Source organism: Oceanobacillus sp. FSL W7-1293 (genome assembly GCF_037969815.1).
GTDB classification, from domain to species: domain Bacteria; phylum Bacillota; class Bacilli; order Bacillales; family Amphibacillaceae; genus Oceanobacillus; species Oceanobacillus oncorhynchi.
The window spans coordinates 4,314,071-4,371,741 of record NZ_CP150212.1 but is presented as its reverse complement, the minus strand read 5'-3'; the positions used below and the strand labels follow the sequence as shown (position 1 = coordinate 4,371,741).

Annotated in this window: 55 protein-coding genes (2 of these 55 running past the window's edge); 54 read left to right on the top strand and 1 reads right to left on the bottom strand. The window is 41.9% G+C overall.

The window, feature by feature from the left end:
* The 17 genes from MKY65_RS21055 to MKY65_RS20975 all read left to right on the top strand — a co-directional run.
* Nucleotides 1-535: the 3' portion of a CTP synthase gene (locus MKY65_RS21055; protein ID WP_339180397.1), read on the top strand. It extends 1,070 nt beyond the left edge of the window; 535 of the gene's 1,605 nt are visible here — the last part of the coding sequence; the start codon falls outside the window, past its left edge; it ends in the stop codon at nt 533-535.
* A 567-nt stretch (nt 536-1,102) separates the two neighbouring features.
* The gene (locus MKY65_RS21050) at nt 1,103-1,468 is read left to right on the top strand and encodes a response regulator (RefSeq protein ID WP_042529458.1); all 366 of its coding nucleotides are present in this window, start codon (nt 1,103-1,105) and stop codon (nt 1,466-1,468) included.
* A 102-nt stretch (nt 1,469-1,570) separates the two neighbouring features.
* On the top strand, nt 1,571-2,425 hold the full coding sequence (fba, locus tag MKY65_RS21045) for a class II fructose-1,6-bisphosphate aldolase (RefSeq protein WP_042529460.1): 855 nt from the start codon (nt 1,571-1,573) through the stop codon (nt 2,423-2,425).
* Between the two features lie 132 nt (nt 2,426-2,557).
* The gene (gene fsa, locus MKY65_RS21040) at nt 2,558-3,199 is read left to right on the top strand and encodes a fructose-6-phosphate aldolase (RefSeq protein ID WP_042529462.1); all 642 of its coding nucleotides are present in this window, start codon (nt 2,558-2,560) and stop codon (nt 3,197-3,199) included.
* 112 nt (nt 3,200-3,311) lie between these two features.
* On the top strand, nt 3,312-4,598 hold the full coding sequence (locus tag MKY65_RS21035) for a UDP-N-acetylglucosamine 1-carboxyvinyltransferase (RefSeq protein WP_042529464.1): 1,287 nt from the start codon (nt 3,312-3,314) through the stop codon (nt 4,596-4,598).
* Nucleotides 4,599-5,650: 1,052 nt separating this feature from the next.
* Nucleotides 5,651-6,934, top strand: coding sequence for a transcription termination factor Rho (gene rho, locus MKY65_RS21030; protein WP_339180391.1), 1,284 nt, complete (start codon nt 5,651-5,653; stop codon nt 6,932-6,934).
* Nucleotides 6,935-7,096: 162 nt separating this feature from the next.
* A complete protein-coding gene (locus tag MKY65_RS21025; RefSeq protein ID WP_042529468.1) occupies nt 7,097-7,342 on the top strand; it encodes a type B 50S ribosomal protein L31 in 246 nt (81 codons plus the stop codon).
* 221 nt (nt 7,343-7,563) lie between these two features.
* The gene (locus MKY65_RS21020) at nt 7,564-8,187 is read left to right on the top strand and encodes a thymidine kinase (protein ID WP_339180389.1); all 624 of its coding nucleotides are present in this window, start codon (nt 7,564-7,566) and stop codon (nt 8,185-8,187) included.
* Nucleotides 8,188-8,367: 180 nt separating this feature from the next.
* Complete coding sequence (locus MKY65_RS21015; RefSeq protein ID WP_339180387.1) at nt 8,368-8,652, top strand: hypothetical protein; 285 nt, start codon at nt 8,368-8,370, stop codon at nt 8,650-8,652.
* A 145-nt stretch (nt 8,653-8,797) separates the two neighbouring features.
* Nucleotides 8,798-9,208, top strand: a complete 411-nt coding sequence (locus MKY65_RS21010; protein WP_339180384.1) for a hypothetical protein — start codon at nt 8,798-8,800, stop codon at nt 9,206-9,208.
* Between the two features lie 316 nt (nt 9,209-9,524).
* Nucleotides 9,525-9,779 (top strand): hypothetical protein, encoded by a 255-nt coding sequence (locus tag MKY65_RS21005; protein ID WP_339180383.1) that lies wholly within the window; start codon nt 9,525-9,527, stop codon nt 9,777-9,779.
* A gap of 253 nt (nt 9,780-10,032) precedes the next feature.
* Nucleotides 10,033-11,103 carry a peptide chain release factor 1 gene (gene prfA, locus MKY65_RS21000; RefSeq protein ID WP_042529476.1) on the top strand — a complete coding sequence of 357 codons (1,071 nt, stop codon included), beginning with the start codon at nt 10,033-10,035 and terminating at the stop codon, nt 11,101-11,103.
* 3 nt (nt 11,104-11,106) lie between these two features.
* Nucleotides 11,107-11,970 carry a peptide chain release factor N(5)-glutamine methyltransferase gene (gene prmC / locus MKY65_RS20995; RefSeq protein WP_339180381.1) on the top strand — a complete coding sequence of 288 codons (864 nt, stop codon included), beginning with the start codon at nt 11,107-11,109 and terminating at the stop codon, nt 11,968-11,970.
* Between the two features lie 126 nt (nt 11,971-12,096).
* Complete coding sequence (spoIIR, locus tag MKY65_RS20990; RefSeq protein ID WP_339180380.1) at nt 12,097-12,690, top strand: stage II sporulation protein R; 594 nt, start codon at nt 12,097-12,099, stop codon at nt 12,688-12,690.
* A 78-nt stretch (nt 12,691-12,768) separates the two neighbouring features.
* Nucleotides 12,769-13,170, top strand: a complete 402-nt coding sequence (locus tag MKY65_RS20985; RefSeq protein WP_042529482.1) for a hypothetical protein — start codon at nt 12,769-12,771, stop codon at nt 13,168-13,170.
* Nucleotides 13,171-13,592: 422 nt separating this feature from the next.
* Nucleotides 13,593-14,621: an L-threonylcarbamoyladenylate synthase gene (locus MKY65_RS20980; protein WP_339180377.1), complete on the top strand. Its 1,029-nt coding sequence runs from the start codon at nt 13,593-13,595 to the stop codon at nt 14,619-14,621.
* A gap of 115 nt (nt 14,622-14,736) precedes the next feature.
* The gene (locus tag MKY65_RS20975) at nt 14,737-15,285 is read left to right on the top strand and encodes a manganese efflux pump MntP family protein (protein WP_339180375.1); all 549 of its coding nucleotides are present in this window, start codon (nt 14,737-14,739) and stop codon (nt 15,283-15,285) included.
* 189 nt (nt 15,286-15,474) lie between these two features.
* On the opposite strand, the gene MKY65_RS20970 is transcribed toward MKY65_RS20975, so the two are convergent.
* The gene (locus MKY65_RS20970) at nt 15,475-16,941 is read right to left on the bottom strand and encodes an alpha-amylase (RefSeq protein ID WP_339180372.1); all 1,467 of its coding nucleotides are present in this window, start codon (nt 16,939-16,941) and stop codon (nt 15,475-15,477) included.
* A gap of 269 nt (nt 16,942-17,210) precedes the next feature.
* Here MKY65_RS20970 and MKY65_RS20965 point away from each other — a divergent pair, with 269 nt between their 5' ends.
* The 37 genes from MKY65_RS20965 to MKY65_RS20785 form a co-directional block, all read left to right on the top strand.
* Nucleotides 17,211-17,810 carry a low molecular weight protein arginine phosphatase gene (locus MKY65_RS20965; RefSeq protein WP_339180369.1) on the top strand — a complete coding sequence of 200 codons (600 nt, stop codon included), beginning with the start codon at nt 17,211-17,213 and terminating at the stop codon, nt 17,808-17,810.
* A 220-nt stretch (nt 17,811-18,030) separates the two neighbouring features.
* On the top strand, nt 18,031-19,413 hold the full coding sequence (locus MKY65_RS20960) for a methyl-accepting chemotaxis protein (protein ID WP_339180366.1): 1,383 nt from the start codon (nt 18,031-18,033) through the stop codon (nt 19,411-19,413).
* Between the two features lie 91 nt (nt 19,414-19,504).
* Nucleotides 19,505-20,053, top strand: a complete 549-nt coding sequence (locus tag MKY65_RS20955) for a TIGR01440 family protein (RefSeq protein ID WP_339180364.1) — start codon at nt 19,505-19,507, stop codon at nt 20,051-20,053.
* A gap of 261 nt (nt 20,054-20,314) precedes the next feature.
* Nucleotides 20,315-21,550, top strand: coding sequence for a serine hydroxymethyltransferase (gene glyA, locus MKY65_RS20950; protein ID WP_339185336.1), 1,236 nt, complete (start codon nt 20,315-20,317; stop codon nt 21,548-21,550).
* 444 nt (nt 21,551-21,994) lie between these two features.
* Nucleotides 21,995-22,624, top strand: coding sequence for a uracil phosphoribosyltransferase (gene upp, locus MKY65_RS20945; RefSeq protein WP_339180360.1), 630 nt, complete (start codon nt 21,995-21,997; stop codon nt 22,622-22,624).
* A gap of 171 nt (nt 22,625-22,795) precedes the next feature.
* Nucleotides 22,796-25,015, top strand: coding sequence for a S8 family serine peptidase (locus MKY65_RS20940; RefSeq protein ID WP_339180359.1), 2,220 nt, complete (start codon nt 22,796-22,798; stop codon nt 25,013-25,015).
* A gap of 692 nt (nt 25,016-25,707) precedes the next feature.
* Nucleotides 25,708-26,106, top strand: coding sequence for an ATP synthase subunit I (locus tag MKY65_RS20935; protein WP_339180356.1), 399 nt, complete (start codon nt 25,708-25,710; stop codon nt 26,104-26,106).
* A gap of 46 nt (nt 26,107-26,152) precedes the next feature.
* Nucleotides 26,153-26,875, top strand: coding sequence for a F0F1 ATP synthase subunit A (gene atpB, locus MKY65_RS20930; RefSeq protein WP_042529502.1), 723 nt, complete (start codon nt 26,153-26,155; stop codon nt 26,873-26,875).
* A gap of 46 nt (nt 26,876-26,921) precedes the next feature.
* Complete coding sequence (gene atpE / locus MKY65_RS20925) at nt 26,922-27,134, top strand: F0F1 ATP synthase subunit C (protein WP_040978261.1); 213 nt, start codon at nt 26,922-26,924, stop codon at nt 27,132-27,134.
* A 189-nt stretch (nt 27,135-27,323) separates the two neighbouring features.
* Complete coding sequence (locus MKY65_RS20920; protein ID WP_339180352.1) at nt 27,324-27,851, top strand: F0F1 ATP synthase subunit B; 528 nt, start codon at nt 27,324-27,326, stop codon at nt 27,849-27,851.
* On the top strand, nt 27,848-28,393 hold the full coding sequence (locus MKY65_RS20915) for a F0F1 ATP synthase subunit delta (RefSeq protein ID WP_339180349.1): 546 nt from the start codon (nt 27,848-27,850) through the stop codon (nt 28,391-28,393). The genes MKY65_RS20920 and MKY65_RS20915 overlap by 4 nt, the downstream gene beginning before the upstream one ends.
* Before the next feature lie 18 nt (nt 28,394-28,411).
* Nucleotides 28,412-29,923: a F0F1 ATP synthase subunit alpha gene (gene atpA / locus MKY65_RS20910; RefSeq protein ID WP_042529508.1), complete on the top strand. Its 1,512-nt coding sequence runs from the start codon at nt 28,412-28,414 to the stop codon at nt 29,921-29,923.
* An 80-nt stretch (nt 29,924-30,003) separates the two neighbouring features.
* Nucleotides 30,004-30,864 carry an ATP synthase F1 subunit gamma gene (atpG, locus tag MKY65_RS20905; protein ID WP_042535684.1) on the top strand — a complete coding sequence of 287 codons (861 nt, stop codon included), beginning with the start codon at nt 30,004-30,006 and terminating at the stop codon, nt 30,862-30,864.
* Between the two features lie 33 nt (nt 30,865-30,897).
* Entirely contained in the window at nt 30,898-32,295 is a 1,398-nt protein-coding gene (gene atpD / locus MKY65_RS20900) for a F0F1 ATP synthase subunit beta (protein ID WP_042529510.1), read from the top strand.
* A gap of 82 nt (nt 32,296-32,377) precedes the next feature.
* Nucleotides 32,378-32,776, top strand: coding sequence for a F0F1 ATP synthase subunit epsilon (locus MKY65_RS20895; RefSeq protein ID WP_339180344.1), 399 nt, complete (start codon nt 32,378-32,380; stop codon nt 32,774-32,776).
* A 291-nt stretch (nt 32,777-33,067) separates the two neighbouring features.
* A complete protein-coding gene (locus tag MKY65_RS20890; RefSeq protein ID WP_042529514.1) occupies nt 33,068-33,319 on the top strand; it encodes a DUF1146 family protein in 252 nt (83 codons plus the stop codon).
* 49 nt (nt 33,320-33,368) lie between these two features.
* Complete coding sequence (locus MKY65_RS20885) at nt 33,369-34,166, top strand: YwmB family TATA-box binding protein (protein WP_339180341.1); 798 nt, start codon at nt 33,369-33,371, stop codon at nt 34,164-34,166.
* Between the two features lie 36 nt (nt 34,167-34,202).
* Entirely contained in the window at nt 34,203-35,534 is a 1,332-nt protein-coding gene (gene murA, locus MKY65_RS20880) for a UDP-N-acetylglucosamine 1-carboxyvinyltransferase (RefSeq protein WP_042529516.1), read from the top strand.
* Nucleotides 35,535-35,880: 346 nt separating this feature from the next.
* Nucleotides 35,881-36,705, top strand: a complete 825-nt coding sequence (locus MKY65_RS20875) for a M55 family metallopeptidase (protein ID WP_339185334.1) — start codon at nt 35,881-35,883, stop codon at nt 36,703-36,705.
* Between the two features lie 154 nt (nt 36,706-36,859).
* Nucleotides 36,860-37,798 (top strand): ABC transporter permease, encoded by a 939-nt coding sequence (locus tag MKY65_RS20870; protein WP_339180338.1) that lies wholly within the window; start codon nt 36,860-36,862, stop codon nt 37,796-37,798.
* Complete coding sequence (locus MKY65_RS20865) at nt 37,795-38,751, top strand: ABC transporter permease (RefSeq protein WP_339180335.1); 957 nt, start codon at nt 37,795-37,797, stop codon at nt 38,749-38,751. The genes MKY65_RS20870 and MKY65_RS20865 overlap by 4 nt, the downstream gene beginning before the upstream one ends.
* Nucleotides 38,752-38,760: 9 nt before the next feature.
* Complete coding sequence (locus MKY65_RS20860) at nt 38,761-39,765, top strand: ABC transporter ATP-binding protein (protein WP_042529525.1); 1,005 nt, start codon at nt 38,761-38,763, stop codon at nt 39,763-39,765.
* 15 nt (nt 39,766-39,780) lie between these two features.
* A complete protein-coding gene (locus MKY65_RS20855) occupies nt 39,781-41,472 on the top strand; it encodes a peptide ABC transporter substrate-binding protein (RefSeq protein ID WP_339180331.1) in 1,692 nt (563 codons plus the stop codon).
* A 165-nt stretch (nt 41,473-41,637) separates the two neighbouring features.
* Nucleotides 41,638-42,552 carry an LD-carboxypeptidase gene (locus MKY65_RS20850; RefSeq protein ID WP_339180328.1) on the top strand — a complete coding sequence of 305 codons (915 nt, stop codon included), beginning with the start codon at nt 41,638-41,640 and terminating at the stop codon, nt 42,550-42,552.
* A gap of 39 nt (nt 42,553-42,591) precedes the next feature.
* A complete protein-coding gene (locus MKY65_RS20845; RefSeq protein ID WP_339180326.1) occupies nt 42,592-43,713 on the top strand; it encodes a dipeptide epimerase in 1,122 nt (373 codons plus the stop codon).
* A 1-nt stretch (nt 43,714) separates the two neighbouring features.
* Nucleotides 43,715-44,650 (top strand): C40 family peptidase, encoded by a 936-nt coding sequence (locus MKY65_RS20840; protein WP_339180323.1) that lies wholly within the window; start codon nt 43,715-43,717, stop codon nt 44,648-44,650.
* A 4-nt stretch (nt 44,651-44,654) separates the two neighbouring features.
* A complete protein-coding gene (locus MKY65_RS20835) occupies nt 44,655-45,686 on the top strand; it encodes an oligopeptide/dipeptide ABC transporter ATP-binding protein (RefSeq protein WP_339180321.1) in 1,032 nt (343 codons plus the stop codon).
* Between the two features lie 427 nt (nt 45,687-46,113).
* Complete coding sequence (gene spoIID / locus MKY65_RS20830) at nt 46,114-47,334, top strand: stage II sporulation protein D (RefSeq protein WP_339180319.1); 1,221 nt, start codon at nt 46,114-46,116, stop codon at nt 47,332-47,334.
* 272 nt (nt 47,335-47,606) lie between these two features.
* The gene (locus MKY65_RS20825; RefSeq protein ID WP_339180317.1) at nt 47,607-48,470 is read left to right on the top strand and encodes a M23 family metallopeptidase; all 864 of its coding nucleotides are present in this window, start codon (nt 47,607-47,609) and stop codon (nt 48,468-48,470) included.
* Nucleotides 48,471-48,972: 502 nt separating this feature from the next.
* On the top strand, nt 48,973-49,302 hold the full coding sequence (gene spoIIID, locus MKY65_RS20820) for a sporulation transcriptional regulator SpoIIID (protein ID WP_339180315.1): 330 nt from the start codon (nt 48,973-48,975) through the stop codon (nt 49,300-49,302).
* Nucleotides 49,303-49,512: 210 nt separating this feature from the next.
* On the top strand, nt 49,513-50,100 hold the full coding sequence (locus MKY65_RS20815; RefSeq protein ID WP_339180312.1) for a TetR/AcrR family transcriptional regulator: 588 nt from the start codon (nt 49,513-49,515) through the stop codon (nt 50,098-50,100).
* Nucleotides 50,101-51,166: 1,066 nt separating this feature from the next.
* A complete protein-coding gene (locus MKY65_RS20810; RefSeq protein WP_339180310.1) occupies nt 51,167-52,453 on the top strand; it encodes a cytosine permease in 1,287 nt (428 codons plus the stop codon).
* Between the two features lie 43 nt (nt 52,454-52,496).
* Nucleotides 52,497-53,591, top strand: coding sequence for a DUF917 domain-containing protein (locus MKY65_RS20805; RefSeq protein WP_339180308.1), 1,095 nt, complete (start codon nt 52,497-52,499; stop codon nt 53,589-53,591).
* A complete protein-coding gene (locus MKY65_RS20800; protein ID WP_339180305.1) occupies nt 53,591-55,156 on the top strand; it encodes a hydantoinase/oxoprolinase family protein in 1,566 nt (521 codons plus the stop codon). Before MKY65_RS20805 ends, MKY65_RS20800 begins: the two co-directional genes overlap by 1 nt.
* 250 nt (nt 55,157-55,406) lie before the next feature.
* A complete protein-coding gene (locus tag MKY65_RS20795) occupies nt 55,407-56,408 on the top strand; it encodes a rod shape-determining protein (RefSeq protein ID WP_042529553.1) in 1,002 nt (333 codons plus the stop codon).
* Between the two features lie 83 nt (nt 56,409-56,491).
* On the top strand, nt 56,492-57,298 hold the full coding sequence (locus MKY65_RS20790; protein WP_339180299.1) for a flagellar hook-basal body protein: 807 nt from the start codon (nt 56,492-56,494) through the stop codon (nt 57,296-57,298).
* A 13-nt stretch (nt 57,299-57,311) separates the two neighbouring features.
* Nucleotides 57,312-57,671: the start of a flagellar hook-basal body protein gene (locus MKY65_RS20785; RefSeq protein WP_339180295.1), read on the top strand. Its footprint extends 459 nt past the window's final position; only the first 360 of its 819 coding nucleotides appear in the window; its start codon is at nt 57,312-57,314; its stop codon lies beyond the right edge, outside the window.

Below are 57,671 nucleotides of genomic sequence, written 5' to 3'. Positions count from 1 at the left end.
CCGTGGTATCGATGGGAAAATCCATGCGATTCGTTACGCGCGTGAAAACAAAATCCCGTTCTTTGGAATTTGCTTAGGCATGCAGCTGGCTACTGTGGAGTTTGCCAGAAATGTAGCAGGCTTAGAAGGCGCACATTCTGCAGAAATTAATCCGGGAACGCCATACCCGATTATTGACCTGCTTCCAGAGCAAAAGGATATTGAAGACTTAGGCGGTACATTGCGTCTTGGATTATATCCATGCCATTTAACAGAAGGCACGAAAACAAAAGAAGCGTATGACGGTGAAGAGGTAGTGGAAGAAAGACATCGCCATCGTTATGAATTCAATAATGTGTATCGGGAGCAAATGGCAGAAAAAGGGCTTGTTTTCTCTGGGACTAGCCCGGATGGACGCCTTGTAGAGACAATTGAAATCCAGGATCATCCTTGGTTTATTGCATGTCAATTCCATCCGGAGTTCACTTCTCGTCCAACCAGGTCGCAAGGATTGTTCAAAGGATTTATCGGCGCGGCTGTGGAAAATAAAAAATAAATGATAAAAGCAAAAAGGAGATATTCATCTATCACAGATGAGTATCTTTTTTTGTATTCACGCTGGGTTAGCAGCAAGTATAAGTACTTTAATCGCTTATCAAAATAAAAATATAGGAACAATTTCCTCGACAACTATGCTAAAGTATGGTTAAAGTATTTTCCGTGGGCAGAAATACATCACAGAAGCAATTGCACCTATACTATCCCATAGTGCCGGAGAAAAAACGGCTGATTCACCATTGTGTTATGTAAATCTTATCCCCTGTTTTTTGGAAGAATAAGGTTTATTGAAAATAGCGAAAGGAGCTGGATCTCATGGAGACAATGGCTGCTTTGGCTGGCAAAAGGCCGGGAGGAATGATGAGCGGTGGTGTATAATTTTCACCTGTGAATACACATCTAAATGAATGGTGGAAACTGCCATCGGGTGCTGCGGTTTTAGCCGTAAAATGATTCTTGTTAAAATAGGGGGTAAAAAAACAAATCCATATAAATAAGCAGGAATTTAAATAAATATATCGAATTTTAAATTTAAAACAAAAATTAAATATATCGGAGGGTAAGTATGACACAATCAATCCTCATTGTTGATGACCAAATAGGAATTCGCATGTTGCTTCAAGAAGTTTTTCAAACAGCCGGTTATCGTACTTCACTTGCAAAGAACGGAAAAGAAGCGGTTGAACATTTATCAGAGTCCCCTTGCGATTTGGTAGTTCTGGATTATCATATCCCTGTTTACAACGGAAAGGCTGTCATGCAAAAAATAAAGCAGATGAGGGTAGAAGCAAAAACTATCATCATTACTGGTTTGCCGGAAGTTGCAAAACAGGAACTGGGGGAAAACTTACCTGAGGAAATTATTTCGAAGCCATTCAATGTTGCAAAACTATGTCATGTTGTGGAAGAAATTTTGAAGAAAAACGAATGAATCACTGCTACTTTGTTGCGATAAAGTCTTGAAATTGGTATTCTTATATTGTAATGAATGTTGTCAGAAATTCATGCGGACAATTTGAAGGAGGAACTTGGTATGCCTTTAGTATCAATGAAAGAAATGCTCGAAAAAGGAAAAGAAAATGGATATGCAGTAGGTCAGTTTAATATTAACAACCTGGAATATATCCAAGGTATTCTCCAAGCAGCTCAAGAAGAAAAGTCACCAGTAATTCTTGGTGTTTCTGAGGGTGCTGGAAAATATATGGGCGGCTATAATGTCGTAGTTGCTATGGTAAAATCTTTAATGGATTCATATGGTACAACTGTGCCTGTTGCCATTCATTTAGATCACGGATCCAGCTTTAAAAGCTGTGCAGAAGCAATCCATGCAGGATTTACTTCTGTCATGATAGACGGATCGCACTCGCCGATCGAAGAAAATATCGAAGTAACAAAGAAAGTGGTTGAACTTGCTCATATCCATGGTGTATCTGTTGAAGCAGAGGTTGGTACTGTAGGTGGAGAAGAAGATGGTGTTATCGGCGGAATTAACTATGCAGATAAAGAAGAATGTCTGCGTCTTGTGACAGAAGCAGGAGTAGATTGCTTAGCGCCGGCACTAGGTTCCGTTCATGGCCCATACCAAGGAGAGCCTAACTTAGGATTCACAGAAATGAAAGAAATCCTGGAGTTAGTTAATGTGCCATTAGTACTTCACGGCGGTACAGGAATTCCTACAAAAGATATTCAAAAAGCAATTTCTTTAGGAACTGCTAAAATCAATGTGAATACAGAGAATCAAATTTCCCAGACTAAAGCAATTCGTGAAACATTAGCACAAAAACCGGATTTATATGATCCGCGTAAATATTTAGGACCAGGTACTGCAGCGATTAAAGAAACCGTAATCGGTAAAATGCGTGAATTTGGTTCTTCTAATAATGCATAATTGATTTCATTAAAAATATGTGTTAAAAAGAGCAGATAAGAAAACTTTTTAATCACATCAATAAAAATATATCAGGCAAAAGCTGTACCGATGGTGCAGCTTTTGCTGCAAAATCTCAGGGAGGTAATTTGAATGAAATTTTTCATTGATACAGCTAATATTGAAGATATCAAAGAAGCGAATAAGCTTGGAATACTGGCTGGTGTTACAACCAACCCAAGTCTTGTAGCAAAAGAAGGGGTTTCTTTTCATGACCGCTTGCGTGAAATCACAGAAGAAGTTTCTGGATCAGTCAGTGCAGAAGTAATTGCTGAAGACGCAGAGGGCATGATAGAAGAAGGGAAAGAACTGGCAGCCATCGCACCGAATATTACGGTAAAAGTACCGATGACCCTTGAAGGATTGAAAGCGGTTAAGGTGTTCAGCGATTTAAATATCAAAACCAATGTGACATTGATTTTTAATGCGAATCAGGCATTGCTTGCAGCACGTGCTGGAGCAACCTATGTATCTCCTTTCTTGGGAAGATTAGATGATATTGGACAGGATGGAATGGAATTGATAGCTAATGTAGCAGCTATTTTTGACCGTCATCAGATTCAGACTGAAATCATTGCTGCATCTATCCGTCATCCAATTCATGTTACAGATGCTGCATTAAACGGAGCGCATATTGCAACCATTCCATTCAACGTTCTGTCATCCTTAGTCAAGCATCCATTAACGGATCAGGGAATTGAAAAATTCTTAGCAGACTGGAATAATCAAAAATAATTGCATAGAGTTGGAAAAAAGACAGACAATAAGAAAAGGGTAAAGATGATATGCATCTGAATAAACAAAAACAACTTGTGGATCATAACTTCCATAGGAACGAGGTTTTTACATGCAAAAGTTATTAATTGAGGGTGGGCATGAATTATCTGGAGAAGTTCACATCAGCGGTGCAAAAAATAGTGCAGTAGCTTTATTGCCTGCAGCTATTCTTGCAGATTCTACAGTAACGATTGAAGGGTTGCCGGATATTTCGGATGTAGATACGTTAGGTCAGCTGTTAGAAGAAATTGGCGGAACAGTATCCCGGGACGGTCAGGATATGACGATCCATCCAGAGAAAATGATTGCCATGCCATTGCCGAACGGAAGAGTCAAAAAATTACGTGCATCCTATTATTTCATGGGTGCCATGCTTGGAAAATTTAATAAAGCAGTTATTGGTTTGCCTGGAGGCTGCTACCTGGGGCCGCGCCCAATAGACCAGCATATTAAAGGATTTGAAGCATTAGGTGCTGAGGTAACAAATGAGCAGGGTGCGATTTATTTACGTGCCAAAGAGCTGCGCGGTGCACGCATTTATTTGGATGTCGTCAGTGTTGGGGCTACCATTAATATTATGCTGGCCGCGGTAAAGGCAAAAGGACAAACAATCATTGAAAATGCTGCAAAAGAGCCCGAGATTATTGATGTTGCAACGCTATTAACCAATATGGGTGCCAAAATCAAAGGTGTTGGAACAGATGTGATTCGTATCGACGGGGTTCCTTCCTTACACGGTTGTACGCATACCATTATTCCTGACCGTATTGAAGCGGGTACGTATGCTATTGCAGCCGCTGCAATGGGGAAAGAAGTGATTATTGACAATGTTATTCCGCAGCATATGGAATCATTGATTGCGAAACTGCGGGAAATGAATGTAAATATTGAATCACACAATGACCAATTATATGTTGCGAGAACAAAATCATTAAGCAGTGTGGATATCAAGACATTGGTTTATCCCGGCTTTCCGACTGACCTGCAGCAGCCGCTTACAACACTATTGACACAGGCGGGGTATTCTGGTGTGATTATCGATACCATTTATTCTGCGCGATTAAAGCATATTGATGAGCTTCGCCGGATGAATGCGGAAATAAAAGTGGAGGGCGGATCCGTGATTGTTTCTGGCCCGACTCAATTAGAAGGTGCAAAGGTAAAAGCCAGTGACCTTCGTGCCGGAGCAGCTCTGGTAATTGCCGGACTGCTTGCAAATGGCGTAACGGAGATTACCGGTTTGGATCATATTGATCGCGGCTATGAGAATTTGACGGACAAGCTTTCTTCTCTCGGAGCAACCATTTGGCGGGAAGAAATGACTGAATCAGAAATTTATCAAGATCAGAATACGTAAAAGAGACGGTTAAAAAGCGGAATAAAAGGACACATCGAATTTTACAGCGCGGGGCTCCAATCCCTGCAGCTGCTGTAATTTAAGCCGGCAAGTCCTTTTATTTGCTTTTTAAACAACCTCTAAAAGAGAAGCCGCTTCCTTCTCTTTTATTATATAGCATGTTTTGAGGGTATTCAGGCAGCCTGTCAAATACTTCTTATCGATGTATCGTTTTCCTGAATATTTTTAAACGCAGTGATAGAAAAGATACACCTATCCTCAAATAACTTCTATTGTCGAAAAAGCCTGCAAGATGAGTATATTTTCGATAACTTCAGAATCATAGATAAAAGTCATAGTTAACCTGATAAAATTCCTCTATTTTTGACAAAAAAGTCTATTGAATCTTTATTCGTAAAAGAGTATGATAATAGATGTTTAGTCAAACCAAGCAATTTGATAAAAGTCTGACAGGGAAATAGAAAGGGAAGTTTCATTTTACAGAGATACCGTACTCTTACCAAAAGACGCAACTCTGATGACCCGTCTTCCTGAAAAGTACTGTCAGTCCGATAAATAACATGGATTGTGTCTGTTATCTCCAGACATCTGCGGCAATATCACAGCTTCTAACTGCTTCTGTCAGCCAGAGCAGGTCTTCTTAGTACTCCTTCCATATCATTATAAGGAAATCCGTTTTGCATACCATGACGAAAATGGTACTTTTACAGTCAAGACGATGATAGATGAAAAAGGAAGTTAGAAAGATTTAAAAATAATACCAGATACATATCGTTTCCGAAAAATGGGAAACGAATGATAAGCTGTCAACGAATCAATCATCCGTTTTTTCTCCATTTGATTGAAATCTTTAGTGGATGAAATTCTAATGAAGCGTATACACAATAAGACGGCAACAGGTAAACAAACGATCAGCTATGGCGAAAGATAGAAATGATGTACTCCATCAAATCGTTCATCATAAAATACAGAAGCTGTATGAAAAGATGGGACAATGTTTATTCGTCCTATTAAAAATATATAAAAGAACCTAGAACAGGCGTGGTGATTTAATGGCAACACTGACAATCTCTAGTTTAGAGACAATGACGTTAAAAGAGATTTATGCACTTGCGAAAGATTATAAAATTTCATATTATGCAAAGCTGACAAAGAAAGAGCTAATTTTTGCAATATTAAAAGCGCAGGCGGAAAAAGATGGATTTTTATTTATGGATGGAATCTTAGAAATTATTCCTTCTGAAGGATTTGGATTCCTTCGTCCGATTAATTATTCTCCAAGTGCAGAGGACATCTATATCTCTGCTTCCCAAATCCGTCGTTTTGATTTGAGAAATGGAGATAAAGTATCGGGAAAAGTACGTCCGCCGAAGGAAAATGAACGTTATTACGGTCTGTTGCATGTCGATGCAGTGAATGATGAAGACCCCGATTCTTCCAAAGAACGTGTTCATTTTCCAGCTTTAACAGCACTTTACCCAAATCGGCCAATCAGGTTAGAACCAGAAACAAACCAGTTATCTACACGTATTATGGATTTAATGACACCAGTCGGTTTTGGACAGCGCGGTTTGATTGTCGCACCGCCAAAAGCTGGGAAAACGATGCTGATTAAAGAGATTGCAAACAGCATCTCTCAAAATCATCCGCATGCCAAACTGATTATTCTGCTGGTGGATGAGCGTCCAGAGGAAGTAACCGATATTGAACGTTCTGTAGGTCCGGACGTTGATGTCGTTTCTTCTACTTTTGATGAAGTTCCTGAGAGCCATATCAAAGTGTCTGAGCTTGTGTTAGAACGAGCCATGCGTCTTGTCGAGCACAAGCGTGATGTCATCGTTCTGATGGATAGTATTACACGCTTGGCCCGGGCATATAACTTAGTTATCCCTCCAAGCGGACGTACCTTATCCGGCGGTATCGATCCGGCAGCCTTCCACCGTCCAAAGCGATTCTTTGGTGCGGCAAGAAATATTGAAGAAGGTGGCAGCTTTACCATTTTAGCGACAGCGCTGGTAGACACCGGTTCACGTATGGATGATGTGATTTATGAAGAATTTAAAGGAACAGGGAATATGGAACTGCACCTGAATCGTCATCTTGCAGACCGCCGAATCTTCCCTGCTATCGATATTCTGCGTTCAGGAACCCGGAAAGAAGAGCTCCTGGTAGATAAAGCACATTTAGATAAAATGTGGCTGCTGCGGAAAACCATGCAGGATTCCAATGATTTCTTAGACCGCTTCTTAAAACGGATGAAGAATTCTAAGAATAACGAAGAATTCCTGCAGCTGATGGACGAAGAAATGAAACGAAAAGGAATGAATCGTCAATAGAACCAGATTCATCTTGTCTTTTGTTAATAACTTCTATTGCATTTCATTCTATACACTGTTATAATCTTTCTATGTGAGTTTAGGTAGGGTGCATTGCATCGCGAACGACTCTTCGAATAACTCTGTTTCCAAGGGACTCAGGGCAAAAAGGAGTAGAAGAACATGAAAAAGGAAATTCATCCAGAGTACAGAAAAGTAGTTTTTCTTGATACTAGCACGAATTACAAGTTCTTAAGCGGATCTACAAAAGAATCAGACGAAACAATTGAGTGGGAAGATGGAAACACATACCCTCTATTAAAAGTTGAAATCAGCTCTGATTCACATCCATTCTACACTGGTAAGCAAAAAGCTGACAAAGTCGGCGGCCGTGTGGATCGCTTTAAGAAAAAATATAACCTTAACTAATTTTCTGATGAACCGTCTACCGGTTACGAAGAATTTTTATAAGGAATGGAACTGGAAAGGACAGGCAAAATGTCTCATTTTGCCTGTTTTTTTACTTTTAATGCGATAAAATATGAAAAATAAGTTTTTTTCATTTATCATATAATAGAAGATAGTTGAGAGTGCTGCCTGAGCTTCTCATTAAAAATAGTTATACTTATTCGCGAGAGGAGTTTCTCCAAATGCATATAATGAAGCGAAATGGCTGGGTAGAATTAATTTGCGGAAGCATGTTTTCCGGAAAATCAGAAGAATTAATACGTCGTGTCAGAAGAGCAACGTATGCGCATCTAGATGTATGTGTATTTAAACCGGCTATTGATAACCGTTATGATGAAACAGCAGTTGTTTCTCATGATGGCAGAACTACTATTGCAAAATCAATCAAGGATGCGGCTGAAATTTTAGAGGAAATAAAGCCCGATGTAGAGATTGTGGCGATTGATGAAGTACAATTTTTCAATAACAATGTCATTGATGTCATCGAGGAGCTTGTTCGCCGGGATATCCGTGTCATTGTTGCCGGCCTGGATATGGATTTTCGAGGAGTTCCTTTTGAACCCGTACCACAGCTGATGGCTTTATCTGAATCGGTGACGAAATTAAATGCCATCTGTCCATTATGCGGTTCGCCTGCCAGCAGAACACAGCGGCTGATTGATGGAAAACCTGCTTCCTACGATGACCCTGTCATTCTGGTAGGAGCTTCAGAATCCTATGAACCGCGCTGCCGTCATCATCATGAAGTACCTAATAAACCAGAGGTAAATGTAGCACAACATGTTGTAAAACAAGCAAATAGTTAATATGAAAACTGCCGATTCTATATATTCGGCAGTTTTTTATATAATGAAACCTCATTTTGTTGAGATTCCTCCTCGCCACCTTGCAGGATTAGGTTAGAGTTGTGGGAAGGCGCATTGATTACTCTCTTCCATAGAATGGCTTTTGCGATTACTTACCCAATTAAAACCATTGGCAGTTGAGTGAATCGTGTTGTATCTACAGGTTTAGCTGAATTAATTGGGAGCGTAGCAGAAGAAGATGATATTATTTATCGTATCAGTGGTGTTGGAGGATCAGAATTTGTATATTCAAAGACTGTTGATATAGTAAAAATAGGAGATATTTCAGTAAGAAAATTTGTATTGGAAATCGGCGCTATGAATTACGGTTTTGAGTTGGATGGAATCATTGGTTTAGACCTGTTACGGCAAATGAAGGCCATTATTAATATAGATGAATTAACATTAATGTCAAATAGTCAATAGTAATACAATATTATTTTACTATCCCACTTTAAGTGTAAATGAATAAAATAATTCACAAATCGGGCTAATTAATCAATTTCAGGTCGTTGCACACATGGAAAGAACGGGCGAATACACTGGATATAGGATGAGAGGAGGTTAACGGATGTCTTTTCACTATCCCTATTCGCCCGGCTGGCACCCTTACCGTCAAAATCAGGGAGGGTATACCCAGCAAAAGGAATATCAGAGCCAACGGAGCAATAGCGCACAGGACGCAGGTGTGGAAACGCAAATACAAGGTGATAACTATGGATCAGGCTATGAACTTCCTGTTCAGGATACAGCCAGCCAAAGACCGGGAAGCAATCTATATAAAGCCCATTCCGCTTCTTATCATGATGCATCGCCAGATATGCAATACATGATGCAGATGATGATGGATGTAAGAAGCCAATTGGAGCAGCTCAACTACTTGATCGCACAGAATAATCGACTGCTGCAATCTATGCATAATCAAGAAGATACCAAATGTGTTCAAGGAAGCGGCGGCGGAGCTGTTATTGTACGGATGTGATAACATTTGGCCGGTTCTTTTAAAACATTGTTATGTTATTGGAGCTGGACTGCTGCATAATACAGGCGGAGGAAAAGGAAGATTTATTTAAAAGTAAATAGTAATATGCTCGGTAGTATATTATATAAGATACGTTTCCTACAAAAGAAATCCAAATTAGCTTGGGTTTCTTTTTGGATAAATCGGTTTTCTTCAGCACAATTTCTTTCAAAAAGAAATTGTGAAAGTTATCGTAATTTTTGCACAAGTGCTATTACACTATTCCTTCTCGTGATACAATATAAATATACTATGTATCATTCTGGAGGTGAATACATTGAAGTGGGAAGAAGTGCGTCATGCATTTCCCGAACAATGGGTTTTGATTGAAGTAGTTCAGGCACATACCAATGATCACAGTGAACGTATTTTAGATGACATGGACCCTTTGAAAAAATTCTCCAACTCTCCAGAGGCAATGAAAATATGTCAGGAGATTCACCGATACGATTTGGGCAGAGAAGTATATGTACTTCATACAAGCCGAAAAGAGCCGCATATCATGCAGAAAAAAGAAGGAATTGGCAGGTAGCGGTTAAAAAAGAAACTTTTCATTTTTAGAAAAATAAGGAACTGGAAGGGAAATTATGAGGATGCTGTTTATGCCGTTAAATAGAGAAGAAATCAGAAAAGAATGCCTGTAGACTGACCGCGTATAAAACGTGCTGCGTCTATAGGTATTTTTTTGCCGGCAGCAGTGCAATATCTTCTTATCAGGTGTGCAATTGACCCGGATGCTCCCTTATAATATAATAAGACTGTTATGGAGAAAGAGGTGTATTCTTGTGTTAGATCGTTTGCAAGCACTAGAAGATCGGTATAATAAATTAAATGAAATGTTAAGTGATCCGGAAGTAATCAGTGATACAAAAAAGCTGCGTGAGTATTCGAAAGAGCAGGCTGGACTGGAGGACGTTGTCCAGGCTCACCGTGAGTATAGAGAAGTGACATCACAACTGGCAGATGCGAAAGAAATGCTGGAAGATGAATCAGATAATGAAATGCTGGAAATGGCCAAGATGGAAGTATCTGAATTATCGTCCAGAAAAGAAGAGCTGGAGGAACAAATGAAGATTCTCCTGCTTCCTAAAGACCCGAATGATGATAAGAACGTTATTATGGAGATTCGCGGTGCTGCCGGCGGAGATGAAGCTGCTTTATTTGCAGGTGATTTATATCGGATGTACTCTCGTTATGCAGAAGCGCAGGGCTGGAAAATCGATGTGATGGAGGCTAGTTCCACAGGCGTTGGCGGTTATAAAGAAATCATCTTTATGATCAATGGCTCAGACGTTTATTCCAAACTGAAGTATGAAAATGGCGCCCATCGCGTACAGCGTGTTCCGGAAACAGAGTCTGGCGGACGGATTCATACATCCACTGCAACCGTTGCGGTGCTGCCTGAAGCGGAAGAGGTAGAGATAGACGTCCATGAGAAGGATATTCGTGTAGATACCTTTGCTTCCAGCGGACCAGGCGGACAAAGTGTTAATACGACTATGTCAGCAGTGCGTTTGACACATGAGCCTACAGGAATTGTTGTATCGATTCAGGATGAAAAATCACAGATTAAGAATAAAGAAAAGGCAATGAAAGTATTGCGTGCCCGTATTTATGATAAATTCCAGCAGGAAGCACAAGCGGAATATGATGAAAATCGTAAATCAGCGGTTGGTACAGGAGACCGCTCAGAGCGTATCCGTACGTATAACTATCCGCAAAACCGTGTGACAGACCATCGGATCGGTTTGACCATTCAAAAGCTGGACCAGATTATGCAGGGCAAGCTGGATGAGTTTATCGACGCGCTTGTCATGGAAGAACAAGCGAAAAAATTAGAGCAGATTGGGGAATAATCAATGACCCAAACAAAAATTCACGAAGTCCTTCACCGGGCTTCTCTTTTTTTAGAAAAGGCAAATAGAGAACCAAAAGTGGCAGAAATATTAATCAGACATCATTTAGGATTATCCAGGCAGGAATGGCTGCTTGCTTTGCGTGACCCTGTATCTGAAGAAAAACAAATGCAGATTGAAGCAGATATAAAAAAGCATGCTGAAACTGGAATTCCCGTCCAGCATTTGACTGGATATGAGGAATTTTATGGACGCATCTTTCAAGTGAATAAGCATGTGTTAATTCCCAGACCGGAAACAGAAGAGCTGGTGCTTGCTGTAAAGGATTACCTTGCTGGGCAAACCGGACCTGTACGGGTGGTTGATATAGGTACAGGAAGCGGCGTTATTGCGATTACGTTGGCATTAGAATTAAATCATGCAGAAGTCTTTGCTACCGATATTTCAGTTGAGGCGCTTCAAATAGCCAAGCAGAATGCGGATCAATGGGAAGCAGATGTATCATTTCTGGAGGGAGATTTTTTATCTCCGGTTATTCATGAAACCACGCCATTTGATGTGATTGTTTCCAACCCGCCGTATATTGCGAAATCAGAAGCATCTGCCCTGAGTGATACCGTCCGTGATTTTGATCCGGAGCTGGCGCTTTTTGCAGAAGCGGATGGGTTAGCAGCATATCATATGATTATCGAACAAGTGAAGCGGCTGCCCTTAAAAAAAGATACGCTGCTGGCTTTTGAAATTGGCCATACGCAGGGGGAATCTGTAAAGAAACGGATACAGCAGGTTTTTCCGGGCAGCCATGTGGAAATCAAACAGGATATCAACGGAAAAGATCGAATGGTATTTGCGAGCCATTTAAGCTGATATTTGCATAGCCAAAATCACGAAAAAGTATACCCGGTTTTTAAATATATATTTCTATCAAACTTGTATAAGCAGAAATCTCCTTGTCCAAACTATCTCATAGATAGATGGAAGGGAGATTTTTTTATGAAAAAATTATGGATGGCAATGGCACTTATATTTTTATTATTATCGATTATTCCAGTAGCTAGTATAGCAAAAGAATTGCAAAATAAAGAGCTTGACTATCAGGTTATCCCGGACGAAGCGATCCGGCTGCGTATTCTGGCAAATAGTGACAGCGAGAAGGATCAAGATGTAAAACATAAGGTCCGCGATGAAGTGAATGAAGTGATCACGGAATGGGTGAAGGACATTGATGATATTGAAGAGGCAAGACAGCTGATTGACGACCGGCTTCCGGAATTAGAAGAAGTAGTCAGAGATACACTGGAGAAAGAAAATAGCGATGATGACTTTGAACTGGAATTTGCGGAGGATGTATCATTTCCGGCGAAATTATATGGAGACTACCTTTATCCGGCAGGGGAATATGAAGCGATTTTAGTAACGATAGGAGAAGGTTCTGGCGCCAACTGGTGGTGTGTCCTATTCCCGCCATTATGCTTTTTAGATTTCTTTAATGGCACCTCTGTAGCGGACGGAGATGCGGCAGAAGCAGAAGAGGAAGAAGAGGTGGAAGTAGAATTCTTTTTATTTAAATGGTTAGGCTTGTCATAGATTTATTCATAGAGGCATACGATGATAGTAAAGCGTAGCTTAAGTTTAATCAAGAAAAAAAGAATGGAGGATGGAAAAATGCAAATCTACCAAGTTAAAGAAGCAAAACTAGAGCTGATAGAGAAATTTATGGAAAAGAACGGAACGCTTTTCGGCAAAAAATTAACAAAGGAAAGCTATGTTGTAGAAATCAACGGAAGCATGGAAGGCTGCTTTAATCTGGATATGGTAGATGAATCGACGTATTGGCTGAAGCAATTATATTTAAATAAAGAGCATGTAGAAAAATTATTTGTTGTATTTGAATCTGTTCTGGTCATATCCAGAAAAAATAACGTAAAATGTGTATATGTGCATAACCAAAGCCCAGTTGTGGATATCTTATTAGAGTCTTTACAATTCAAAAGGGAAAGCGATGTCACATTTAAAAATATAAATTCAGAAAAAACAGGGAATTGGTGGGCGTATCAGGTATCCTAATTTTTGAAAAAGGAGAGAAGCTTGATATAACTAGCATGGTTTATTTCGTAATTTGTCAAGTGAAAATTATACACACTATTCACAACAGGATGTGTATAATTAGGGGGTATTTGTGAATTATCGTCATTTTGTGGATAAAAACTGTGAATAATGTGCATAAGTTTGTAAAAATACTGCTTTTTTGCGTTTCCGTTGTGTATCGACTAAAATAGAAACGTATAAAGTGAAACTTCATATAGTGGGAGTTTATCCACTGCATGTTAGTTGAACTAATCGGGACGTTACTGGCTGCCCTATCTCCCGCTTAGAAATGATATATTTCCTTATTTCTTGAAGCGGGAGTTTTACAAAAGCTCTTCGGTGGGACGAGTAAACGCAATCTCAGCCGCAGCCAGTTACACTGTGGGAAATGAGGAAAAGTTATGCACACGAAAGTATGGAAAAAGAATGGAACCACTATCATAGACAAAGAGATTCAAGAGGCAGCAAATCTGTTAAAAGAAGGAGAGGTTGTCGCCTTTCCAACAGAAACGGTCTACGGACTGGGCGCAGACGCCACAAATGAAGCGGCTGTCCGAAAAATATTTGAAGCAAAGGGACGCCCGCAGGATAATCCATTGATTGCCCATGTTGCGTCAGCGGAGCAGCTAAAAGAGCTTGTCACATATATTCCAGATTATGTATATCCATTGATGGAGGCTTTTTCACCAGGCCCTTTAACATATATTTTACCAGCAAATGATTTCTGCGCAGAGAATGTAAAAGCTGGCCTATCCACGATCGGGGTGCGAATCCCTAGTCACCCTATTGCGCTTGCTTTATTACAGGCAGCAGGAAAACCTGTAGCGGCTCCCAGTGCAAATGTGTCCGGAAAACCGAGCCCGACTCAAGCGGCACATGTATATGAGGATTTAAATGGAAAAATCAGCGGACTGATTGATGGCGGACAGACGGGTGTCGGACTGGAATCAACAGTGATTGACTGCACGGGAGAAATACCGATTATTTTACGACCTGGCGGAGTGACAAAGGAACAATTAGAGGCGGAAGCAGGCACTGTGATGATGGATCCAGGCCTTGTTACATCCTCTGCTGACCGTCCAAAAGCTCCTGGAATGAAATATAAACACTATGCACCCGAGGTTCCGCTTTATTTATTTGAAGGAAATCATCAGGCTTTTAGTGCATTTGTGGATAAAGAAAAGCAGGCAGGGAACAGAATAGGCGTCCTGGCATCCAATCAAAGTGCTGAAATTTTTCCGGAAGACACAAAAGTGCATCTGCTTGGCGGGACGATAGAAGAAATCGCTTCTTCCTTATATGATGGATTGCGGTTCTTTAAGCATGCCAATGTGGATAAGATTGTTTGCGAGACATTCCCGGAGCAAGGAATTGGTCAAGCAGTCATGAATCGTCTGCGAAAGGCGGCAGATCAAATTATAAAAGAATAGCCTTTGTAATAGAAGAGATATCCACAATGACCGTCACGAATATTTCTGAAAACATTCATATAATCCTGTTTGGAAGCATAAAGTGTACAAGCATGCTTCAAAGGGGGACGTATGAATGTTTTTTTCTACCGAATTACTTTCACTGGCCTTGCTCGCCGTTGGTTTAAGTATGGACGCATTCTCTATCAGTCTGGGCTTAGGAATGAATAAAATGCGATTGAAACGGATTGCTATTATTGGCCTGGTAATCGGCAGTCTCCACATGCTTTTCCCGATGGCAGGCATGCTGCTTGGACATGCGTTATCAGAACAGGTTGGACAATGGGCAGCGCTGGCATCGGGAATCCTGCTGTTCTTTATCGGCGCCCATATGTTTTTCTCCGCCTTTCATACATCCGAGGAATACAGATGGCAGCCGATCGGTCTCGGGCTGTGGATGCTTGCGTTCAGCGTCAGCCTCGATAGCTTTACAGTTGGGTTCAGCCTTGGTATTTCTGGCGTCACGATTATTTTTACGCTCCTTATTTTTGGGGCTATAAGCTGTCTTTTTACATGGGTTGGCTTACTATTAGGCAGGCGTCTGCAGGGCTTCCTTGGGATATATAGTGAAATTTTTGGAGGGATTATTCTTTCATGCTTTGGGCTTTATATGTTATTCAGCTGAGCGTAAATGATGAATCGAAATAAAAAGTGCTGGCGGCCGAATTTTCAGAACGGGATAGGATAAAACGATATATTCCATATCAATCACAGATGAAAAAAGCACACGCATCCTATTGTAAAAAAAGGCTAAAACCCTAACCGCATAGGTTTTAACCTTTTTAACTCGTAGTTATGGCTTGCAGGGACTAAATTATTCGACGTCTTCTTTTGGAAGTGCCCATACGGATACACTGCCTCCGTTCACAGGGAAAACGGCAAAGCCATCTTCTTCAATGGAGATATGATCGGTTCTTGTTCCAGTCAGGTCGACCCAGACCTCTCCTGCACGATCTTTTCCTGCATACATTCTTTTTTCACCATCGTCTCCATTCGAGATGATAACGGCACAGCCTGAGCGCTCTATTTCCGGAATGCCGCGGCGAACCCAGCTAATCGTGCTAGGGTGATCGAAGTAGTCTTCCTGTTCACCGTACGCTTTATGATAGCGAGTATAGAGAAGCGGATCAATGGCTTCTTTTTTATCCTCGATTGGATTTTCTCCTCCAATCCCAAAATAATCACCGTAAAAAATGCATGGGTATCCGCCTTCCCGCAGTAAAATAAGGGCATAAGCGCTTTGTTTAAACCAATCCTCGACCCAGGATTCAAGTGCTTCGTAAGGCTGCGTATCATGGTTATCCACGAAGGTCACAGCGTGGAGCGGATGGGATTGGACCAGTGTATCATCAAAAATCGTTGTCAAATCAAAATCGCTGCCGTCTTTAGAGGCTTCGTGTAGCTTATCGTGCAGGGCCACATCAAATAAATCGATATGGTAATCGACCTGCTCCAAAAATTGCCGGCATGCTTCCAAATCATGCTTCCAGAACTCGCCGACGAAATAAAAATCCTCCCCGTATGTATGGGCAATCTCTTTTGCAAACTCGTTAATAAAATCATGATTAATGTGTTTCATTGCGTCTAAACGGAAACCATTGCAATTTATCGCATCTACAAGCCATTTTCCCCAGTGGATCATTTCTTCCCGGACTTCGGGATGATGGTAGTCGATATTGGCAAACATTAAATAATCGTAATTGCTGAATTCATCATCAACTGCTTCGTTCCATGTTTTATTATCGCCTACAATTCGGAAAATACCTGTTCTGTCCTCCATCGCGTCGTAGTCTGTCCCATTAAAATACTCAAATCCCCATTTAAAAGAAGAATACGTATCATCACGTCCTGGAAAGGTGAATTTTGTCCATCCTTCTATATCAAAAGGATCGGAAATCTCTTTTGTTCTGTCATTCGGGTCTACTTCAATCACTTGAAATGTTTCTGTGTCATCTGCACCGGCTTTATGGTTCATCACGATATCGGCAAACACATGAATATCCTCATCATGACACGCTTTTATCGCCTCCTGCAGCTCTTCTTTCGTGCCGTATTTTGTAGCGGTGCTCCCTTTTTGATCAAATTCCCCTAAGTCGTATACATCATAAGGGGCATAGCCGGTATCTTCCGCAGACATGCCCTTTGTAACAGGCGGAATCCAAACAGCGTCAATCCCTCTGTTTTTTAACTCAGGAGCTGCTTCCTTCAGCCGGTTCCAATGGAGAGCGTCTGCTTCTACATGCCATTCGAAAAATTGAATCATAGTATGATTTCGCTTCATATCATTTCTCCTCGTTTCTATGAATAAATCGATTAAAGAAAAGTTATAACTTCATTTGGTCTCAGTTGCTTAAATGTTTTTTTATGGTGTTCTTGTTTTTTCTTAAAAATTTATTTTTCCATATAAGTAGTAGATACACTTTATTGTCAGAAACGAAACCTCATATCTCTTTTAAAGGGCAGTCTGCGTTTTTGATTTAATCATGATATGATGTAAAAAAGAATACGTTTGACAAATATTATCGTGATAAGAACAGGAGGATGCATCTTATGAATGTACTATTCGTATGTACGGGAAATACGTGCCGCAGTCCAATGGCAGAAGCCTTGTTGAAGCAGCGCGCACAATCAGATATACAGGTGAAATCTTGCGGAATCAGTGCGATGCCGGGAGCGCCGGCGAGCAGTCAGACAGAAGAGGTCCTGAGACAGGAAGGGATTGAAATAAATCATCAATCCGCCCCAATCAACGCCGCATTGGTGCAATGGGCCGATGTGATCCTGACTATGACCGCTTCTCATAAAGAAAGAATCTGGTCCGAATATCCCGAAGAAAGAAAAAAAACATATACACTTAAAGAATTTGCACTACATGCCGATATAAAAATATGGGAGCAAATAGAAAAAGCCTATGCGAATTTAGAAGAAAAAAGAAAGCGCTGCGTCAAGCAGTTTGATTCTCAAATGGATCCGATAGAGCAGCGTCGGCGGCTGTATGAAATAGGTCAGGAAGAGATGGAAACAATTCGTGATTTAAAAAGACAGCTGACGCATTCTGATATTGCCGATCCTTTTGGCGGGTCAACAGCGCATTATTTGAAGACAAAACAAGAAATTGAATCCTGTCTTGATCATTGGCTGTCATCTTAAAAAGACAGCAATGAAGGAAACAGTGGATGGCAGCCTGTGAAAACTCCGTGGAATCTTTGCAGCGAGAGGGAAAGTGAAAGAAATTTGCTTTCTCTTGAAAGCGCTTGTGCCGGAGTTTTCGCATGTTTTGCTTGCTGTATTTTCATCAGATTTCCGCTGTGTCGCATGGAAGTCTTGTAACCGCAGCAATGAAAATTTTAATTGGGGGAGTGGAAGTTAAATGGGGAATAGGTATCGGTTTAGTCTTAGGTTAAAGCTGGTTGTGTTTACTACTTTTTTAGCGCTTATTACATACTCAACAAGCGCATTTTTTATTTATGTTGTATATGACTATGTGCAATCCCGGATCAATATATCTCAGCAGGTTTTTGTTATCAGCACGCTGCTGGCCGGGGTGGTGTGGTCCGGGATTCTTGCTTTTTTTGCTGCAAGATGGATTACAAAGCCTTTGCAGAAACTGGAGAAAATTACAGGGGAAGCAGCCAAAGGAAATTTAGAGATGCGGGTGGAAATCCCAAAATCGGATGATGAAATCAAATCGTTATCTGTTGCGGTAAACAGTATGCTGCAGAGTTTAAATAAAATGGTAATAAATATTGACCAGCATTTTGAGGAAACCAATACAACCGTCCATCAATTGAAGGAAGCTTCAAATACGGCTACAAAGCATGCTGCTGCGATTGGTGATTCCATCAGCGAAATTTCAGATGGTGCAGAGAATTCATCCCGTGCGACACAGGAGACGGTTGGATCGATTGAAATTGCAACGGAACTGGCGAACGAAGTACAAAATAAAGCAGAGACCTCCAAAAAGCAGTCGCACGCTATGATTCATATGCTGGAGGAGGGCCAGAACATGGTGAAACAATTAGTTGCCGGAATCGAGCGTATTGCTGTAGAGCAGGAAGTCTCGATGGAGGATGTCAATCATTTGCGCCAAAGCACGATGGAAGTGGAAGGAATCATTACCTTAGTCGGTGAAATTGCAGAACAAACCAACTTATTAGCATTAAATGCTTCCATTGAGGCTGCCCGGGCTGGGGAGCATGGAAAAGGCTTTGCGGTGGTTGCAGAGGAAGTGCGGAAGCTGGCCGATCAAAGCGGGAAGGCAGTGAAAGATATTTCCGAGCTCCTGCTTTCCATCCAGACAGATGTGAAGCAATTAGCAGAAAAAATGAATACCAATGCGGCATCCGCACGGAAAGAAGTCGGTCGTGGAGAGGACACGAATCGTACGATTACGGAAATGGGGACAACAGTCACGGAGACAGCCGCGCAGGTGGATACGATTTATGAATTGGTGGAGCAGCAGCTGCAATCGATTCAAAATACAGCCAATCAATCGCAGGAAGTAGCAGCTATTGCCGAAGAAACATCTGCTGGTACACAGGAGGTCAATGCTGCGGTTCAAGAACAGATTGGAACAATGGAACAAGTGGACCAATTAGCAGGACAAATGGAGGAGCATGCCGGAAATCTAAGAGAACAGATTAAGCAATTTAATGTGAAGCAAGAAACGGATTCTGGCAGCGTGATATCCATGGAGCCTTCTGACAGCAGCAGGGGCGGTTTAGAGGAAAACAGGCATCAAGATGTATCGTAATTTTAAAAAAATCATGGTATGCTATAAATGATTCTATTATTTGCTGTGTTAAACGAAGACACAGAAGGATGATAAGCAGTAAGGGTGTGTCATGATGATAACAAAAGACTTAGAACAAGTCATTGATCAATGGCTGGCGACAAACAGCCTGCGAAAAGACGAAATCGTTGTTATTGGCTGCTCTACAAGTGAGGTAGCCGGTCAGCCAATCGGGACAAGCGGGAGTACAGAAATTGCAAAAAGTATTTACGAGCAGATGACAAAGCTCCAGAAGCAGACCGGAGTCCATCTTGCATTTCAATGCTGTGAGCACTTAAACCGATCTCTTGTCGTAGATCGGCAGACAGCTGTGCAATATGGTCTGGAGGAAGTTGCTGTGGTGCCTGTTCCAGAAGCAGGAGGATCAATGGCGAGCTATGTCTATAGACAACTGGAGCATCCTGTTGTTGTGGAGAATATTCGTGCCCATGCCGGGATAGATATTGGCGAAACCATGATAGGCATGCATTTGAAGCCAGTAGCGGTTCCTTTGAAATTGGAGCAGCGTACGATTGGCCATGCCAGAGTCAGGGCAGCACGGACCCGCCCGAAATTAATCGGTGGTCACCGGGCGTATTATGGAGAAAATCCAGCGAGATAAAGTGAAACTTCATTCAGTGGGGGTTTTTCTTAATCCCCCACTGAATGGTAGTTGAACGAATCGGGCCGTTACTGGCTGTTGGATCTCCCATTTAGAATTTTTCGAGTTTCCTCTATTCTTGAAGTGGGAGTCTTACAAAAGCTCTTCGATGGGGCGAGTAATCGCAGTCCCAGCCAGTTACACTGCGATAAATCATTCTTTTTCGTTTGAACAACAAATAATAATAAATTTTTACCCTATATAGGAGGCTGTGCAGTAATGATGGAATATGTAAAACAAGCAGATAATGAAGTTTTTCAGGCGATGTTGCAAGAGAAGGAGCGTCAGCAGGATAAGATTGAGCTGATTGCTTCAGAAAACTTTGTATCCAAGGCAGTTATGGATGCAATGGGGTCCATACTTACGAATAAATATGCGGAAGGCTACCCAGATAAACGCTATTATGGCGGCTGTGAGTATGTTGATATCGTAGAGGACCTTGCCAGAGAACGTGCGAAGGAAATATTCGGCGCAGATCATGCCAATGTACAGCCCCATTCCGGTTCCCAAGCGAATATGGCAGTATATTTTACTTTTCTGGAGCCTGGAGATACCGTATTGGGAATGAATTTAAACCACGGTGGACATTTAACGCATGGAAGCCCGGTCAACTTCAGCGGCGGTTTGTACAACTTTGTTGACTATGGCGTGGATAAAGAGACAGAGCAGCTGGATTATGATGCTGTCCTGGAAAAAGCAAAAGAAGTCAAACCGAAACTGATTGTTGCTGGTGCAAGTGCGTATTCCCGAAGCATCGACTTTAAAAAGTTCAGAGAGATTGCAGATGCTGTCGGCGCTTACCTGATGGTGGATATGGCACACATCGCCGGATTGGTTGCGACAGGGCACCATGAAAATCCGGTTCCATATTCTGATTTTGTGACAACCACAACGCATAAAACATTACGCGGTCCTCGCGGCGGAATGATTCTTTGTAAAGAAGAGTATGCGAAGAAAATTGATAAAGCCATCTTCCCTGGAATCCAAGGCGGACCTTTAATGCATATCATTGCAGCAAAGGCGGTTTCCTTCAAAGAAGTACTATCCGATGATTTCAAAGCATATTCCGGAAATATTATCGAGAATGCAAAAGCACTTGGAGAAGCACTGCAAAAAGAAGGCATCCGTATTGTTTCAGGCGGAACAGACAATCATTTATTATTATTAGATGTTACGCCATTAAATCTGACAGGAAAAGTAGCGGAAAAAGCATTAGATGACGTGGGCGTGACTACAAATAAAAATACCATTCCTTTTGATACCGAAAGCCCATTTGTTACAAGCGGCGTCCGCATCGGAACAGCAGCAGTAACCACACGCGGATTCGGAGTCGAAGAAATGAACGAAATAGCAGCAATTATCTCACTTACCTTAAAAAATTACGAAGACGAAGAAAAACTAAAAGAAGCAAAAGAACGCGTACAAGCACTAACAGAAAAATTCCCGCTTTATAAATAAGATATCCCCATTGTGGATAAACTTTATACGTTTAAAGCAGGACAATAGAAATCCACAGAGTTAGGTGCTCTGTGGATTTCTATATTTATTTTTTTCTGTTGGTTAGTATAGAAATATTCTCTAAATTTAAAAGATGCATAAGGTGAATTATTAAATTATATACTTTCCTTTTATAAATAGATGTTAATAACACTTAGTCAGACATTATAATTAGCGGAGTGTATTTCTGGAGCGACAGCCAGGAAATCTTTTTTATTCCAAAGCATATCTATTATTTGATTTATAGTAAAACCAACTTGATTTCTTCAGGAATCAGCGAGATAATAAAAACAAAATTATAATTTTTGCAATAAACTATTATTCACCCAGCAAAGAACATTCACTTGAAAGCACTCATGATTTTCAGTACAATTTGAACGATATATAAATTTAAGGAGTGGTCACGTGAGTAATGTATTTGTATTTGATCATCCGTTAATTCAACATAAATTAACGTATATTCGCGATAAAAATACGGGAACAAAAGAATTTCGCGAGCTTGTAGACGAAGTAGCGATGTTAATGGCATTTGAAATTACAAGAGATTTACCAACATCTGATGTGGAAGTGGAAACACCAGTTACCACATCAAAATCAAAAGTATTAGCTGGTAAAAAACTTGGACTGGTACCGATTCTTCGTGCAGGCTTGGGCATGGTTGACGGCGTACGCAAACTGATTCCGGCAGCAAAAGTAGGACATGTTGGTTTATATCGTGACCCAGAAACACTTAAACCGGTAGAATACTATGTTAAATTGCCAAATGATATTGAAGAGCGTGAACTGATTGTGATTGACCCGATGCTGGCAACAGGCGGTTCAGCAATTGATGCCATTGGAGCTTTGAAAAAACGCGGCGCGAAAAATATCCGCTTGATGTGTCTTGTAGCGGCACCAGAAGGCGTGAAGGCAGTACAAGAAGTACACCCGGATGTAGATATTTACTTAGCAGCACTAGATGAAAGTCTGGATGACCATGGTTACATTGTTCCTGGCCTTGGAGATGCAGGAGATCGTCTATTTGGAACAAAATAAGAGAATGAAAAGCAGGCTGGATATCACATCCAGTCTGCTTTTTGAATTAGAAAGAAATTGATGGATAACATATATCCCTCGTAAGTGCCCGCTTCGATAAATTTACACCCGTTAAAATTTGTATAAAATGACCTTTATCCACGAAAACTACTCTACAAAGGTGGAGATGTTATGTGGAAAAAGATATTATTCTCTCTCGTCCTCTGTGTGCTTTTGATGCAGCTGCAAAACATAACGGTGTATCATGCTGACAATCCCAAGCAGACTCTGATTATAGAAGTAGAGGGAGACCCTCATGAAGTAAAAGAAGAAATAGAAGCTTATCATCCATTTGTGGAGGTTGTAGCAGTATACGATATTGTTTTTGACGGGCTTGCTGTCGAAGGAAAAGGAGAGCAGCTGGCAGAGCTTGGCTCCATTGAGCAGGTGAAGACATTCCACCAGGTGCAGACATACGAAACCCTGCCTCAACAGACAAATAACGCCGATGTAACGGAAGAAATGGATTCCTCCGCACCAGAACCGCAAGATTTGAATACAACTCCTTTTACAGGGGACGGTGTCAAAGTAGGTGTGATTGATACAGGAATCGACTATAACCACAATGATTTACAAAAGAATTATCAAGGCGGCTATGATCTGGTTGATTTTGATGATGATCCAATGGAAACTACACCGGAGGAAGGGCAGCCAACTGCACACGGGACCCATGTAGCAGGAATCATTGCAGGCAATGGGGAGATAAATGGGGTAGCTCCAGACGCAGAGATTTACTCCTATCGTGCTCTTGGGCCAGGCGGTTCAGGCTCCTCTGTTCAAGTGTTGGCTGCTATAGAAAAAGCAATCGAGGATGAGATGGATATTATCAACCTGTCCTTGGGGAATGATGTCAATGTTCCGGATTATCCGACGAGTATGGCAGTAAATCGTGCCAGCGAGCTTGGTATGATTGTTGTTATTGCAAATGGAAACAGCGGACCGGATGCATGGACAGTCGGATCGCCGGCAACAGCAGACAAGTCTGTATCTGTGGGAGCGTCCACAACACCTCAAAAAGAGCCTGTGCTTGCAGATACATTTGAGGAAAAGGAAATTCCTTTAATCGAAGCAATCGGAGCTGAACCATGGGAGCTGGACCGCTCCTATGAGCTGGCGGATATGGACAATCTGGAGCAGGGAGAATCCTTACAAGGAAAAATAGCAGTTGCGAAACGAAAAGAGATTCCCTTTTTTGAATTGGCGTTACAAGCAGAAAGTCTGGGTGCAGAAGCTTTGATTATTTATAACTCAGAGCCTGGACCGCTGCAGGCATCGGTAGAGAATAACCGTCAGCCTGTAACAATTCCGGTTGCTTCTATCCAGCAGGAAGAAGGAGAATGGCTGCAGTCGCAAATAAATCAAGGGAATTATTTTATAGATTCCATTCAAAAAGAATCGTTATTGACGATTGCACCCTTTAGTTCACGTGGGCCGGTGGCTGTCCAATGGGCAATCAAACCGGATATTTCTGCACCGGGAGCTGCCATATGGAGTACAGTTCCCGGAGGATATCAGGCGATGAACGGGACGAGTATGGCCGCTCCGCATGTGGCAGGAGCCTTTGCTGTTTTAAAGGAGGCGCATCCAGACTGGACGAATACTCAGCTGATTGGCGCGCTTAAAACAACAGCACAGCCTTTTGAAGAACAGGAAGACCGGCTTAATGCCACTACGCAAGGGATGGGACTGATGCAGCTGGATGCGGCAGTAGATACCCCTGCCATTATTTCTGACCCGCAGCTGGAGTTTGGGAAGCTGAATCAGTATCAGGAAGCATTTACAGAAACAGTTACGATTGAAAATAAAACAGAGAAAGAACAAACGTATTATTTTGAAACGCCGGAGCGAAAAGATGGTTTAGTCTGGAGCATCCCGCAATCCTTTACAATCGAACCGGGAGAACAAGAGGAAATAACGATAGAGCTGTCAATGAACCGGGAGCGTCTGGAAGAAGGAGTGCATGAAGGCTGGCTGACACTGAAAGAAGATGAAAGAAGCTATGCTTTGCCGTACATCATTGTCAATCAGGAGGCAGATCAGCCCAAAACGGCAGGCTTTGAATTCTACTTGGAACCGTTTGAAAATGCGGATTATAAGTACCAATTCTTTGTAACAGAACCTGTCAAAAGCCTGGATGTCAGTTTATATCATCCAGAGACATTATTGTTTGAACGGAAACTGCTGGAAGAAGCAGAACTGGAGGAAGGGCGTCATGAGGGTGTTATCAGCAAAGAAGAAGCAGGAGCACCTGGTTATTATCTGGCATTAATCACAGCAGAGCTTGAAACCGGTGAGTTTGAGCAGGTGGAAACGATGGTTTTTATAGAAGATGTTCAAAATGTCCCTCAGTAACAAGCTGCGGGCAAGGATTTCTGTAAAAAACAGCACGCAAGAAGGTACGGATAGGCTTTTTTCGGTGGGATGGCGGCTGCGGTTACTCGCCCCATCGAAAACCGTCGCAGCGGATATCTCTTTGGCAAGAACACCGAGGTTGTAAAGACCTATTGGTGTTCTTGGTCTTTCTGTACAAAATGATAATAAAATGTATTATTTTATCTCAGCTAAAATAGGATGGAAATATCTCTGACATCTACCTTTTTAATATAGTAAAAAAAAGCTTGTTCACAAAAATGTCAAATCGATTGGAAGTATTTGTGTGGAAGAGACCTTGTAAAACATTTCACAAACCCTTATACTATAGGAATACGCTTGATTTGCAGGGTTTTATGACGGTTTTAAAAATACCCAGTATATTGCTTGGTACACGTTGACAACTCTTACAGGCGTATTGTAAACTTACTTAGTGTGGAGAAAAGGAGAGAGCGGTAAAAGCCCATTAAAAATCGATGCTTTCTGAAAAATATGCGAAATGCATTTCTCTGCCTTCTATACATAGATGCAAATAGTATGTAACACCTCCGCATCTAAGACTACAAGTAGTATTACCCAGCAAGAAGTTCCCCAACTTGATTGAAAACGGATGCAAATCTATTTTCCTAACACAAGTATCTAAGTTGACGGGCATTAGGAGTGAAATAGCATTGATGTCTAATTTTGATAATATGATTATCCGTCAGCGGAAGTGGATGCTTTACTGGTTAGCAATTTTAGTTCTTTGCGCTGGATTCCTACCCTATACCCGAATTTTACTCGGTCTAATCTTAGGTAGTAGTGTTAGTCTTTATAACTTGTGGTTACTGCAATACAAGTCCAATCAACTTGGCGAAACGATTGCAGCAGGCAGGAAGGCTAGAAGCGGTTTAGGTACATTCTCCAGGATGACAGCCGCCATTTTAGCTGTTGTTATCGCGATGCGATTTGAAGCGTATTTCCATTTATATGCTGTAATCTTTGGAATTGTATCTTCTTATGTGATTATGGCGCTGGATTTTATTTTCTATCAGATGATCGTACACAAACGGGGAGAAGATAGACCACTCTAGTATTCCATTTTTACTTACAAATAGTTTTAGTAAAGGGGTGATAATTTTGGATCACGAAAGTCCGATAGTACATGATGTCTTTGGGATACCAGGTGCGGATTTAAACCTTGCCAATCTTTTAATGACTGTTATTGTATCACTCATTGTGTTTGTTTTTTGTGTGTGGGGAAGCAAAAAACTGCAGATGAAGCCTACAGGCATACAGAACTTTATGGAATGGGCAGTAGAGTTTGTCAAAGGCATTATAAAAGACAATATGGATTGGAAAACAGGGAGACTATTTCTTCCGCTTGGTTTGACGCTTATTTTTTATATCTTAGTAAGTAACCTTGTCGGTGTAGCAACTGTGGGTGTGGTTGGACATGACTTATGGTGGAAATCTCCAACTGCAGATCCAGTGATGACATTGACACTATCTGTAATGGTTATTTTATTAACGCATTACTATGGTATAAAAATCCGGGGCACCAAGGCATACTTAAAAACATTCGTAAGTCCCGTGCCGCTTATGTTGCCATTTAAAATTGTTGAAGAATTCACAAATACTTTAACATTAGGTCTTCGTTTATTCGGTAACATTTATGCAGGTGAAATCTTATTAGGTCTGCTTATTGGACTGGCAACATCATCTGTATTCGGATTTTTCGGAGCAGCGATCCCGACACTTGCGTGGATGGGCTTCAAGCTCTTTATCGGTACAATTCAAGTTTATGTATTTGTTATGTTAACAATGGTGTACATGTCTCATAAAGTGAGCGAGGACCATTAAATAAAACTATTATATTTTTTTACACATAAAAAGGAGGAAATTATTCATGGGAGCTTTAGCAGCAGCAATCGCAATTGGACTGGCAGCATTAGGTGCTGGTCTTGGTAACGGTATGATCGTAAGTAAAACAGTAGAGGGAATCGCTCGTCAGCCAGAACTGAGAGGACCGCTTCAAGGAACAATGTTTATCGGGGTAGCACTTGTTGAGGCGATTCCGATCATCGCAGCAGTTATCGCATTTATGGTAATTGGCGGCTAATTTTTCAGAAATATAATGGCGAAGTTTATCTCAGGGAGAATCTTCGCCATTCCTTTATGCAACAGTGTTCATATTAAAAAGGTATACGACGTTTCGTATGTAATAAAGAAATAGAGCAGAAAGATCGGCTGAGTAACAGCGTTATGGGCTCTATTTTAGAACAAGGTCTTAGCGAAAGGAGTGGAATTCGTGCATTCATATACTGATTTATTAATAGTTGGAGCTCAAATCGGCGGCTTGCAATGGGTAGACATGCTCGTTCAGCTATTTTTCTTCATTGTACTCCTTGCATTATTGAAAAAGTTCGCCTGGGGTCCATTGATGAATATGATGGAAAAGCGTGAGCAATACGTAGCGAATGAAATCGAAGAAGCTGAAAAAAGCAGAGCAGAAGCAGAAGAAGCTTCTAAAGAAGCAGCTGAGCAGCTGAATCAGGTAAGAGCAGAAGCTCAAAAAATGATTGAAGATGCAAAAGCAGCAGGCAGCAAGCAAGAAGAACAGATTATTGCAGCTGCGAAGAAAGAAGCAGAACGTTTGAAAGAAGCTGCCCAGGCAGATATTCAAAACGAGAAAGAAAGAGCTATCCAAGCGCTGCAGGATAAAGTGGCGTCTCTATCTGTATTAATTGCCAGCAAAGTGATTGAGAAAGAATTAACGGAGCAGGATCAAGAGAAATTAATCAACGAATACATTAAAGAGGTAGGAGAAGAGCGATGAGTAATGTAGTAGTTGCTAAACGATACGCAGATGCTCTTTTCAGACTTGGAGTAGAACAGCAAAAATTAGAACAGCTTGTAGCAGACTTTAAAGTCGTACAGCCTGTTTTTCAGAATGATAAAAAATTAGCTAAATTCCTGACGCATCCAAAGATTGATAATGCAAAAAAGAAACAGCTGGTAGTTGAAGGCTTTCAAGGGGTGGACCCGATTGTTTTAAATACACTTCAATTACTGGTGGATCGCCATCGAATATCGATCATTCCAACCATTATCGATGAATTCATTTCTTTAGTAAATGATGCAAAAGGAATGGCAGATGCTACAGTTTATTCGACAAGAAATTTATCGGAGGATGAAAAGAGTCATTTAGCACGCTCTTTTGCTGTCCGGTTAGGAAAAAGTGCAGTTCAACTTAACAATATCGTCGATCCGTCGATTTTAGGCGGAATCAAAATCAGAGTTGGAAATACGATTTATGACGGTACGGTAAAAGGGAAGCTAAATCGAATCTCCCGTAGTATTGTATCTGCTAATAAATGATGATAGGGGTGAAATGGTATGAGCATTAATGCTGAAGAAATCAGTACGCTGATAAAAAAGCAAATTGAAAATTTTGATTCAGACATAGAAGTTACTGATGTAGGAACAGTTATTGAAATCGGGGACGGGATTGCACGTGCACACGGACTTGATAATGCAATGGCTGGAGAGCTGCTTGAATTCTCTAATGGAGTAATGGGTCTGGCTCAGAACTTAGAGGAAAGCAATGTAGGTATCGTTATTCTTGGACCTTACGAGGAAATCAAAGAAGGTGACGAAGTTCGTCGTACAGGCCGTATCATGCAAGTACCGGCTGGAGAGGAACTTTTAGGCCGCGTGGTGAACCCGTTAGGTCAGCCAATCGATGGACAAGGCGCAATCGAAACGTCAAAAATGCGTCCAATCGAAGCACAGGCACCAGGTGTAATGGATCGTAAATCCGTTGATGAGCCATTACAAACAGGTATAAAAGCGATTGACGCGCTTGTACCAATCGGACGCGGACAACGTGAGTTGATCATCGGTGACCGTCAGACTGGTAAAACAACGGTAGCGGTTGATACGATTTTGAACCAGGCAGATCAGGATATGATTTGTATCTATGTTGCCATCGGTCAAAAAGAATCCACTGTCCGTTCGACAGTAGAAACATTCCGTAAACATGGTGCATTAGATTACACAATCGTTGTATCTGCAGGTGCATCTGACCCGGCTCCGTTATTATACTTATCACCATATGCCGGTGTAGCGATGGGTGAAGAGTTCATGTATAACGGCAAACACGTGCTTGTTGTTTATGATGATTTATCAAAACAGGCAGTTGCTTACCGTGAACTTTCTCTGTTACTTCGTCGTCCGCCAGGCCGTGAAGCATTCCCGGGGGATGTATTCTATCTGCATTCACGCTTATTAGAACGTGCAGCTAAACTAAGTGACGCAAAAGGCGGCGGTTCGTTAACAGCACTACCTTTTGTTGAAACACAAGCAGGAGATATCTCAGCGTATATCCCTACCAACGTTATCTCTATTACGGATGGTCAGATTTTCTTACAATCCGACCTATTCTTCTCAGGGGTACGTCCGGCGATTAACCCTGGTTTATCTGTATCCCGTGTAGGTGGATCCGCACAAATCAAAGCGATGAAAAAAGTTGCTGGTACGCTTCGTCTTGACTTGGCATCATTCCGTGAGCTGGAAGCATTCTCGCAATTCGGTTCTGATCTTGACAAAGCAACACAAGCGAAACTTAACCGCGGTCAACGTACAGTGGAAGTATTGAAGCAGGGTCTTCATAAACCAATGGGCGTTGAAAAACAGGTTGCGATTATCTATGCCTTAACAAGAGGTTTCTTAGATGATATTCCTGTGGAAGATATTCAGCGTTTTGAAGAAGAAATGAATATTTGGATCGAGCATAACCAAAATGATATTTTCACAACAATTCGCGAAACAGGTGCTCTTCCAGATGATAAAGAATTCAGCGGAGCAATTGAAAGCTTCAAAAATACATTCTTGCCATCTAATCAATAAGATGTCTGCGATAAAAGTAAAAGGACCGAATAGCAAATAACTTCGGTCCGCATTCCTTATAGGAAAGTGTGGTGAAAAGCTTGGCATCACTGAGAGATTTAAAAGGAAGAATTGACTCAACGAAGAAAACAAAACAAATCACAGGGGCAATGGAGCTTGTATCGGCATCTAAAATGTCTAAGGCAGAACAAAATGCCCGCGGATTTGTTCCATACGCAGAGAAGCTGCAGGAAGTAGTTAGCAGTATTGCAAATTCCAATACAGACTTACAGCATCCGATGCTTACGAAGCGGGAAGTGAAGAAAACAGGCTATCTGATCATCACTTCTGACCGTGGTTTAGTTGGAGCGTATAATAGTCATATTTTAAAAAACCTTATAAATAAAATTGAACAGAATCATTCCTCAAAAGATGAATATACCCTTATCGTGATTGGGAGAAAAGGATATGACTTTTGCCGTAAACGCGGACTTCCAGTTGCCCAGAGTATATTAGGAATGTCAGACCATCCTTCATTTGCAGATGTGAAAGACCTTGCTTCTGAAGCTGTGCAAATGTATGCTGATGAGGAAATTGATGAACTTCATATTATTTATAATCATTATGTAAGTGCGATTTCTCAAGTAGTCACAAATAAACAGCTTCTGCCGATTGAAAATATAGAGGAACAAAGCGCTTCTGCCTCTGATTATGAATTTGATCCGAATCAGGAGGAGATTCTGGAAGTACTTTTACCTCAATATGCAGAGAGCTTGATTTTTGGCGCATTACTTGACGGAAAAGCAAGTGAGCATGCTGCAAGTATGACAGCGATGCGCAGTGCAACAGATAATGCAAATGAATTGATTGGTGATTTAGAACTTTCATATAACCGTGCACGTCAAGCAGCGATTACCCAAGAGATTACCGAAATCGTCGGCGGTGTAGCAGCGCTTGAATAGGCACGCAGGTAAGTTAAGTCAGGAGGGGAACAGATGACGAAAGGACGCGTAACACAGCTGATGGGACCGGTCGTTGATGTACGTTTTGAAGATGGTCAGCTCCCAGCTATAAACAATGCATTAGTAGTACGCAGTAAACAGTCAGGTGAAGATTTAACGCTTGAAGTAGCCCTTCACCTTGGTGATCATAGTGTTCGTACAATTGCAATGTCCTCAACAGATGGTTTCCAGCGCGGAGCAGAAGTAGAAGATTTAGGTCGACCGATTTCTGTCCCTGTTGGAGACGTTACATTAGGACGAGTATTTAATATTTTAGGTGAAAAAATTGATTTAGATGAGCCGCTTCCAGCAGGCACCCGCTTAGATCCAATTCACCGTGAAGCACCGGATTTTGAGAATCTTTCTACAGAAACAGAGATCCTGGAAACAGGTATCAAAGTTGTAGACTTGCTTGCCCCATATATCAAGGGAGGTAAGATCGGCCTGTTTGGCGGAGCCGGTGTAGGTAAAACCGTATTAATTCAAGAATTGATCAATAACATTGCTCAAGAGCATGGCGGTATTTCTGTATTTGCGGGTGTTGGAGAACGTACCCGTGAGGGAAATGACCTTTACTATGAAATGAGCGACTCTGGAGTTATTGCAAAAACAGCGATGGTATTTGGTCAGATGAACGAGCCGCCTGGTGCCCGTATGCGTGTGGCATTGACAGGTCTTACGATGGCTGAGTATTTCCGTGATGAACAAGGTCAGGACGTATTATTGTTTATTGATAATATCTTCCGTTTTACCCAAGCAGGTATGGAGGTATCCGCACTTCTTGGACGTATGCCTTCAGCCGTAGGTTACCAGCCGACACTTGCTACAGAAATGGGACGATTACAGGAGCGTATCACTTCAACGGATAAAGGTTCTGTAACATCCATTCAAGCAATTTATGTACCGGCCGATGACTATACCGATCCAGCACCGGCAACTACTTTCGCTCACTTGGACGCAACGACAAACCTGGATCGTAAGCTGTCTGAGCAAGGTATCTATCCTGCCGTGGATCCATTAGCATCAACTTCTCGTGCACTTGACCCGGAAGTGGTTGGCGAGGAGCATTACCGTGTTGCGGTAGAAGTACAGCAAACACTTCAAAAATACCGTGAATTGCAGGATATTATTGCAATTCTTGGTATGGACGAGTTAAGTGATGAGGACAAGCTGGTAGTTTCCCGCGCACGCCGTATTCAATTCTTCTTATCGCAAAACTTCCACGTTGCTGAGCAGTTCACTGGGCAGCCTGGTTCGTATGTTCCGGTAAAAGAAACGGTTCAAGGCTTCAAAGAAATTCTTGAAGGAAAGTACGATGACCTTCCAGAGGATGCCTTCCGTCTTGTTGGACGTATTGAAGAAGTAGTTGAAAAAGCAAAAGCTTCGGAATAATAGACAGCAGAGGATGATTCATAAAAGAAAGACCAATGTATCATCCTTATGGCTTCTAGGCCAGCTGTAGGAGGGGTAAACATTGAGTACATTAGAAGTAAGTGTCGTCACTCCTGAAGGTCCGATTCTGGAAGATAGCTTTGATATGGTTGTCTGTAAAGCGGAAACTGGTGAAATTGGAATCCTGCCAAAGCATATTCCGCTTGTCTCGCCACTGCAGATTAGTATTGTCCGCTTGAAGAAAGCCGGCGATACGAAGCAGGTTACAATCAGCGGAGGCTTTATGGAAGTACAGCCTGATAAAGTAACTATCCTGGCACAGTCTGCGGAAACTGCTGATCATATCGACGTTTTGCGTGCAAAGCAAGCAAAAGAACGTGCAGAGAAACGTCTTCAGGATAAAAGCGATACAGTAGATAGATATCGTGCTGAACTTGCATTAAAACGGGCAATTAATCGTCTGGAAATCGCAAATTCATAATATAAGTTTTAAATAAATAAACTCCCTTCCCAGCTGACGGATAGGGAGTTTATTTTATCGCAGTGTAACTGACAGCAGGGCTCCCTCTGAATAAAATTTTGTTTTAAGAAGGGAAAGAACAGTTGAATAATAAATAATTCATATTGGCTGTTATCGATATCAAAAGCACTTCTTACCGATGAAATAAAACGAAATATGTTATAATTTCCCGGGAAATGATTCATTGAAAATATTATTCCACAATATAAGACAAAAAAATAATGTTTCAGCATATAAAGAAAGGAGTTTGTTATGTTTTCAGCAGGACAATTAGCTTTGCTCAGTATCTTCTCCCATATCATGTTTATTTATCTGACCTGGAAAGTAGTTACCGCCATCCGGATCGAAACGATATTTAAAAAAGGAAGATCAGCAGAAGCAAGAGTGTTTCTTCTGTTTATTACGATTATGATTGGAACAGGTGTAAGCAGGTTCTTTCTTGATATATTGCAATGGTCTGGCGATTTAATATATCTTTTTTCTTCCATACATGTATTGATATAAAAACTTCTGTCAAAACTGAGATTAATAGATTTGATAGGAGGTTTTTTTTATGTTTCATAAAATTCTTTTTCATTCTAATTTCCCTTTTACCCAAGCAAGACCCCTTCAGGCATTCCAAAATCCAGGTCAGCGAAACAAGCAGGCTATTTGTTTTTTGCTGCTTATTTGCTTTTTTGTTAACCAGGCCTTCAGCCAGCCTTATCAGGAGGATGAAATGCAGGACTTAGGTGCATTTGCAATAGCGAACGATTGGAATATCGACTTTTGGGAGGTAACCATGAAGGAACAGATGGCAGCAGAAGAGGCACAACATCTTGTTCAGCAGCTGGAAGCAACGTATACACTGCAGGAGGATAAGGATGAAACCCGGGTAAAGTATACTTTTGAGAGTCGTCACAAAAAGGACCCCTTTTACGTAATATATAATGTGATTCTTCCTGTGGATAAGGAAGAGCCGGCAGAGGTAATTATTGTTATGCATGGGACTGATTGGGATAATCAAATAAGCCAAAAGTATCAAAAAGAAAAAAGAGCTATACAAAAGAATTATTTAACAAAAGAGACACAACTATATACTTGTCTATCTATACAAGATAGTGATATAATGAATCACGATGTAATTTTAAATGAAGCAGCGACGTATTTTAATATAGAGCATATTTCGACTAAAAATGACAATATAGAAAATTCTAGGATTGAAAAAAGTACATACGGGTATACAAAAACATGGGAGCAGTTTTATTTCATGGAAAATGACCCAAAAAATGTGCAAATTACCACTGTTGCAGATCGTCAAGGGGAAAAGAGTTTTATGATAGGAACACCTATCCTAATCAATGAATATTAATAATAGGGAAATTAGATTCTGAAGGGGATTTATGACATGGAAAAAATCATCGTTGGTGGCGGACGAAAGTTAGAAGGCACTGTGCGTGTGGAAGGTGCTAAAAACGCAGTCCTGCCTGTACTTGCTGCTAGCTTAATAGCTAGTGAAGGAAAAAGTATTATTAAAGAAGTACCAGTATTAGCAGACGTATACACAATTAATGAAGTGCTTCGCAACTTAAATGCCAATGTGGAATTTGATTCAACAGAAAAAACAGTAATGATTGATGCTTCTGCTAAGCTGGAGACAGAAGCCCCGTTTGAATATGTAAGAAAAATGCGTGCATCCGTGCTTGTGCTGGGACCATTATTAGCCCGCTATGGACACGCAAAGGTAGCTATGCCTGGAGGATGTGCAATTGGATCACGTCCAATTGACTTACATTTAAAAGGTTTTGAAGCTATGGGAGCAGAGATTCACGTTGGTAATGGTTTTGTAGAAGCTAAATCAAATGGCCGCCTGCATGGCGCGAAAATTTATTTAGATATGCCAAGTGTTGGTGCTACAGAAAATATCATGATGGCCGCTGCATTAGCAGATGGAAAAACAGTGATTGAAAACGCAGCTAAAGAACCTGAAATCGTTGACTTAGCTAACTACTTAAATAAAATGGGCGCAAGAATCGTTGGAGCTGGTACTGAAACCATCCGTATCCACGGTGTGGAAAAGCTTTACGGAACAGAGCATATCATGATTCCAGATCGTATTGAAGCAGGAACATTTATGGTTGCAGCAGCAATTACAAAAGGAAATATATTAATTGAAAATGCTGTGCGTGAACATTTGAGTTCAGTGGTTTCGAAATTGGAAGAAATGAACGTGCAAGTGATTGATGAAGACGGCGGGTTACGGGTTATTGGTTCTGATGCGACGCAATCTACAGACATAAAAACATTGCCGCATCCAGGTTTCCCGACAGATATGCAATCACAGATGATGGCATTGATGTTATGTGCGAAGGGAACCAGTGTTATCACTGAAACCGTATTTGAGAACCGTTTTATGCATGTAGAAGAATTTCGCCGTATGAATGCGAATATTAAAATCGAAGGCCGCAGTGTGATTATCGAAGGTCTTTCTAAATTACAGGGTGCAGAAGTAGCAGCGACAGATTTACGCGCAGCAGCAGCACTGATTTTAGCAGGACTTGTAAGTGATGGTTATACACGGGTTACAGAGCTGAAGCACTTAGATCGCGGATATGTTGATATCGTAGGAAAATTAGCGAATCTTGGCGCAGACATTAGACGCGTAGATGAAAATGGTGTCGTATTACAGCCATTAGGTGTAGAAGAAAATGTCGAATTAAGTGAATTTGTAACGGAATAATACTATCGTAATTCTTTCAAAAAAGATGTATCTCATGGAGATGCGTCTTTTTTATTTTTCTGTAATTAACCACTATAACAAGCGGCGGTTTTTGATGGGACAAGTAATCGCAATAATGTTGTCAGGTTACACAGGTATAAAGAATGATTTTTTCAAATCTTATTAAATAGATATGGTTAGTAACAAGTTACGTTAAATCAGCAGTCTATTCGTTTTTCGAAATAAAATGTTAGAAAATGAAATGAATGATAATTCATTTTTTTACAATATTTCTCTTCTCACTTTTTATAAAACATGCTATATTTGAGAAAATTACTAATATTTCGATTGGGTGATGAAAATGAAAATGAAAATGTATGTCTCTGTGGATATGGAAGGAATAACAGGACTTCCCGACGCCAGCTTTGTGGATTGGCGGAAACATAATTATGAAAGAGCCCGCAAAATAATGACGGATGAAGCAAATTACGTGATTCAAGCTGCCTTTGATGAAGGAGCAGAAGAAGTATTAGTGAACGACAGCCATTCCAAGATGAACAATTTACTTATTGATGAGATTCATCCGGATGCCTTATTAATAACGGGAGAGGTCAAGCCCTTTTCAATGATGCAAGGATTAAATGACAGCTATAGCGGTGTTTTCTTTGTAGGTTATCATGCAAGAGCAGGGCAGCGCGGGGTGATGTCACACTCGATGATACACGCTATCCGTAACTTTTATCTGAATGATCATTGTATCGGGGAGATGGGAATGAATGCATATCTTGCCGGATACTTTGGTGTACCTGTCTTATTTGTAGCAGGAGATGACCAGGCAGCGGCAGAAGCAGAGAAATTAATACCGCATGTCACCACTGCTGTTGTAAAGGAAACAATCTCGAGATCCTCCGTAAAAAGTTTAACGCCTAAAAAAGCAGGTCTGCTGCTTCAAGAAAAAGTAAAGCTGGCTCTGGGTAACCGCAAGCTTGTATCCCCATTGATCCCTCCAGAAAATCCAGAGCTGACGATCGAATTTAATAACAGTGGACAGGCAGAATGGGCTAATTTAATGCCCGGCACGCTATGGATTCCAGGCACGACCAAGGTTCGCTTTCAGGCAAAAGATATGAAAGAAGCCTATCAGGCGATGCTGGTTATGACGGAATTGGCCATGCAGACAACATTTTCTTAAAGCTTCTGAACCGCCTCTTAAAATGTAATGAATACAAGAAACAAACATATATCATTAGTAACAAGATAATTATCCTTTTAACACACGGGTTCGTTTTTCTTTATATATTGAATGGTTATTAGAATAGAAACGATATGATAGTGAGGTGAAAGGTATGCTGAAATACATTTTGAAGCGCTTACTTATTATGATTGTTACACTATGGGTGATCATTACCCTTACTTTTGTATTAATGGTAAATATACCCGGATCTCCTTTTAACACAGATCAGTCATCAAATGCAACGGTACAGGCTAACCTGGAGGCGCATTATAATTTAGATCAGCCTTACTACATACAATATTTGCTTTACATTAAATCCATCGTCACCTTTGAATTCGGACCTTCAATCAAGCAGCCTAATCAGACAGTAAATGACCTTTTGTCACGGGGTTTTCCCATTTCCTTTGAACTGGGGATTATCACGATTGCCCTGGCAGTTGTTTCAGGCGTATTGATTGGAATAATTGCAGCGCTGCGGCATAACGGTTTTCTTGATTATCTAACCATGGGGATTGCTGTTTTAGGTATTTCGATACCAAACTTTATTTTAGCTACGATTCTTATTCAGCAGCTGGCGGTAAATTTGGAAATATTTCCGGCAGCCACCTGGAGAAGCCCCGCTCACATGGTGCTTCCTATCCTTGCGCTTGCGACAGGACCAATGGCAATTATTGCCCGTTTGACACGCTCTACAATGCTTGAGGTGCTGACACAGGATTATATTAAAATGGCAAAGGCAAAAGGACTGTCGCCTTGGAAGGTCATTTTCAAGCATGCGCTCCGGAACGCGTTAATGCCAGTTGTGACGATTATGGGAACCCTCTTCGCAGGGATTTTGACAGGAACTTTTGTGATTGAACAGATTTTTGCGATACCGGGAATGGGAAGATATTTTGTGGAAAGCATTAACCAGCGTGATTACCCGGTGATTATGGGGACAACTGTTTTTTATAGCGCTTTCTTGATTATTATGCTTTTCCTGGTGGACATTGTCTATGGAGTACTTGATCCACGAATCAAGATGCATCAGAAAGGGGGCAGATCAAGATGAAACCAGAGAAAGAAATGGAGCATTTTGAGACGCCGGCCACTATTCCTGATGAATGGTTTTCGTGGAAAGAAAAGGATAAAGAAAAAATGGAGGAAGTTTCCCGTCCATCCCTATCGTATTGGCAGGATGCCTGGCGGCGCCTGGTGAAAAATAAGATGGCTATGCTTGGGCTGATCTTTCTCGTCATACTGACGATTATGGCTATTTTCGGTCCGGTCATTTCTCCTTATGAAGTAAACAGACAAGACCTTCCGAATCAGTATCAGCCGCCTTCGATGGAGCATTGGTTTGGTACGGATAATGCAGGCAGAGATGTGTTTACACGGACGTGGTACGGCGCCCGTATTTCCTTATTTGTCGGGCTGGTAGCTGCCTTGATTGACGTCACCATCGGGATTATCTGGGGAGGAATCTCCGGTTACAAGGGTGGCCGTACGGATAATGTGATGATGCGTATGATTGAAGTGTTATATGGCTTGCCATATCTATTAGTTGTTATTTTGCTTTTAGTTGTACTCGGGCCAAGTCTTGGAACGATTATTCTGGCATTGACCATTACCGGCTGGGTAGGAATGGCCCGAATTGTGCGGGGGCAGGTGCTGCAAATTAAAAACTATGAATTTGTCCTCGCTTCGAAATCATTTGGTACGAAAACATCGCGGATCATCCGGAAGAACCTCCTTCCGAATACGATGGGACCCATCATTGTTCAAATGACCTTAACCGTACCGTCTGCAATATTTGCCGAAGCATTCTTAAGCTTTATCGGTCTTGGGATTCAGGCCCCGTTTGCCAGCTGGGGAGTGATGGCAAACGATTCTTTAGGAGCGATTTTATCCGGAAACTGGTGGACTTTGTTCTTCCCGGCATTCTTTATCTCTTTTACAATGTTTGCCTTCAATGTCTTGGGAGACGGTCTGCAGGATGCACTTGATCCGAAATTAAGAAAGTAGGTGGGCAACTTGGAAAGAATACTCGAGGTAAACGACTTGCATGTGACCTTTACAACGTATGGAGGGACAGTCCAAGCTGTCCGTGGCGTCAGTTTTCACTTGGATAAAGGAGAAACCTTAGCGATTGTCGGGGAATCCGGCTGCGGGAAAAGTGTTACCTCCAATGCCATTATGCGGCTGATTCCGGATCCGCCGGGGAAAATCACGAAGGGCTCCGTTATTTTTAAAGGGCAGGATCTGGCAGCGTATTCGGAGAAGAAAATGCGATCCATTCGTGGGGTAGATATTTCAATGATTTTTCAAGATCCAATGACAGCACTTAATCCAACCTTGACAATTGGCACCCAGCTGATGGAGGGGTTAAAGGAACATAAGAAAATATCGGGGGCACAAGCGAAGGCAAAAGCGGTTGAAATGATGAATCTGGTCGGAATCCCTAACCCGGAGGAACGTTTAAAACAATATCCGCATCAGTTTAGCGGAGGAATGCGTCAGCGGATCGTGATTGCAATTGCCCTGATCTGTGATCCGGATTTACTGATAGCAGATGAGCCGACGACGGCACTGGATGTGACCATTCAAGCACAGATTCTGGAGTTGTTTGCAACCATCCAGGAGCGGACTGGGGTATCGATTATTTTGATTACGCATGACCTGGGCGTGGTCGCAAAGATAGCAGACCGTATTGTTGTGATGTATGCTGGAAAAATTATTGAATCCGGCAGCAAACGGGAAATATTCTACGAATCAAAGCACCCATACACACAAGGGCTGCTCCATTCCGTTCCCAGATTAGATGCCAAGGAAGAATTAAAGCCGATTGCTGGCACACCACCTGATTTATTCTCACCTCCAAAGGGATGTCCTTTTACAGCGCGATGTCCATTTGCGATGGAGGTGTGTGATAAAGTTTACCCCGCTCCAGAAAAAATCAGCGATACACATTATGTGGATTGCTGGCTGCAAGATGAGCGGGCCAAGCGGCTGTTAGCTGCAAATGTCTTACAAACTTAAAAAGGGGGCAAAACAATGAGTAGAAAGAAGCTTTTATGGGTTCTCCTGGTACTGTTCACAGCATTTGTTCTCGCTGCATGTACAGCGGGCGAGGATGCAGGAGAGGAGCCGGATGATGCGGACACAGATACAGCAGAAAAAGCGGATGACGAGGATGGCGGAGAGGATGCCGCTGCAGAAGAAACGCCGGATCTGGATGGAAAGACATTATATATCAACAACGGTCAAGAGCCGACCTCCCTCGATCCATCCATTGGCTTTGATCAGGTATCTTGGGATCCTTTGAATAATCTGATGGAAGGACTGACACGTTTAGACGAGAATTCAGAAGCAGCAGAAGGTGTGGCGGAGAGCTGGGATATTTCTGAGGATGGATTGACATATACATTCCATTTGCGGGAGGACGCCAACTGGTCTAATGGAGACCCGGTGGTTGCAGAAGATTTTGTCTTTGCCTGGAAGCATATGCTGGACCCTGATACAGCTTCTGCTGCCGCATTTTTAGCTTACTACATTGAAGGCGGAGAAGAATACAACAGCGGGGAAGGTTCGGCCGATGATGTCAATGTCACAGCCATTGATGATAAGACATTGGAAGTTGTTTTAATTCAGCCGACCGGATTCTTCTTGGATTTGCTTACTAATCCGGCATTTTTCCCAATCAACCATCAGGTTGCTGAGGAAACGCCAGACTGGCATGCTGAAGCAGATACGTTTGTAGCAAATGGTCCATACATGTTAGATTCATGGGATCATGATAGTGAAATGATTTTTGCGAAGAATCCAGAATATTGGGATGCAGATGCGGTTAACCTGGATTATGTTCATTTTTCCATGGTTAACGATTCAAATACACAATATCAGATGTTCCAGACAGGGGAGCTGGACACAGCGAGTGTACCTCCGGAGTTATCAGATGAATTGATTGATGGAGACGATGTATTTATCGGGGAATATGGCGGACTGGAATTCTTCCGTTTTAACCTGAATGAAGAACCGTTCCAAAATAAGAAAATCAGACAGGCGTTTTCATATGCTATCAATCGCGATGATATTGCGGAATATGTCGTCAAACAAGGAGTAGAGCCTGCATACGGTTTTGTATCACCTGGTTTTACAGCACCGGACGGAAGCGATTTCCGTGAAGAAAACGGCGATTTAGCAGCATTTGATCCGGAACGTGCCCAAGAGCTGCTGGAAGAAGGAATGGAGGAAGAAGGCTATGATGAGCTGCCGCCGATTGTGTTATCCTTTAACACCAGCGATACCATTCAGGCGATTGCAGAAGCCATGCAAAATATGTTAAGTGAAAACTTAGGCGTGGAGGTCACGCTGGAGAACCAGGAATGGAATGTATTTGCAGAAGCGCAGCAAAATCTGGAACTGCAATTCTCCAGAAGCTCATTTATCAATGATTATGCTGACCCCGTCAATTTCTTGGAAAGCTTTGTCTCAGATTCTTATATGAACCGTACCGGGTTTGAAAGTGAAGAATATGACGAGCTGATTCAAAAAGGTAAAAGCGAAACAGATGAAGAGCAGCGCTATGAATACCTATACGAAGCAGAAAGAATGCTGGCTGAAGAAATGATTGCCATGCCAATCCGCTACTATAACGTGGTTGTTCTGGAGGCAGATGGCGTGGAGGGAATCCTTCGCCACCCGGTAGGATACTTTGATTTGAAATACGCAGATAAGACAGAGTAAGGTCCAGGGAATCTGCGGTAAACAGGATAGGCTCATTCATATATGGGCCTGTCTCTGTTTTTAGAAAACTTGGTAGTCACTGAGCCTTTAGGTGACAACCTTAGTTACACTTATGCAGTAAGAAAGTTTATACTTTCTTAACTGTCAAAAAAGGAGGATATATAGATGCTTTCTTATCGTTTGAAAACTGGGGACACCATCGGAATGATTGCGCCGGCCGGTCCTGTAAAAAAAGAAAAACTGGAGCAATCCTTCTCCTTTTTTGAAAATATGGGTTTAAGAATAAAGCTTGGACAGCATGTCTATGATCAATATGGCTATTTAGCAGGAAAGGATACCCATCGGTTAGCAGATTTTCATCAGATGGTTGCTGACCGGAACATCAAAGCGATTATTTTTGCCAGAGGCGGATACGGTACTGGGCGTTTCATTGATAAATTAGATATGGAATTAATCAAAAAGAATCCCAAAATTATCTGGGGATATAGCGATATTACATTTTTACATACAGCTATCCGCCAAGCAACAGGCCTGATTACGTTCCATGGCCCGATGCCGGCATCGGATATGGTGAAAAACGACTTCGATACGCTTTCCAGCCAGCTGTTTAGACAGTTGTTCGGGCCGACCAATCTCATCTATTCGGAAAGCATTTCTCCGCTGACTGTCTATCGAGAAGGAGAAGCCACGGGCAGCATTGTCGGCGGAAATCTTTCTCTCCTGGTGCAGACACTCGGAACACCCTATGAAATTGTAACAAAGGATAAACTGCTGTTCATCGAGGACATTGGAGAGGAGCCGTATCGGGTTGACGGGATGATGAACCAGCTTCGTCTGGCTGGGAAACTAAAGGATGCTGCCGGTATCATTATCGGCGACTTTGCGGAAGCTGAACCGAAAGTCCAGCCCAGTCTGAGGATGGAGGAAGTCTGGAAGCATTATTTTAGAAATTATAACAAGCCGGTTGTTTCCGGTTTCCGAATTGGCCACTGTTTTCCGCATTTCTCTATTCCTTTGGGGGCAAAAGCAACGTTATCCAGCAGAACGAAAACACTTCAGCTGTCGCCGGGAGTCCGTTAATGAAAAAGAGAATCACCCACATAGAAAGGGCTGTTTAGCATGAAGATTGTTGATTTGGAACTTTATCATAGCTCGATTCCATTGCATACCCCATTTAAAACAGCGTTGCGCACAGTAACCGTTGCAGAAAGTATAGTTGTGAAAATAACCTGCGATAATGGCATCACTGGCTGGGGAGAGGCCCCGCCGACACATGTTATTACAGGGGAAAGTCTGGCGAGCATCCATTATGCAATGGATAAAGTGATCCGTCCGGTTATAATCGATGCATCGTTATGTTCTTATGCAGCTGTTTTTGCCCGCTTAGAGAAAGTAATCACAGGCAATTCAAGCGCCAAGGCGGCAGTGGATATGGCGTTGTATGATTGTCTGGCTCAAGCAGCCGAACAGCCTTTATATCAATACCTGGGAGGCTACCGTTCGCAGATGGAAAATGATTATACGGTCAGCGTGAATGAGACGGAACAAATGGAGCAGGATGCAAAATTATATAAAGAGAATGGGTTTCGGATTTTAAAGGTTAAAGTAGGCAAGGACCCGGCTGAAAAAGACATAGAACGGGTAGCTGCTGTCCGGAAAGCCGCAGGAGAGGATGTGCTGATCCGGTTAGATGCCAACCAGGGCTGGACGGCGAAAGAAGCTGTGAAAGCTATTACACAAATGGAAGAGCTGGGATTAAATTTGGAATTGGTAGAGCAGCCTGTTCCGGCACAGGATGTGGAGGCGCTCAAATATATTACCGAACGTACCACAACACCGATTATGGCTGATGAAGCGGTATTCTCCACACAGGATGCACGGCATGTGCTGGAAATGAGGGCAGCGGATTTAATCAATATTAAATTGATGAAGTCCGGCGGAATCCATCAAGCCATAAAAATCGCGAACCTGGCTCAGGCTTTTGGTGTTTCATGTATGGTTGGCAGCATGATAGAGACAAAGCTGGGTATTACCGCAGCAGCTCATTTTGCAGCCAGCCATCCAGCAGTGACCCGCTTTGATTTTGATGCACCGCTGATGCTGTCCGATGACATTTTGGAAGGCGGTATCCAGTATCAGGGAAAGGGAAATCAAATCACGTTTTCAAATCAATCCGGACTCGGGATAAAATCAGTGAAGAAAGCTTATCTGCAAGCAATCAAAAAGGAAGGGAGCTGGTAGCATGCAGCAGCTGTTGGAAAAACTTCCGGAAACGTTTCATGTAACGAATGTACAGGCTGCAACGATTTGGACGAATCCGCAGGCAGCCAGAGCAGAGGATAAAGATGGCATCTCCAATCCTACAGATATATTAAAATGGGTGAACACTTTAACCTATGAGGAAAGTCTGGCATTATGTAATGAAAATCGTGTGCAGTCACAAACGCTATATGGCGAGCCTGTCATTGTTTTAGAAGAAGAGGGAGACTGGGCGCATGTGATTGCTCCGTTCCAGCCGTCCAAGAAAGATTCCAGAGGCTATCCTGGATATATCCCTCTCCGGCAATTGACAAGAGTGGATAAAGACGCATGGGTTCAGGATAAATATAGTATTGTTATTTCAAAGGATGCCTGGCTGGAAGCCCCGGCACAAAACACCCGCATCCAGCTGAGTTATTTAACGATACTGCCTTATTTAGGTGAGAATGAGACACATGTGGATGTACAGACACCGTCCGGTAAGCAGCAGATTGCGAAAGAAAAAACAGTAACTGTGACAAAGAAGGACGGGATACAGCCTGGCGGCGGGGCAGATATTGCAGCTGCCGGTCTTCCCTTTATCGGACTGGATTACTTCTGGGGCGGCATGAGCTCCTTTGGCTATGATTGTTCGGGTCTGGCCTATGCTGCACATAAAGCAAATGGTTACTGGATTGCCCGGGATGCGGGAGACCAGGCGAATGCAGGCGAAGAGATTGCAATCGATGCAATCGAGCCGGGTGATTTGCTTTTCTTTGCTTATCAGGAGGGGAAAGGAGCCATCCACCATGTCGGCATCTATAAAGGACATGGCGAAATGGTCCATGCACCGCAAACCGGAAAAGGGGTGGAAATCACGCCTTTAAAAGGAACCAAGTATGAAAAGGAGCTATGTGCAGCAAGAAGATACTGGAGGTGAGGAGATGGAAGATAAAATACTGGAAGTAAAAAACCTTGTGAAATACTTTGATGTCGGGAGGTCAGATATTTTAAAAGCCGTCAATGATGTATCCTTTCATATTTTTAAAGGGGAAACGTATGGGCTGGTTGGCGAATCCGGCTGCGGAAAATCTACCATCGGCCGCGCGATTCTAGGATTATATGAAAAAACAAGCGGGGATGTCTGGTTTAATTATGAAAATGTCCATGGGTTGACGGAAAAGGAACAATTCGCTCTCTACCGCAAAATGCAGATGATTTTTCAGGACCCCTATGCTTCACTGAACCCCCGGTCTACCATCAGGGAAATTATTTCTGAGCCGCTGGAGGTACATGGAATTTTTAAGAAGAAAAAAGACCTGATGAACCGGATATATGAACTCTTGGAAGAGGTAGGGCTCAGCCGGGACCATGTGAACCGCTATCCGCATGAGTTCAGCGGCGGGCAGCGCCAGCGAATCGGAATTGCAAGAGCGCTCGCGCTGAATCCGGACTTTATTATTGCGGATGAGCCTATCTCTGCATTGGACGTTTCTGTGCAGGCGCAGGTCGTCAATCTGATGAAGCGGCTGCAGCGGGAAAAAGGGCTGACGTTCTTATTTATTGCCCATGACCTATCGATGGTAAAGCAATTTTCAGACCGGATTGGCGTAATGTATTTAGGGAATTTAGTAGAGGAAACAAGCGGAGAAGCGCTCTATGAAAATCCATTGCATCCTTATACCAAAGCCCTGCTATCAGCTATCCCGATCCCTGATCCGGATATAGAAGAAAAGAGAGAGCGGATTATTTTAGAAGGTGAATTGCCAAGTCCGATCAATCCGCCATCCGGTTGTGTATTCCGAACAAGATGTCCAATGGCAATGGAGATATGTAAGGACGTGAAGCCTGTATGGCAAGAGATAGATCCCGGCCATCGTGTAGCCTGTCACCTCTATGATAAAAATTATCAAGACAGCCTGACAACAGGGCCGCAGCGGACAAAAGAAATTGTCGAAGAAGAAATCCAATCATAGCAGGAGGACCATAGAAACTCTTAACCGATAGAGACCTTCTATGGTTTTTTTGTTTATATCATAAAAGTGGAATTTTTTGATAAGTGGGATAATGGAAGCCTGTCCAAATTTCGTGCAAGATACGATGTTTTAATATAGGCGATGCCACAAATGTTTTTGTTGGAACGCTTAATCGCAGCGGCGTATTAACCTGACAACATTGGTAATCGCGGTCCGAGAATGTCACGCACCAGGTTTTTAACCCTTATTCCACAGAAACGCAAAACCTCTCCGCTGAATAAAGCTTTTTTTCTAATTTCCCATTTGTATAACGTACTTCTCACATTTTTTTCTTAAGAAAAGGTCTATTTTGCCGGCAAAATGTATAGATTTAATAGTAGGCATGATAGATAGACAGCTTATCAGTCTTAAGAAAAGGAGGAGGAACGTGTATAACAAAAAATATAAACGGAAAAACACAGCAATTCATAAGAAAATGAAGCAATTGAAGCAGAAAAACAGGATATCGAACCAGCCAATGCAGAAAATCGTACCTTTTTCTAATCGGAAATCAGTGCATTATAAGCCTCAGCGCCCGTCTCCTTGGAAGCAGATAGTCATCACGGTTTTTATGGTTATGATAATTTTTATTCTTGCTGTCCCGACAGTAGTTGTGCAAATGTCTAAGACAGAGAATCAAATTAGCGCAGGCTCAGAGACGGTAGACAATAAGGAGGAAGCAAATCCAGATGAAGAGGATGAGCCAGAAAATCCTCCAGAAGAGACAGCATCCAGCGACGAAGCGGTAGAAGTCGGGGCTTCTCCATTCAATGTTTCTGTCATGCGCGTGAGTAATGAAGAAGTGGAAAATGTTCCAGTAGAGCAATATGTCGCTGGTGTGGTTTCTTCGGAGATGCCGGCAGAGTTTGAACTGGAGGCATTAAAAGCACAGGCGATTGCTGCAAGAACATTTACAGTTAACTTTTTATTAAACGGCGAGAAAAACGACAGCTATGACCTGACCGATTCGACACAGCATCAAGTATATAAAAGTGAACAGGAGCTCCAAGAACAGTGGGGAGCAGAATATCATGAAAAAATGAACAAAATAAATCAAGCGGTGAAAGAGACAGAAGGGCAGATTATTACTTACAATAGTGCGCCGATTACGGCTTCCTTCTTCTCCACCAGCAATGGATACACGGAAAATTCAGAGGATTATTGGGAAGGCGAGGTTGCCTATCTGCGCAGTGTAGAGAGTCCTTGGGATGAAGCGTCACCAGAATTCACCCAGCAGACAACGCTGACTGTCGCAGAGGTATCCGAGGCTTTAGAAATCCCGCTTCAGGATGATAAGGCCATTCCGATGGAGATCAGCCATACAGACAGCGGCAGAGTAGATGAAATAACCGTTGCCGGAAATGCATTTACTGGTCCGGATTTTCGCGACAAATTGGGCTTAAGATCCAGTGACTTTACCATTGAACAGAGTGACAGCCATTTGATCTTTACAACACAAGGCTATGGGCATGGTGTCGGCATGAGCCAATACGGAGCAAATGGCATGGCGGCAGAAGGTAAAAACTATGAAGAAATCATTCATCACTACTACACAGATGTTGAAATCAGCCAGGTAGGTGAAATAGCACCAACCCTCGTTTCTAACTGAGACGGGGGATTTTTTATCAAAAAAATAGGATAAGCCTATCAATGTCTTTTCTATTCCTGCGCAAAAAACTGCTTCATATGGTTTGAGAATCAGATGCTTTTGAAGCTGCTGCAATGAAGCTTTTCCTTCTATCTTAAACCAGGATAAAAGGGAAATAACCTATCTATGAAAACCTCTGTATAAACTACTTATTATGAAAATCAAAAAAATTTTTTCATAGCCATGTATATAATTCTCTTTTTCTGCTCACAATGGTTGCAGAGGTGATGAAAATGAAAGAGGAATTCAAAGGCCCAAAAAATAAATGGAGCCAAATTTTCCGCAAGAAATGGTTTTTCCCAGCAATGTATTTAAGTATCGCAGCTGTTTTATTAGCAGCAGTCGTTTGGTATCAAAATGCAGGATCTGATGTTTCAGAACCGGCTGATCAAAGAAATGGAGAGGAAGAGTATCTTCCAGTAATGAATGAAGAAGATTCCGTTCCGGTAGTTGACCAGCAGGAATTGGTAGGAATGCCGCTTGAAAACACAGATGAAGCAGAAATCGTAACTAAATTTTTTGACTACAACGCAGAACAAGAAGACAGAGAAAATGCACTTGTACTTTACAACAATCGTTACTATCAAAGTACAGGAGTAGATATCGCAGCAGCAGATGCAGAATCATTTGATGTTTTGGCTTCTATCAGCGGAACAGTAGAAGAAGTGAAGGAAGATCCGTTACTAGGCAACGTGGTTGTGTTATCTCATGGGGATGACTTAAAAACGTATTATGCTAGTCTTGAAGATGTGGCTGTCACTGTCAGTGATAAAGTGGCACAAGGAGACACGCTTGGAACAGCTGGTAAAAACTTGTTTGGTAAAGACAATGGAACACATTTACATTTTGAAATTCGTAAAGATGGTAAAGAAGTAAATCCGGAAAGCTATTTTGAGCAGCCGGCATCCAGCATTGCTGTAGAAGACAGTGCGGAAGAGGATGAAGCGGTAAGTGATGAACCAACTTCCGGGGAAGATGTGACAGAGCCTGAAGAAGATGCAGAAGACACAGAAGATACGGAACAAGAAGAAGTACCAAGTGAAGACGAAGAAGCAGATGAAGAAATCGATGTAGAATTGGACAATTCAGAAGAATAATAAAAAATGCTTGGGAAACCAAAAAAACCGGTGATGAATCCTTCATTGCCGGTTTTTTATTTGCTTTTTTTGAACATCCTTTAAAGCAGTACAGGAACAAACTTTTTGAAAATACATCTTGTCCCGAGATTATTTGTACAAATCTTAAGCATAAAGGAACGTTTTTTTTAATATGATGATATTACAAAGCATGCAAACGAATTGTCTGAGGTGAAAAGACATGTGATTTAGAAGTATCCTTCATCTAAAGTGGAACCCTTTTTTTATATACCAATGACTACATAAAAATAGTCAACCGCTTATTATAGTATGTGTTCAAAAAAGTGCAATGAAAAGGACCGAGTCGGCTAAAAACGCAACGTTAGCGGAAAAGCAAGCTAACGTAGAAATTCGATGTGTCATTTTCAGTGGATTTTTTGAACATCCTTTTATAAGTCCTATCCCAAAACATACACCCTGTCCAAACGACACCTCGGAATTACAACTTAGGGGGGCGAACGGTGTGCATGATTACATCAAAGAAAGGACAATTAAAATAGGGAGGCATGTTGTAGAAACGAGAAAAACAGTCCGTACGATTGCAAAAGAGTTTGGCGTATCGAAAAGTACGGTCCATAAGGATTTGACAGAAAGACTGCCGGAAATTAATCCCAAACTGGCGCTGGAAGTAAAAGAAATCTTAGAGTATCACAAAGCAATCCGCCATTTGCGCGGCGGAGAAGCAACAAGAAAGAAATATAAAACACCAAAAGACGAGGCACCATTAACTGAAACAAAAATCACACAAACATTCCTATCCTCTTCCGGCAGGCCAAAAGCACAGGGGAGCTAGGGAAATAGAGACAATCCAATTTTTAACAAAAGGTTGGATTGTTTTTTGTTGCCATTTCTTTGTACAAAGGAGGATCACGAATAAATCAAGGATGATTCCTATTAATGCAAATTAGGGGAAGATTTTATTTAAAGGAAATTATCAAATAACTTATTGACTGAACGAACGTTAGGTAATATAATAATCTAACAATCGTTAGGTGGTGAGGAATTGCAAAAAAAGTTAATTGATGCAGCACTGAAACAATATGCTTTAAATGGATATCATGGTGCAACGATGAGGAAGATAGCCAATGAAGTTGGTATTAAGCCGGCATCTATTTATTTTTTTTACAAAAATAAAGAAGATTTGTTTATAGTGGCATTCAAGCAATTTTTGGATAATCATTTTGATAAAATGAAAAGTATTTTGAATGAGAAGCGGGAAGAGCCTGCTCAGAATATTTTTTCTGCGATGTTTGAAGGGATTGCAGACCATCATAAAGGAGATATGGAAGGAACGGATGCTTATATTTCATTGGTAACTTCTCCAATACCGGGAATCTCGCAATATTTATATGACCATATGAAGCGATATAATGAATGGCTTGTCGCATCCTTAGATTCAATACTAAGAGATAGTTATCCGAAAATGCAGGCTGATGAAATTGACAGAATTATTAAGCAGTTCGTTTTGATTGGTAACGGCGTCTTTTGGGGGATTAAATTATACGACGGGGCTGATTTTGAAGAGCAGATTATGCTGGCAAGCCAGATGATGCAATCATTATTAGAGGAATTGCATTTTAAATACATGTAAACACCGTTATTTTAATCAGTGCAAGGAACCCCAAATGCTTTTTAAGAGAACGAGTAATTGCAACAACGGTTTTAATAGACCGAGTAATCGCAGGTCTCAATGCTGTCAGAGGCATGAATGATGAAATATCAAGCGAAGTATATATCGAGTTTTCTAAAAAATAAGTTATTAACTCAACTTTCGCACATTAAAAAGTAATTTCGTTTCTATAGAAACAGGAGTTGATCGTTCCTTCGATAACACCCTTGACAAAGAATAAATGGTGAAGTGTAAAGCACCGCTGCGGCGGACCGTTTTGCTTTCCTAGGGGCACGCTCTTCAGCTAACTTTTGCCAAGAAGAGCACTTGGCAAAAGTGGATCTTCAGATGGTGCTGATCCCTCAGGAGTCAAAACGGTCCGCCTCCGCTAGTAAGATATTCTATACGTGAAAAAAACTCACCAAATAGATGTTTAATCAGATAGAACATCTTTTTCATGCTGCATGGTAAAATGTTCCGCCAAGAGTACTTTCTGTGCATGGAAGCGATTCCCTGTATTTCATATCCATACTGTCATGATTGGGTTATTCAGACGAAAGCTGCTATTTCATTCAGCTCATTAAAATGTTATTTCTTTCATTCGCTGTAGAATCCTATCAGAGCGCAGGCCAACCACGCAGACTCCTATGGGAACAGGGCGAGCTGAAGATCCACTTGAAAAGCGGTTTTCTTTTCAAGTTAGCTGAAGCCGTCCCCATGGAAAGCGGAGTGGTTGGCCGGAGCGGAGCTATGCACCATCACCAATTCCAAAAAGGCCGGATATCTCACCAAAATGCAAGCATGGTAATGGAGAACATGTTCACCCTGAAATAGCAAGATATATATGCTTATTCTTAGGTGCGAAAGTTGAGTTATTAATAAAAGGAATTTCTTGAAATGGGAACTTTATAGTAGCCCTTCGATGGGGCGAGCAATCCCAGTCCCAGCTAATTATACTGCGAAAAAAGTACAGCTGAATCAATGGGAGATGCGGAAAAGCAACTTCCCCATGAAGAACAGCATGAAATGACGAAGGAGGAATAAAAAAATGGGGAATAAAACCAATATTGGAGATGATTATTCACTATCCAGGGTACCCAGGTCGGCAAGGCAGTCTCTTTGGAATATTACGATTATTAGAGTAGGAGCATTAGCAACCATTTCCCAATTTATTTTAGGTGCATCGCTAGGTTATGGAATGACATTTTGGCAAGCTTTTTGGGCAACGATGCTGGGAAGTGTTATTTTACAGGTTATCAGCTTTCTTTTAGGATATGCAGGTGCTAAAGAAGGTCTTTCCACCAGTTTACTTTCAAGATGGACAGGGTTCGGCAGATACGGATCGAGCATTATCGGAGGCGTGATTGCTATTTCCTGTATCGGGTGGTTCGGGGTTCAAAACTCTGTGTTTGCCGATGGTCTGGTTCAGGCTACCGGAGGAGCGCTTCCGCATGCAGCAGCTGCTACGATTACAGGATTAGGAGTTACAGTACTCGTTATCTTCGGTTTTAAATTATTGAGTATCACAGCTACAATTACCGTGCCATTATTTCTACTAGCAATGGCTTTCGGTGTTTATTATGTATTTAGTGAGCATTCTATCAATGGATTATTCTCTGCAGCTCCGGCTGGTGACCCTTTAACAATGGGGGCAGCTGCTACAATGGTTGCAGGCGGATTTATTATTGGAGCTGTTATTACACCAGATTTCACCCGATTTGCTAAAAGTGGTAAAGATGTATTCTGGATGGCTACCATCGGGGTACTGATTGGGGAACTTGGAATTAATATGATAGCTGTATTGATGGCATTGGCTGCCCGGACGAATGATGTAGTGAGTATTATGGTACAAGCATCCGGCTGGCTTGGAGCATTTGCTGTTGTTTTATCTACAGTTAAAATCAATAATTTGAATCTGTATTCTTCGTCTCTCGGCTTTACAAACATTTTTGATTCCGTATTTAAAATAAAGCTCAACCGTGCAAAGGTTACATTAGTGATTGGTATCATTGGAACGGTACTTTCCGTGCTTGGGATGCTGGATTATTTTGTTGATTTCTTAGTGTTTCTCGGTGTACTTGTTCCACCGATTGCGGGAATTATGGTGGTAGAGTACTTTATTTTAAAAACACACCGTAAAAGTTTGGATGAAACCAGAGAACAAGGAACGCTACCCACAGATGTTGAAAAAATGCATCCTGTTACACTGGTAGCCTGGGCAGCAGGTTTTGCTGCAGGGTATATCATCACAATCGGTATTCCATCGATTAACTCGCTATTGATTAGTGGAATCGTTTATTATATCGGGTCCTTTATCTTTAGAAAAAAGAAATAATACAAATCAAATCTTATATTCTGGAAACATGGAGGCTTAAAAAATGAGAAAAATAGGCAAACAAGAAATTGAAGATATCGCTGTTGGTGCAGCACTGCTTGGAACAGGCGGAGGCGGAGATCCATATATCGGAAAGCTGATGGCGCTACAGGCAATCGAAGAAAACGGACCAGTAACTTTATTAGATATAGATGAAGTTCCAGAGGATGCTTTGGTTGTTCCCTCTTCCATGATGGGAGCTCCCACGGTCATGCTTGAAAAAGTTCCCAGTGGAGAAGAAGCGATTGAGGTTTTTGGGAAACTGGAAGAATTTCTTGGGGAAGACATTTATGCAACTTTTCCGATTGAAGCGGGGGGAGTAAACTCCATGCTGCCTTTTGCGCTCGCTGCAAGACGGGGATTGCCTGTTATTGATGCAGATGGAATGGGAAGAGCATTTCCTGAACTGCAGATGGTTACATTCTATTTAGATGGTATTCAGGCTACTCCGGCAGTAATCGGCGATGAAAAAGGGAATACAGCGCTGTTATCCACGATTGATAACGTCTGGACAGAACGCATTGCTCGCGCCTCTGCCATTCAAATGGGCGGCTCTGTAATGAATGCCATGTATTCCATGCGAGGTAAAAATCTAAAAGATAGCGGAATTGCCGGTATTTTAAAGTTGGAAGAGGAAATTGGAAAAACCATTCGCCTTGCTAAAGCAAATAATGTCAATGCGATTCAGGAAGTTTTGAAAACAGTGGGCGGGTTTGAACTATTCCGTGGAAAAGTAACAGATATTGATCGGAAAACAGAAACTGGTTTTGCGAGAGGTACAGCATCCTTTGAAGGAATCGGTGACTATAAAGATGAAATGCTTCAGCTTCGTTTTCAAAATGAGCATCTTCTTGCTCAAACAGATCGGCGATTGCTTTGTGTGACACCAGATTTAATTGCCGTACTTGATGCAGAAACAGGTTTGCCAATTACCACAGAAGGAATCCGTTATGGTTCCAGATGTGTCGTTATTGGTATACCATGCCATGAAAAATGGAGAACGGAAAAAGGGATTGCAACAGTCGGACCCAAATATTTTGGCTACGATGTAGAATATACGCCGGTGGAAGAATTAGTTCGTAAAGGAGAGACGGAATAATGAGTACGTATCGTATTGGAATTGACGTAGGTGGAACACATACGGATGCTGTTTTGCTGGATCAGGATAATCAAGTAATTTCCGAAACAAAATCATCCACAACTGAGGACGTAGAAACTGGAATTTATACAGCGATGCATGAAGTGATTACAAAGGCAAATGTGTCTCCTGAACACATCCGTTATGCCATGCTTGGGACAACGCATTGTACAAACGCTATTGTAGAGCGAAAAGGGTTAAACAACATTGCTGCTGTTCGTATTGGCGCCCCGGCTACATTGGCAGTGAAACCGCTGGTAGGCGTGCCGGAGGACCTTCGTGCGGCGCTTGGAAAGCATGTTTACCTTGTACGTGGAGGACATGAATTTGATGGCAGGGAAATCGTTGATTTAGATGAAGCGCATTTATACAAAATTGCCAATGAAGTAAAAGGAAAGGTAGATTCTATTGCAATCACTTCTGTTTTTTCTCCTGTATCTACCGACCATGAGGAGAGAGCAAAGAAAATATTTCAAGAAGTATTAGGAGAAGACGTATCCATTTCGTTATCTGCTGAAATTGGTTCTGTCGGTCTGCTGGAACGTGAAAATGCAACAATCTTGAATGCTTCCGTAATCCGTGTAGCGAAAACAGCTGCAGACGGGTTCATCAATGCGTTAAAAAGTGAAAATATTGATGCAAAAGTATTTTTTGGACAAAATGACGGAACATTAATGTCTGTTGATTACGCGGTTCGTTACCCGATATTTACAGTTGCCTGTGGTCCGACAAACTCTTTACGCGGCGCTTCCTATTTAGGGAACCTGTCTGATGCTATTGTTGTAGATGTTGGCGGTACAACCTCAGATGTTGGTGTATTAATTCATTCTTTTCCGCGGGAATCTTCTCTGGAAGTAGAAATTGGAGGAGCAAGAACGAATTTCCGTATGCCTGACTTAATTTCCATCGGACTCGGCGGAGGGACAATTATCCATGCAGAAGAAAACGAAGCATTTTCAATTGGTCCGGACAGCGTCGGGTACCGTTTGCCTGAGAAAGCAATGATTTTCGGCGGCGATACACTGACAACAACAGATGTAGCAGTAGCGCTTGGTAAAGTTGATTTAGGTGATGCATCCAAAGTGGCTCATCTTGATAAGTCATGGCTGAATAAGGTTTATGAGAAGATGGTGGAGCTTGTAGAAGAGGCTATTGACAAAATGAAGACAACAGCTGATCCCATTCCCGTTATTCTTGTTGGCGGCGGAAGCATTTTATTACCAACTGAATTAAAAGGGGCTTCACAAGTCCTCCGGCCAGAACACTCCGGTGTTGCTAATGCCATTGGCTCAGCGATTTCTCAGGTCAGTGGACAAGTAGAAAGAATCTACTTATTAGATGAGGTAGGACGGGAGCATGCACTGGAATCGGCAAAATCGGAGGCAAAAGCAACAGCAGTAAATGCAGGTGCAGAGCCGGAGAGTCTTGTAATTGTTGATGTAGAGGACGTTCCTTTAGCTTATCTCCCCGGAAATGCCACACGGGTTAGAGTGAAAGCAGCCGGAGAACTGCAGCGGAACGCATGACCTAAAAAATAGAAAGAAGTGGTCAGGCAAAGTTGACATGGGAGATATCATGTCAGCTTTGCCTTTTTAATTATTCAACTTTCGCATTTTAAAGTAGTTTGTCCCTCCGGATATTTTGGTGAAGTGCCTTAAAAAATAAAAAAATCTTATTTTCATACAGTTAATTACCGGGTTTTGTGGTAAAATAGTATACTAGTAGCATTTTGTCTTAGGACGGTGCAAGATAGTAACGCTAGGAGGATTTAGATTCATGTTTTCCAGAGATATTGGGATTGATCTTGGTACCGCAAATGTGTTGATACATGTAAAAGGAAAAGGAATAGTTTTAAATGAACCATCTGTTGTTGCCATGGATCGAAATACGAACCGTGTGCTTGAAGTTGGAGAGGAAGCCCGCCGTATGGTAGGACGTACACCGGGTAATATAGAGGCGCTGCGCCCGTTAAAGGACGGCGTTATTGCTGATTTTGATGTCACAGAAGCCATGTTAAGATATTTTATAAATAAAATTAATGTCAAAGGTGTTTTGTCAAAGCCGAGAATGCTTATTTGCTGCCCGACAAACATCACGAAAGTAGAACAAAAAGCCATTAAAGAAGCAGCAGAGAAGTCAGGCGGAAAACGCATATACTTAGAAGAAGAGCCTAAAGTAGCTGCGATTGGCGCTGGAATGGATATTTATCAGCCAAGCGGGAATATGGTAGTAGACATTGGCGGCGGCACGACCGATGTAGCTGTATTGTCCATGGGCGGCATTGTTACCTCGCAATCCGTTAAAATGGCTGGAGATAAGTTTGACTGGGATATTCTGCAATATATTAAAAAGGAATACAAACTGCTTATTGGTGAACGCACTGCAGAAGATATTAAAATCAATGTCGCTACGGTGTTCCCTGGATCACGTAAAGAATCCATGGATATCAGAGGCCGGGATATGGTATCTGGCTTACCGAGAACGATAACGATTGAATCAGAGGAAATTTCACAGGCGTTGATGGAATCTGTAGCACTTATTGTTCAGGCAGCCAAAGCAGTTCTGGAACAGACCCCACCTGAATTATCCGCAGATATCATTGACCGGGGCGTTATCCTGACCGGAGGCGGCGCATTGCTTCATGGAATTGACCAACTATTGGCGGAAGAACTAAAGGTTCCTATCTTTGTTGCAGAGGATCCGATGGATTGTGTTGCAAAGGGAACGGGAATCATGCTTGAAAATATTGATAAGCTTGAAAAAAGAAGTGTAAACTAATTATTATTAGAAGCTGGCAGAATGTGTTGCTTATTTTATTACGCTGCCGGCTCTAATCTTTTACATACAGAGGAGGAAGCTTTGTGTTAAGAGGTTTATATGGGGCGGCAAGTGGTATGATAACGCAGCAGCGGCAGCAGGAAGCATTGTCTAATAATATTGCCAATGCAAATACGCCGGGATACAAAGCCGATCAAACTGCAATTCGTGCTTTTCCGGAATTATTGATACAGCAAAGCGGCGGGGACACCATCCCGACCACGCAAGGAGGTTTCAATATTCCTTTATCCCGTCAATTGGGCGGTATGAATACAGGCGTATATGTTCAAGAAACGATTCCTCATTTTGCCCAAGGGGATATCAACGAATCAGGACTGCCGACAGATGTTGCGATTCAGCAGGGAAATGTTCCTGATGAAAATGGGGCTATCTTCTTTGCCGTTCAAAATGAAGATGGAGATGTACGCTATACGCGAAATGGGAATTTTACAATTGATGCAGAAGGTTTCCTTGTGACGAATCAGGGATACTACGTTTTAGATGAAGACGGGAATAATATTCAGACAGACGGAACAATTGAGACGATTACACCAGAAGGCATTATTCCGACTGCTGGCGGTGATGTGACACTCGGTATGCAGTATGCAGCGGATGCAAACACACTGACGAAAGAAGGAAATGATCTTTTTGAAGGGGATGCAGAGGCTGTACCGGCAGATGCAGACTATGTATTGCACCAGGGGGCATTAGAACAATCGAATGTCAATACCGAACAAGCCATGACGGATATGATGAATGCTTACAGGTTATTTGAGAGTAATCAGCGCGTTTTACGGGTATATGATGAGAGTCTTGGAAAAGCTGTTACAGAAGTTGGCCGATTAGGATAGGGGGAAATTGGACATGTCACGTATTATGAATCAATCAGCAGTAACCATGAATCAAATCCAGCACAAGCTTGATGTTATTGGCAATAATATTTCCAATAGCAACACAACTGGATATAAAAACAGACAAGTTGAATTTTCTTCCTTACTAAGCCAGCAAATTGATAATTTGAATGCTCCGGAAAATGCAGAAGGCAGACTGACTCCCGATGGAATACGTGTGGGAGCAGGGGCGGGTTTAGGCGCTATTAACCTGAATCAGCTGCAGGGGAGCATGATAGAGACAGATCGCAGCTTAGATGCTGCATTAACGGAAGAGAATATGTTTTTTCAAGTGAACCGGGTAGAAAATGGGCAGCAGGATACAGTCTATACA

Excerpts from the sequence above, each read along its gene's own strand:
- rho (WP_339180391.1), top strand. The coding sequence starts at position 5,651 with ATGGCAACACTGACAATCTCTAGTTTAGAGACAATGACGTTAAAAGAG.
- MKY65_RS20850 (WP_339180328.1), top strand. The coding sequence starts at position 41,638 with ATGCTTTCTTATCGTTTGAAAACTGGGGACACCATCGGAATGATTGCG.
- MKY65_RS20800 (WP_339180305.1), top strand. The coding sequence starts at position 53,591 with ATGAGTACGTATCGTATTGGAATTGACGTAGGTGGAACACATACGGAT.
- MKY65_RS20960 (WP_339180366.1), top strand. The coding sequence starts at position 18,031 with ATGGGGAATAGGTATCGGTTTAGTCTTAGGTTAAAGCTGGTTGTGTTT.
- MKY65_RS20975 (WP_339180375.1), top strand. The coding sequence starts at position 14,737 with ATGTTTTTTTCTACCGAATTACTTTCACTGGCCTTGCTCGCCGTTGGT.
- MKY65_RS20835 (WP_339180321.1), top strand. The coding sequence starts at position 44,655 with ATGGAAGATAAAATACTGGAAGTAAAAAACCTTGTGAAATACTTTGAT.
- spoIIR (WP_339180380.1), top strand. The coding sequence starts at position 12,097 with ATGAAAAAATTATGGATGGCAATGGCACTTATATTTTTATTATTATCG.
- MKY65_RS21020 (WP_339180389.1), top strand. The coding sequence starts at position 7,564 with ATGCATATAATGAAGCGAAATGGCTGGGTAGAATTAATTTGCGGAAGC.
- MKY65_RS20970 (WP_339180372.1), bottom strand. The coding sequence starts at position 16,941 with ATGAAGCGAAATCATACTATGATTCAATTTTTCGAATGGCATGTAGAA.
- MKY65_RS20890 (WP_042529514.1), top strand. The coding sequence starts at position 33,068 with ATGTTTTCAGCAGGACAATTAGCTTTGCTCAGTATCTTCTCCCATATC.
- MKY65_RS20985 (WP_042529482.1), top strand. The coding sequence starts at position 12,769 with ATGCAAATCTACCAAGTTAAAGAAGCAAAACTAGAGCTGATAGAGAAA.
- MKY65_RS20805 (WP_339180308.1), top strand. The coding sequence starts at position 52,497 with ATGAGAAAAATAGGCAAACAAGAAATTGAAGATATCGCTGTTGGTGCA.
- MKY65_RS20865 (WP_339180335.1), top strand. The coding sequence starts at position 37,795 with ATGAAACCAGAGAAAGAAATGGAGCATTTTGAGACGCCGGCCACTATT.
- prmC (WP_339180381.1), top strand. The coding sequence starts at position 11,107 with ATGACCCAAACAAAAATTCACGAAGTCCTTCACCGGGCTTCTCTTTTT.
- MKY65_RS20955 (WP_339180364.1), top strand. The coding sequence starts at position 19,505 with ATGATGATAACAAAAGACTTAGAACAAGTCATTGATCAATGGCTGGCG.
- MKY65_RS20935 (WP_339180356.1), top strand. The coding sequence starts at position 25,708 with ATGTCTAATTTTGATAATATGATTATCCGTCAGCGGAAGTGGATGCTT.
- MKY65_RS20840 (WP_339180323.1), top strand. The coding sequence starts at position 43,715 with ATGCAGCAGCTGTTGGAAAAACTTCCGGAAACGTTTCATGTAACGAAT.
- MKY65_RS20810 (WP_339180310.1), top strand. The coding sequence starts at position 51,167 with ATGGGGAATAAAACCAATATTGGAGATGATTATTCACTATCCAGGGTA.
- MKY65_RS20885 (WP_339180341.1), top strand. The coding sequence starts at position 33,369 with ATGTTTCATAAAATTCTTTTTCATTCTAATTTCCCTTTTACCCAAGCA.
- MKY65_RS20855 (WP_339180331.1), top strand. The coding sequence starts at position 39,781 with ATGAGTAGAAAGAAGCTTTTATGGGTTCTCCTGGTACTGTTCACAGCA.
- MKY65_RS20845 (WP_339180326.1), top strand. The coding sequence starts at position 42,592 with ATGAAGATTGTTGATTTGGAACTTTATCATAGCTCGATTCCATTGCAT.
- MKY65_RS21050 (WP_042529458.1), top strand. The coding sequence starts at position 1,103 with ATGACACAATCAATCCTCATTGTTGATGACCAAATAGGAATTCGCATG.
- MKY65_RS20795 (WP_042529553.1), top strand. The coding sequence starts at position 55,407 with ATGTTTTCCAGAGATATTGGGATTGATCTTGGTACCGCAAATGTGTTG.
- glyA (WP_339185336.1), top strand. The coding sequence starts at position 20,315 with ATGGAATATGTAAAACAAGCAGATAATGAAGTTTTTCAGGCGATGTTG.
- MKY65_RS20980 (WP_339180377.1), top strand. The coding sequence starts at position 13,593 with ATGCACACGAAAGTATGGAAAAAGAATGGAACCACTATCATAGACAAA.
- atpA (WP_042529508.1), top strand. The coding sequence starts at position 28,412 with ATGAGCATTAATGCTGAAGAAATCAGTACGCTGATAAAAAAGCAAATT.
- MKY65_RS20915 (WP_339180349.1), top strand. The coding sequence starts at position 27,848 with ATGAGTAATGTAGTAGTTGCTAAACGATACGCAGATGCTCTTTTCAGA.
- MKY65_RS20875 (WP_339185334.1), top strand. The coding sequence starts at position 35,881 with ATGAAAATGTATGTCTCTGTGGATATGGAAGGAATAACAGGACTTCCC.
- atpD (WP_042529510.1), top strand. The coding sequence starts at position 30,898 with ATGACGAAAGGACGCGTAACACAGCTGATGGGACCGGTCGTTGATGTA.
- MKY65_RS21025 (WP_042529468.1), top strand. The coding sequence starts at position 7,097 with ATGAAAAAGGAAATTCATCCAGAGTACAGAAAAGTAGTTTTTCTTGAT.
- MKY65_RS20870 (WP_339180338.1), top strand. The coding sequence starts at position 36,860 with ATGCTGAAATACATTTTGAAGCGCTTACTTATTATGATTGTTACACTA.
- MKY65_RS21010 (WP_339180384.1), top strand. The coding sequence starts at position 8,798 with ATGTCTTTTCACTATCCCTATTCGCCCGGCTGGCACCCTTACCGTCAA.
- MKY65_RS20965 (WP_339180369.1), top strand. The coding sequence starts at position 17,211 with ATGAATGTACTATTCGTATGTACGGGAAATACGTGCCGCAGTCCAATG.
- fsa (WP_042529462.1), top strand. The coding sequence starts at position 2,558 with ATGAAATTTTTCATTGATACAGCTAATATTGAAGATATCAAAGAAGCG.
- fba (WP_042529460.1), top strand. The coding sequence starts at position 1,571 with ATGCCTTTAGTATCAATGAAAGAAATGCTCGAAAAAGGAAAAGAAAAT.
- murA (WP_042529516.1), top strand. The coding sequence starts at position 34,203 with ATGGAAAAAATCATCGTTGGTGGCGGACGAAAGTTAGAAGGCACTGTG.
- MKY65_RS21035 (WP_042529464.1), top strand. The coding sequence starts at position 3,312 with ATGCAAAAGTTATTAATTGAGGGTGGGCATGAATTATCTGGAGAAGTT.
- MKY65_RS20825 (WP_339180317.1), top strand. The coding sequence starts at position 47,607 with ATGAAAGAGGAATTCAAAGGCCCAAAAAATAAATGGAGCCAAATTTTC.
- atpE (WP_040978261.1), top strand. The coding sequence starts at position 26,922 with ATGGGAGCTTTAGCAGCAGCAATCGCAATTGGACTGGCAGCATTAGGT.
- MKY65_RS20940 (WP_339180359.1), top strand. The coding sequence starts at position 22,796 with ATGTGGAAAAAGATATTATTCTCTCTCGTCCTCTGTGTGCTTTTGATG.